The following is a 57,512-nucleotide window of genomic DNA, read 5'->3' on the forward strand; positions in this document are numbered from 1 at the left end:
CATATGACTGGTTCTATGCAAAAAGCGATTCAGGAAACAGAGAGACGTCGAGAAATTCAAAAAGCTTATAATGATGAGCACGGCATTATCCCTCAGGCTCTCAATAAGAAAGTGACTGATGTGATGGCATTGGGGCAGGGACGGATGGAACGTGTGGTCCAGTCCCGACAAACCAAACCACAACTTTCAGCGTCTCAAGTGATGGCAGAAATCCAGAACGTTGAAAAACAGATGTATCAGCATGCACGTGATTTAGAATTTGAAAAAGCGGCTGAATTACGTGATAAATTGAAACAATTACAACAGCAGCTCGTTGATATTAGTTAAATATCGCCTGATAAAGCAGCATAAATGCTGAAATGGAACATACAATTTGAGTGATCCACTTGATATGTTGACGCTCAACTTTGTCAATCACTAATTTGGCCAGAAAAAATCCAAGAATCACGGCCGGTAAGAGTAAAAGTCCTAATGAGAGATGGTGTAACTGAACACGTCCACCAGCTAGTAACACAAAAAATGAGATAGTCGAACTCAGGGTGAAAAAGGCTGATAAATTACCGCGGATTTTGGCCGTTTCCTGATGTCGCATAATAAGTGCCATTGGTGGGCCTCCGATCGCAGCAACAGTCGCAAATATGCCGGAAATAAATCCGGCAATAACCAAATTTTTTCGGTTAAATCGAACGGCATAGCTGGTTAATGTACTGATAACTCCCGATAACACAGCAATAGCAATCATAATCTGTAGACCTTTAGCATTGAAATGCAATATGAGCCAAAGTCCTAATAATGCTCCAGGAACCCGAGCGATCAACGCATAGAACATCGAAGCAATATCGGTATTATGACGATTGGAGTACCAGTTGAATATCGAGATCATTAATCCCTGTAACAATAGGGGGACAGGGACGAAGGTCGGATCAATGAAATATAATAATGGTGCAGCCACAACGGCTAACCCAAATCCTATCAAACTTTGGACAATGGCTCCGAGAGCGACGATCGCACAGGCTAAAAAAATAAGGCTTAGATCGGGCATATATATCCTTATATAAGACGATAAAACAAGAAACCGTTGATCATTAAGACTGGGTATAAATAGCATTGTCGTTGATGCTAAGGGAATGGCCCTAGAGGGGTCTAAACGCATTTCGAACTTAATATCGAACCAAGTGATCTCACAACGATATCGTGTTCAAAACGATCTAAATTGAACAGCATTCAACTGCCAAAATCTAGCTGGAGAGCACAGAGATACTTGGCTTACACTTATATTTATCTCGAATCTAAAACTCAGCGTTCAGTTTAAAATATACTCCATACTACCACGCCGAGAGTCCGATATAAATTAAGATATTTACCAATGAATGCTCGATTTCGTATGATCACAGTGAAAGGGTTCTGAGCCAATTAACCGATACCAGTCAAATAGAACGAGACAAATAAGAATACCCAGTCGATTCTGTTCCTCTCTGTTCACTTCATCGACATGCTGATACCCAACAGAGCGAAGCCGATAGATAAGAATAGCAATCAACTCAATCAAATCGGATCCCTCAATATCGGCATAAAATCCTTTTTTTAATAATTCAATATAGAATTTGTTTAGATCCATAGTATCCTGTGGCACTTTATTGCAATTAAGAAATTTCAGTAGTTCAATATGTGCTTCAGTCAATTGGAGTTGGTAAGGAATTAATTCTAGCTTTTCTAGTAGAAAATTAAATTCTACGGCAAAGCTAAACGGTTCATCTCGGTATTGATGACGTTGCTCATCCCATATCACAAGCCAATTTGGTTTTACACGCCTTAAGCATTTAAAGACAATATTATCTAAGCAGTGACTATTTTGAAAAAACATTTTCATCGCTAATACTTCAGGCTAACCCAATAGCTATGGGGATTCCGGGGGAGTCACTAATAATAGAAAATATATGGCTGGGCTGTCAATTATATAGATATAAGTTTATTGTTATAAATAGAGATTAGATCAATATCTATAAACTCATTATCTGTAAATTTCTTAAAACTTATAGTGTTTTTATTAGATGAAAATGTCATTAAATTATATATAAATTGAATAATTATAAGTTAGATAAAAATTTAATTTAAATATATGAATAAGATAGGGCTTTAACTATATAGAAAAGGATGGCGCACTATGAAAATTAAATTGAATACAAAAGGTTTAAAGGAATAATTCAATGGCATCTTATGCCATTATCATCAATAAAAAATCCGGTACAACTGAGTTATACCGGATTAAAATCTTAAAAAATACCTCGCCAATGCCAATTAGAATTTTTAAAATGACATGACTTCATTTTTATGATGCTACTAGCGCTTATGCAGCAGCAATAATACCTGCAAATTCATCAACAATCAGTGATGCACCACCGACCAAACCGCCATCGATGTCTGGTTGACTAAATAATTCTTTAGCAGTGGCCGCTTTTACACTACCGCCATAAAGAATCTGAACTTTTGCAGCAACATCAGCACTCTGTGCAGCTAGCCATTGGCGAATGCCTGCGTGAACAGCTTGTGCTTGTTCAGCAGTTGCTGATTTGCCAGTTCCGATAGCCCAGATGGGTTCATATGCAATGACAGCATTATTAAATGCATCGATGCCACAAAGATCTACCACGGCTTTCAACTGACGTTCAACAACAGCCTGAGTTTCACCAGCTTCATTCTGTTCCAGACTTTCGCCAATACATAAAACAGGAACTAACCCATATTCTTGAATAGCTTTAAATTTACCAGCAACGACTTCATCTGATTCGTTATGATATTCACGACGTTCGCTATGGCCGACCAAGCTATAAGTACATCCAAATTCTTTCAGCATGACAGGAGAATTTTCACCTGTGAATGCACCAGAAGTATGGATATCCGCATCTTGAGCGCCATACGCCAGTTTGCTACCTGCTGTCAGTTGTTCTACCTGACCTAAAAAGATAACTGGAGCACAAACAGCTACCTGAACACTAGAAGCCGCATTGGCAGGTTCAACTAAACCTTTAACCAAAGCTTCTACAGATTCTTTTGTACCATTTAGTTTCCAGTTACCCATTACTAATGGTGTTCTCATTGTCAACATCTCCTCGTTTTATTAATGCGCTTGATTATATTGAATTTGAACAAAGATCGTAGGTCTTATTGAAATTAAATTACAAAAAAAAGGATAAATCTGATCTATGACAATCCTTTATGGTAAATGCTTTTGAATATTTTCCCATAAAGTACCTAACTTTTCATGCCAGTAAGCATCAAATTTTCCAACAGTAATGGCATCCGGAAGGTACTGATAGCTTGCCAGCGGGCCTTGATACATTTTCCCAAGATAGTCTGTTGGGATCGGTGTAATTTGATTACTAAATTTTTGAAAATAGCTCATTGCTCTTTTCATATGAATCGCACTAGTAACCAATGCCGTCGGGCGTTGTCCTATATAAATGGAAATCAGCCGGGCTTCCTGCGCCGTATCTTTTGCTTTAGGGATCGTGATAATACTGGCCGGTAGAATATTCGCTTGCGTTGCTACAATCTTCATTAACTCCGCATTTGTTTTAGGGTCGCTACCGCTATAACCAGAAACAATTAATCGAGCTCCTGGATTTTGTTTAGCTAATTCAATGCCTTTCATAATTCGTAATAAAGAGGCCCGACTGAGCTGTTCAATAGGAGATAAACGCGGATCAGAGACATGCCCACCCCCAAGTACCACAACGAAATCAAATTGATTGGTTACATTTTTCGGCATGCGATATTGTGATTCAAGAGCATATAACCGTTGGTTGACCCAAGGAAGATTACTTGAAAAGCCAAGTAATATAATGACGATAAGTAAAGGCCATGCGGCTAAGAAAGGGCGTTTTTTTAAGCATAAATAAAAACTAAGGAGTAGCAAAAGCAAGCAGATGTTGATTGGCATCAGTAAACCCGCTATCCATTTTTTTACAATAAATGCCCAACTAAATTGCATAGAGCTGGCCCTAATATGAAAACAATGGCTGCTATCATAACAGCATGTTGATAAAAGTTGCTATTTACTCAAAGCTGTTTATCTCAAGGAGGACGTTTCCCAATTAATGAACTTTGAATACAAACGTTCCTTTTGTGTTGAATGAATGGCCTCTTTTGATGCGCGTGTTGTAACAATTTTTATAATTTAGTCAAGAATTCATGGGATCGTAAGGAATAAATTTAGTTTCGCCTGAAGACAGCGTCAGGCTTTTACGCTAATCTCTTGCTAAAGAAATTAGCACGACGAGATAGTCAAGAGGATAGGAATGTTTGAGCATGTGAAAGAGGCCCCAGCTGATCCGATTTTAGGATTAACTGAACTGTTTAAAAAAGACGAACGAGTTGAAAAAATTAATTTAGGTTCTGGTGTATATAAAAATGAAAGTGGCCAGACCCCGATCCTCGATACTGTCAAAAAAGCCGAAAAAATATTGCTTCAAAATGAACAAACGAAAGTCTATTTGAGTATTGAAGGCTCACCTGAATATGGTAAAGCGGTTCAACAGTTATTGTTTGGAACCGGTCATTCGATCATTAGTCAGCAGCGAGCCGTGACAGCACAGGCCCCGGGGGGCACAGGCGCCTTAAGAGCGGTTGCTGAATTCGCATTTCGTCATGTTGGGATACGGACCGTTTGGATTTCTGATCCGACATGGGCCAATCATGCCAATGTTTTTCATGCCGCAGGATTAGAAGTAAAAACATATCATTATTATGACCCTACAACTCATGGGCTTGATTTTGACGGAATGGTAGCGTCACTCCAGCAGATCCCATCAGGAGATATGGTTTTATTCCATGGTTGCTGTCATAACCCAAGCGGGATCGATCCAACTTTTGAACAATGGCAAACCTTATGTCAATTATCATTAGAAAAAGGCTGGCTACCTTTGTTTGATTTTGCCTATCAAGGATTTGCGAAAGGTATTGAAGAAGATGCTGCCGGTCTTCGGTTATTTGCTGAAACCCATTCAGAGTTATTGATTGCGAGTTCATTTTCAAAAAACTTCGGGTTGTATAATGAACGGGTCGGAGCTGCAACCATTCTGGCCAAAGATGCCGAAATAGCGCGTATCGCGTTTACACAACTCAAAGCAGGCATTCGCGCTAACTATTCAAATCCGCCCAGTCATGGCGCAAAAATTGTGTATACCATCCTATCTGATGAACAATTAACGGCTGAATGGCATGCAGAAGTTACACAAATGCGCGAGCGTATTCAGCAGATGCGGCAGTTATTTGTAGCCACTTTGAAAAAATATAAACCTGAAGTCGATTTCAACTTTATTGAACAGCAAAATGGAATGTTCTCTTTCTCGGGTCTCAATAAAGAGCAGGTATTACGACTAAGAGAAGAATATGGGGTTTATATTGTAAATTCGGGCCGAATTAGTGTGGCCGGAATGACTCAAGCCAGTATGGATACACTTTGTAAAGCAGTGGCAAGTGTTCTCTAATTTTGGGTATTATTTTATTTACCGGGATATTTTTATCCCGGTATCCACTGAAGTGATTAACAACCTATTTCAGCTCGTTTTCTCCAGGTAAAGATTGAATTAAAAAGCCTAGGAACACATCAACCGCTTTAGGAAGTGTGCGTCCCATGAGTGTTTGAACTTCAATATTCCGGATATCCATTCCTCGATCCCGAATCGGTAATGCAACTAAGCGTTGTTCTTTAACCAGATTTCGAACGGATATCTCTCCGAATAACGAGATCCCACCACTATGAATTGTATATTGGGTGAGTGCTGCAATATAGCTTCCGGTAAACGCCGGTTCGATGGCTAATTGTTGTCGACTTGCACAGATATCAAAAAGTTGGCGAACCGTAGTATCTCGATAAGGTAAAGCTAATGGATAAGCTGCAATTTGAGAGAGCGAAACGGATTTTTTATGAGCTAAAGGATGATTTGGAGCCATAATCGCCAGTATTGGTGCAGGTTGACGAAAGGCCACGTTAATATCTGGGCTGGGGTTTAAACTAAAAGTCACACCGATATCAGCATCACCGTTTCGAATTGCATCGGAAACATGGGCTGGGGGATAAACATCAATTTTAAATTGGATCTGCGTGTACTGGCGCTGGAATTGAGCAATACATACAGGTAGATATTCCATTGCAAAACCTTCGGTACAAGCAATCGATACTTTCCCCTGTTGTAAGCCTTCTAAATCTTTTATTTCAGCTAACACCCGATCTGTTTCTAATAGAACTTTACGAGCATAGGCCGCTAGCATTTCACCCGCGGCACTAAGAACCATGCCTCTAGGACGACGTTCAAAAAGAGGCGTTCCTAGTTGTTCTTCTAATCCGGAGATCTGACGGCTGATGGCACTGGTTGCAACATTAAGGTGCGATGATGCCAAACTAATAGAGCCACATTTACTTACTTCAATGAAATAACGAAGCGCGGGTGCTGTTAAATGTGGAATATTGGCCATAAGAATCCTTTATCAAAAATGCTTGATTTTGGTGCCCTAAAACAAGGCAGTATCGTTGCCGATTCAGCAATGATTTATTGCAAAAATTGTTATTGTTGCAAGGTTTATTATCGCTTAGCATCGAGTGTAAACCAAGGGTTTATTTACTTTCCAAAGTATAAGGAAATGCTTATGACTGACATGTTTCGCCGTATCGTTCCATTAGCAATGACAGCTTCCTTTTTGTTCTCTGCTCAATCCAGCTTTGCTAATAAAGCAAATGATACACTCGTGTATGCTTCGAATAGTTGGCCTGAAAATATCAGCCCATACCACAATAATCTTCGTGAGGGGGTCATTTTAAGTCATCTGGCTTGGGATACATTGATTTATCGTGATCCGAATACAGGTAAGTATGAGCCTATGCTCGCCACGAATTGGCACTGGCAAGATTCAACCCATTTATTGGTCAATTTGCGTCAGGACGTTAAATTTCAAAATGGCGATTCGTTTAGTGCTGACGATGTGGCCTTTACTTTCAATTATGCCATTTCACCTGAATCTAAAGCAGTAACGTTACAAAACGTAGATTGGATTAAACACGTCGATAAAACAGGACCTTATCAGGTTGTGTTCGAGTTAAAACGACCATTTCCAGCAGCATTTGAATATCTCTCTGGCCCATTGCCTATTTACCCAGAAAAATATTTTAAAAAAGTAGGGCTCGAAGGATTTGATAAAGCACCTATCGGGACAGGTCCTTATCAAATCGTCAAAGTAGTTAATGGTCAAGAAGCTGATTTAGTTAAAAACCCTAACTATTTTGGTGGAAGTCCAATCGGGAAACCTAAGATTGGAAAATTGAAATTTGTCTTTATTCCTGATTCGGATACCCGATTAGCACAATTGATGACTGGGCAAGTGGATTGGATCTGGCGAGTCCCCTCAGATCAAGCCGATCAACTTAAATCCGTTCCCAATATTACCGTAACTGGCAGTGAAACAATGCGAGTTGGTTTTATCACGATGAATAGCCGAGGAACAGATAATCCGGATTCCCCATTTAAAAAACTACAAGTTAGACAAGCAGTCAATTATGCCATTAACCGCGAGGGTATGGCCCATTCGCTAGTCCGAGGCGGAAGTCGTCCACTTTATACTCCTTGTTTCCCCGCTCAATTTGGATGTGATACACAAAGTGCGGTGCAATATCCATATGATCCTGAAAAAGCCAAAGCATTGCTGGCTCAGGCAGGTTATCCCAACGGGTTCAGTACGGATATTTATGCCTATCGAGATCGTGACTATGCCGAAGCGATCATTGGTGATTTACGTAAAGTCGGAATTATTGCCAAATTACGCTTTATGAGTTACGCCGCTCTGCGTAGTGACATGCGTGCCGGTAAAGTCCCCATGTCTTTCCAAACTTGGGGTTCCTATTCCATTAACGATGCCTCAGCGATCATCAGTGTTTATTTTAAAGGCGGTGCCGATGATGAAGATCAGGATACTCAGGTGCATAAGTGGTTGGAAATCGCGGATGCGTCCATCGCACCGGAAGTCCGCAAGCAGAATTATGCTAAAGCCATTAAGCAAATTTCTCAGCAGGCCTATTGGGCACCTTTGTTCTCATATACCAGTAACTATGCGTTCACCTCGGATCTTAAGTTTAAGGCTTATCCCGATGAACTCCCTCGCTTCTGGGAATCTTCTTGGAAATAGTTAGTAAAAGGGAATGTAACTATGTGGAGTTATGTCATTCGCCGTTTGTTAACGGCGGTTAGTGTCGCAATAACTGTTTCAGTCATTTGCTTTATGCTATTGCACCTTTCCGGTGATTTAGCGACAGCTATTGCTGGCCCTGAGGCAACTGCGGCACAAGTTGAACAAATTCGGGTACAGTTTGGATTAAACCAACCCATTGTGTTTCAGTATGTTCATTGGCTATGGTCTGCCATCCATCTAGATTTTGGTAAATCATACTTTTTCACAGATTCTGTGATGACTTTAATTCAGCAGCGGTTGCCGGTGACTTTAACTTTAGGGGCAATCGCCTTGTCGGTTGCCACACTAGTTGCTATTCCATTAGGTGTTGTCGCAGCCATTAAACAAGATACCTGGATCGATCGTCTGGCTTTAACGATTGCCGTGTTTGGTCAGGCGATGCCCAGTTTCTTCTTCGGATTGGCTTTAATTATTATCTTTGCGGTGAATTTGCATTGGTTTCCAGCAGGAGGAACCGGGAGTTGGCAGCATTTTGTCCTGCCTGCAATTGCTCTGGGCTATTATGCTACACCATCGATTATGCGATTGACTCGAACCGGAATGCTGGAAGTTTTAAGTTCCGACTATATTCGGACTGCGAGAGCTAAAGGGATCAGCGAGTTTAAAGTGGTATTTAAACATGCCCTGCGTAATGCAGTTATCCCGGTTGTCGCACTATTGGCGGTTGAGCTTGGATTCATGTTAGGTGGTTCAGTTGTGATTGAGTCTGTTTTTTCATTGAGAGGATTAGGTCAGTTAGCCTGGGATTCTATCGCCAGAAATGATTATCCAGTGGTTCAGGCAGTCGTTTTATTAATTGCGGTATTTTACATCGCTCTGACTTTTATTGCCGATCTGCTCAATGCAGTTCTTGATCCAAAATTACGTATTCGTTAGGAGGAAAAAATGGATTCTATTTCATTAAGTAAAAGTATGGTTGATCCATTACCCGTTATTCCTCCTTGGCGGAAAATGGTTAATCGCCTATTGGGCTATCATAGTCTTACTATTGGGGGAATAATGCTGGGTGTCATTATCGTTGTTGCGATATTTGCACCTTGGATCGCGCCTCATGATCCTTATGCTCAGGATGTAACACAACGCATGATCCCTCCGGTTTGGCATATCCAAGGCACATGGGAACACTGGTTAGGAACCGATAAGTTAGGTCGGGATTATTGGAGCCGACTTCTGTATGGAACCCGTATTTCATTAATTATCGGATTTGCAGCTGCAATTTTATCTGGATTTATTGGCACGACCTTGGGCATTTTAGCCGGTTATTTCGGTGGACGAACCGATGCCATTATTAGCTATTTGATCACAACTCGGCTAGCGCTTCCGGTGGTATTAGTCGCATTGGCTATGGCGTCATTGGTGGGTGGTTCATTACAGATTGTCATTATATTGTTAGGATCGCTTTTATGGGACCGATTCGCCGTTGTCGCTCGGGCAACCACTCAGCAATTGCGAGACTCTGAATTTATTGCCTCAGCCAAAGTCTTGGGCGCATCTACTTGGTATATTTTATTGCGTGAAATTTTACCCAATATTCTCAGCCCTCTGATTGTGGTTGTTACACTTGAAATGGCACATGCCATCTTATTAGAAGCAACTCTGTCCTTCCTTGGGCTAGGGGTGCAGCCTCCATTACCTTCATGGGGACTCATGGTTGCCGAAGGGAAAGCCTATATGTTTTTTCAACCTTGGGTAATTGCGATTCCTGGTGTAGCTCTCATGATCCTGGTGATGGCCATTAACCTAGTCGGTGATGGATTACGCGATTTAAATGCACCACAAAATCGAAGTTAGGAGAAAAATCATGGAAACATTACTTGAAGTGAAAAACTTACAGGTGCGACTCCCGACCTCTAATGGTGAATTAAATGCAGTACGCGGAATTGATCTAGACGTTAAAAAAGGTGAATTACTTTGTCTTGTCGGGGAATCAGGATGTGGTAAATCGATGACCTCTATGGCGCTGATGGGATTACTCCCTAAACGAGCGCGCTGTGAAGCGGATAAGATGATGTTTCAGGGGGAAGATTTACTAAAAATATCTAAAAAATCGCGGAATAAATTACGCGGTATGAAAATGGCGATGATTTTTCAGGAACCGATGACATCTCTAAATCCAGCTTACAAAATTGGTGATCAACTGTGTGAAGGAATTATGACTCATAAACATTTGAGTCGGGATGAAGCGCGTAAACGAGCCTTGTATTTACTACAACGCTCCGGTGTTCCATATCCGGAAGAGCGCTTGAATCAATATCCCCATCAGCTATCGGGCGGCTTGCGTCAGCGAATTATGATTGCGATGGCTTTAATGTGCGAGCCTGACCTAATTATTGCTGACGAACCAACCACGGCATTAGATGTTACGATTCAGGCTCAAATTTTACGCTTGATTAAAGAACTTCAGCAGGAGTTTGGGACCGCAGTGATCTTCATCACCCATGACTTAGGAGTTGTTGCTCGAATTGCGGATCGAGTTGCTGTCATGTACGCCGGACAGGTTGTTGAAACAGCAACTACCGAAACTTTGTTTGCATCACCTCAACATCCATATACCAAAGGCTTGTTGAATTGTATTCCAATCCCAGGGAAAAATAAAAAAGGGCAGCCATTAGATACGATTGAAGGGGTTGTTCCTAGTCTGATTGGACAAACTTCAGGGTGTGCTTTTGCGAATCGTTGCCCTTATGCTCAGTGCCAATGTTCTCAGCGATCTCCAGATTTAATACAGGTTGAACCTCATCATTGGTTACGTTGTCCTGTCTACAGTGAACCATTTAAGGAGGCTTGCTGATGAAATACGCTTTGGAACTTTGCGGATTGTCTCGCTATTTTGATATTCGCAAGAAAGCATGGCAAAAACCCTCCCGATTTATCGCGGTTAACGATGTATCATTACGGATTAAACCGGGAGAAGTGTTGGGGCTAGTAGGTGAGTCAGGATGCGGTAAAAGTACGCTGGCTAAGATGATTCTGGGATTATTAGAGCCCAGTGAAGGCGATATTTTATTATCTGACAAAGCGGTTAATCTAAAACACCGGCATCAATTAGCCAAGCAGATCCAGCCTATTTTTCAGGATCCATATTCATCATTAAACCCCAGGAAACGAATTGAAGATATTATTCGATTACCTTTAAAATTGCACCATATTGGAGATGCCGAACAGCAACGGGATAGCGTTCGAGAAATTGCTGAAAAAGTTGGGCTTCCTCTGCGGTTATTAAAGCAATTTCCGGGGCAATTATCAGGTGGGCAGCGCCAGCGAGTGGCGATTGCTCGAGCGTTAATTCTTAAGCCAAGTATTTTAGTTTGTGATGAACCGACTTCGGCATTGGATGTCTCCGTTCAGGCACAGATTTTAAATTTACTAAATGAATTAAAAGAAGAATTTGGTCTTACGTATCTATTCATTAGTCACAACTTAGCTGTTGTCGAACATTTGTCTGATCATGTGGCTGTGATGAATCAGGGGCAAATCGTTGAGCAGGGGACATGTGAACAGATTTTTCATCATCCTCAGCATCCTTATACACAGGCGCTACTCGCTTCAGTGTTAACGCCTGATCCAACGTTGGGATTGCCAGGGCAAGATGAGTTGAGCTGGCGAAAAGCCGTTTAAATATTAACGAATCAATTATTTTACTGTATCGGTGCGAATGCAACGATAGTCGAGTTGTTATGCCTTCAGTAAGGCAAAGGAGTTATCTATGAGTCGGGAAAAAGCTATCGAAGCCGCAAGTGATTATTTTAATCAGGGTGAATTTCTGAAGGATTTACAGTCTCGTATTGAAATTGACAGCGTGAGTCAGGATAACCATCACTTCGATAAATTAAATGACTATTTAACACAGCAAATGGTTCCATTGCTGGAATCAATGGGATTCACATGGGAAATTTATGAAAATCCCGTGGCTCAAGAAGCCGGAGCGTGGCCTTTTTTGATCGCAGAGCGGATTGAATCCGAAGATTTACTCACTGTATTGAGTTACGGCCATGGTGATGTTGTTAATGGCTATGATGACCAATGGAAAGATGGATTATCGCCGTGGTCAATCAAGGTGGAAGGGAATCATTGGTATGGACGTGGGACGGCTGACAATAAAGGTCAGCATAGTATTAATTTAGCGGCGCTGCAGCAGGTCTTAAAAATCCGTGGTTCTCTGGGATTTAATGTCAAATTAATACTTGAAATGGGTGAAGAGGCAGGCTCCCCTGGCTTAGCTGAGTTCTGTCAGCTACATCAAGCTCAGCTTAAAGCAGATCTATTTATCGGTAGTGATGGTCCTCGAGTGGGCGCTGAATATCCAACGGTATTTTTAGGCTCTAGAGGGTCACTTAATTTTGATCTGCGGGTTAATTTACGCCCGGGCTCTTATCATTCCGGAAACTGGGGCGGATTATTAGCCAATGCTGGAACTCGATTAATTCATGCATGGGCTTCTCTGGTTGATGCCAAGGGTAAAATTTTAGTTCCGGGATTATTACCCCATGAGTTACCTGCAGCTGTACGAGCCGCTATCCGAGGTATTCCAGTTGGTACGGGGCCATCGGATCCTGAGATTGATGCTTCATGGGGTGAGCCTGGATTAACGCCATCAGAGCGGGTCTTTGGCTGGAATACATTAGAACTATTGGCTTGTCAGACGGGAAACCCTCAAGCCCCCGCGAATGCGATTCCGGGCTCCGCCTCGTTACACGGTCAAATTCGCTATGTGGTCGGTAGTGATAGTGAGCATTTTATTGAAATCATCCGAGATCATTTAGATCGAAATGGTTTTGATGATGTTGATGTATTTGCTTGTGGTGTTACTAAAATGGAAGCTACACGTTTAGATCCAACTGATCCTTGGGTTTCTTGGGCGCTGGATTCTATTCGTCGTACAACCGATGTTGAGCCCACATTATTACCTAATTTGGGGGGCTCCATTCCCAATAACGTGTTTAGTCAGATCCTTGGACTGCCAACGTTATGGATCCCCCATTCATATCCAGCATGTTTACAACATGGACCTAATGAACATTTATTAGCTTCGGTTGCCTTGCAAGGGTTAAAAATGATGGCGGGTATTTTCTGGGATTTGGCTGAAACAGGCCAAGCCGTTAAGGATTCCCGGTTATGAATACGGCAATGATGGATTATATTTGTTCATGGCTAGTCTCCCATCAACAACCCATGTTTGATTTGCTGGAAAAGTTAGTCAATTTAGACTCGCCCAGCCACCAACCCGAATTAGTCAGAAGGGTGGGGAACACACTGATTGATGAATTTAAATATTACGGCATCAATGCACATTGGATGACTGATCCAGAAGGGGGAATTTGTGCCGAGATAGGTGATCCAAATATAGCTCCTATCTGTTTAACAGGGCATATGGATACCGTATTTAAGGACGGGACTGTGGCTAAACGGCCCTATCAAGTCCAAAATCAGGATGCGTATGGGCCCGGAGTAGCCGATATGAAAGCAGGATTAGTGATGAATGCTTATGTATTGGCAGCATTTGCAAGCTGGCAACAACAGTATTCAACGCAACTTCCTTGGCGACTGCGTTTTATCTCAACCATGGATGAAGAGATCGGCTCTCCCCAAGGACAAAAAGTCATGCAATCACTGGTAGCCGGAGCTAAAGCTGTTTTTAATGCCGAACCAGGGCGTATCAGTGGTAATGTCGTCAGCGCCAGAAAAGGCGGCGACTCATATGTGATTGAAGTGCACGGGCGAGCGTCTCACGCTGGAGTGAGTCATGCGGATGGTGTTTCAGCAATTGAGGCTTTAGCCCGGATCGTTATTGCGATTCATCAACTTACGGATTATGAAAAAGGAATAACAACCAATATTGGGGTTATTCAAGGTGGAACAACACCGAATACGGTAGCTGCATATGCTTGTGCTAAATTAGATGTCCGTTATATGGATGCCTCTCAACGTGTTCAGTTGATCGAAGCTTTAGAGCAATGTGTGGCCCGACATGGAATGCAAGGTATTCAAGCCACACTTAAACATGTAGCCGGTTTTGTTCCATTTGAATCGAAGATGAGTGCATCGCTACTGGCCATATATAAACAACAAGCAACCCAATTGGGAATTAAGGTTGATGGAGAATTCACCGGTGGATGTTCGGATGCAGGCTGGACATCTGCCATGGGGATCCCAACATTATGTGGAACTGGTCCGGTCGGAGAAAAAATGCATACTGATTTAGAATGTTGTCATCTGGATACATTTGTGGATCGGGCTCAGATTGTAGCCCGGTGCTGTATTCAATTAAACAGTGTTTCAGAATAATCTAGTTTATAAGATCAGGAGTCTACCTCCTGATCCAATCGTTTTATGCTTTTAAAAAGTCGTCACGCATTGGCGTAAATGTATCAAGTAGTACCCCTTTTTCCAGGCAGACACACCCGTGTTCAACGTTTGGCGCTTTATATAAAGTATCGCCAGCGGTAACATCATGCGTTTCACCGCCGATAGTAAAACGAAATTTGCCACTTAAGATATAAGTTAATTGTTCATGAGGATGATGATGCATAGCACCGATAGCATCTTTTTCAAAATGGACTTCTACTCCCATCATTTTTCCATCATGAGCCAGTACTTTTCGGGTGACGCCATCACCTAAGTCTTCTAATTCAATTTCTTTATTAAAGACAAACATCTATGTATTCTCCTCATCGTTAGTCTATTGGATAAGATTAACACATAGATTGTAAAATAATAAAACATTGTTTTATTAAATTTATTTTCTGTCGTTGACATCTAAAATTTTGAGGTAAATTTTTGATTTTGCAAGAGTGGTTGTGTAACCAACATTACTGTTTTATTGTGTGAATTATAAAATAAGTTACGTGTCTCACAAGGAGGGCAGAATGATGTGGCGGATATTATTGTATCTATTGATATTATTTTTCATTCCTTTAGGCCATGCGGCCTTTATTCATCCTCTTCAATATTCCGGAACCGCTGAACAAACAAAAAATCTGGAAGTTTATATTCGGCAAATGGTTCACTATCGGTATTGCCAGACTCCATCAAAACATAATTTGTGTTCTCCAGAACAATTACGCCAACTGGAATACCTAGAACACAAGGCATTTAAACAGGCGACTAAAGTTAAGAAAGGAACAGCGATTAACCGGGCCATTTTTGATGCTTGCGCGGAGCACCCGAATGAATGCAGTTATCAAGATATCATGATGCGTTACCGTCAAATTGAATAAAATTGAAAAGATAGGGTGATCTATTTGGGGAGTTATTCAATTTTATGCTACACCTAAATATGTATGTCACTTCCTTGACATTGACTCCTGTAGATTTGCCCTTTGGCACCCGGCTTTTGCCGGGTTTTTATTATGAACCTTTTAACATTTCAATTAAAAGCTGATGAATACGCTCACAGTTAGGTGCCGCCATTATTGCCTGTTTTTCATGAATAGATAGCGGTAATACTTCTAACCAGCGTTGGCAAAGCCATGTCAGATTTTTTAACTGAGGGTTTTGGTAAAGTTTCCCTAGCTCTGGATACTGTATGTAGATCTGGGAAAGGCAATCAGCAATATAATGTTCAGACTCAGGTAATGTAATTACTGGCCAGGTACTTAGTTTTTGTACAGTTGCCTGATCAGCATGATGACATGTCGTTTCTGTTGATAATTGGGGATTGCGCATCCGAAACCGAAACTGTCCTTCAACAATAACACCTAAAATTCCTCCCTGAAGCAGATCAAAATCCACGATAGTTACTCCGGTTCCGATCGGCATTAGCTGAGATTCCGCATGCGATATCTGAGGTTGAATACACACAATTCCAAAGGGCTCTTTATTTCGGCAACATTGAGTGATCATACTAAGATAACGAGGTTCAAAAATAGTCAGCGGAAGTCGTCCACCCGGCAGAATATGAGTCGATAATGGGAAAATAGGTAATGTAATCATCATACTGCTCCCCTTATAAAGGGTTATTTAAACACTGAACTATCAATAAGTTATTTCAAGAAAAATTGATAGAAGCCAAGAATTCTGGTCAGTTGCTACTAACAAAATTAGCATAATTTACGTATAATGCCGCTCAAACCGAGCGCTTTAACCTTCATCTGCTTTAGATATGGATAACGTGCCTCTGCATATGTGCAGACAGGGTGTAAGAAGAAATGATTATGCCTCCCAACTTGGAAAGGTTTCGATGTTAACTGATGATTTTAATCGCCGATTCAGCTATTTACGGCTGTCGGTGACCGATGTATGCAATTTTAAATGTCAATATTGTTTGCCCAACGGCTATCAACGGCCTGAGCAACAGCCACAATTTTTAACTCTTCCGGAAATTCAGCAAATTACCCAGGTTTTTGCACAGGCCGGAACGACTAAAATTCGTTTGACTGGGGGAGAACCTACCTTACGTCGGGATATTGGTGAAATAATAGAAATCTGCGCGAAGACTCCGGGTATCGAAACCGTGGCGATGACAACCAATGGATTTCGTTTAGCTCAGAATGCCCAGCTGTGGAAAAATGCTGGCCTTGATCGTGTCAATATTAGTGTTGATAGTTTTGATGAACGCCTCTTTAATCAGATCACCGGAACTAAAAGCTTTTCGAAAGTGATGTCTGGAATTGATGCAGCATTAGCCGCCGGATATCGAAGTGTTAAAATTAATACCGTATTAATGCAGCACTATAATTTCGCGCAATTTGAAAAAACACTAGAACGGCTCCGAAATTGGCCGGTTGAACTCCGATATATTGAATTAATGGAAACACTTGAGCAACGCTCGTTGTTTAGCCAGGAACATGTCAGTGGCCAACAACTAAAATTGCTGTTATTGCGTCATGGGTGGTCAACCACAACAGTTCAAGAAAATGCCGGACCCGCACAGGTTTTTAGTCATCCGGATTATTGCGGGAAAATTGGTCTAATTTTACCTTATGAGACCAACTTCTGTGACAGCTGCAATCGACTTCGTGTATCAGCCCGAGGTAAATTACATTTATGCTTGTTTGGTGAAGAGGGTTATGATCTACGTCCCTCTTTGCAAACCCAAGATCCTGAACTTTTAATTGAAACTATTTCACAAGCATTAGCCCACAAGCGAGCTACTCATTATTTACATGATCATGATCCGGGACAAACGATACATCTGGCATCTGTCGGAGGTTGAGTGATGAGTACCCGTATTGCAAGTTTAGTGCTAAGCGGTGGTCAATCCAGCCGCATGGGGCAAGATAAAGCGTTACTTTCTTTTGATCACCGCTCATTACTAGACCGACAAGTTGAATTATTGACAGGATTACATTATCCGGTTTGGGTGAGTGGTCTTTATCCGCAATATCCTCATATTTCGGATCAGAGTCGGGCAAAAGGACCATTAGCAGGTATTGCATCATCGATGCGTTATCTTCAAGATCAAGCTGACTTTTTATTTATTATTGCGGTAGACATGCCGTTATTATCAGCGGATTTATTAACTTTTTTGTTGCAGCAGATGCAAGGTGAACAAGCATGTTATGTTGCTCAATCTATTTTTCCGATTTGGCTCCCAAATACCCCGGACAACCGAGCTAGCATTGAAAAAGCTGAATCAAGTCATGATTATGCTTTAAAACCATTTTTGAGAGCGATAGAGGCAAAAGTTATTTCTTGTCAACAAATGTCTCTATTAACAAATACGAATACCCCTGAACAATGGCGTGATGCCATGACTCATATAAAGGAGAACCATTAATGAGCCATAGTTCTAAAGAATTTAAACCATTAAATATAGCTGTGTTAACTATATCGGATACTCGAACTATTGAAACCGATACTTCAGGACAATTTTTAGTGGATGCTTTGATTGCCGCAGGCCATAAGCTCCATGAACGAGCAATTGTCATTGATGATCCATATAAAATCCGAGCATTGGTTAGTAAATGGATCGCCGAAGAAACATGTCAGGTTGTCATCTCTACTGGTGGTACCGGATTTAGTGACCGCGACTTTACACCTCAAGCGATTATTCCTCTGCTCGATAAAAATATTGAAGGCTTCGGCGAGCTGTTCCGATCCATTTCTCATGAAGAAATTGGAACCTCTACGGTACAGAGTCGTGCGGTTGCTGGTATGGCTAACCATACGGCGGTTTTTTGTCTGCCAGGATCAACTGGAGCATGCCGCACAGGGTGGAATAAAATCCTTGAAGAGCAATTAGACAGTCGGCATAAACCATGTAACTTTGTGATGCATTTAGGGTGAAACTAATGGCTGAATTTAGTCACTTAAACCATCGTGGTGAAGCCAATATGGTTGATGTATCGGACAAACAAGCCACCGTTCGGATAGCCCGCGCACAAGCCATTGTTAGAATGGCTCCTGAAACACTACAAGCTATTGTGACAGGGAATCATCATAAAGGTGATGTTTTCGCTACAGCTCGAATTGCCGGGATTCAGGCCGCTAAACAAACCAGTGCCTTAATTCCGCTATGTCATCCATTAATGCTGACGAAAGTTAGTGTTGATTTGGTTGCCGATGAGGAGCATAACTTGGTCCGAATTGAAACGATGGCCAAACTCACAGGGCAAACCGGGGTTGAAATGGAAGCGTTAACGGCCGCTAGTGTGGCAGCCTTAACGGTCTACGACATGTGTAAAGCGTTACAAAAAGACATGTGCATCGAAGGTGTTTGTTTACTTGAAAAAAGTGGTGGACGCAGTGGTCATTATCAGCATTCGGAGGCATAGATGATCACCATTAAAGTTTTTGCCAGATTACGTGAACAAGTGGGGACATCTGAACTGCAATGGCCTCTTGAAGAACCGATGACTGTAACGCAGTTGTTAGTAACGTTACAGGAAATGGCAGGTTATCGTTGGCATGAGATCAATATCAATCAAGTCCTTTGTGCCGTAAATCGAGTTCAAGTAACTGCGGATGCATTGATTCAGGCTGGAGATGAAGTGGCTTTCTTTCCACCGGTCACTGGAGGTTAAATTATGATTTCAGTTCAAACTGAAGATTTTGATATTGCTGAACATTATCAAGCGCTTCTCAATTCACCTCGCGCAGGAGCAATCGTCTTTTTTGTAGGAACGGTACGGGATTTAAATCAAAAAGAGCCGGTCACTGAACTTTTTCTGGAGCATTACCCAGAAATGACGGAACAAGTTTTAAATTCACTTGTTGCAGAGGCTGTTAATCGTTGGGCTTTGATCGATACTCGAATAATTCATCGAGTAGGGTACCTCAACGTGAATGAACAAATTGTATTTGTTGGCGTTAGTGCTCCACATCGAAAAGATGCTTTTGCAGCCGCTGAATATATTATGGATCAATTGAAAACCAAGGCTCCTTTCTGGAAAAAAGAAACACGGCTAGGTCAATCACATTGGTTGGAACAACGAGCAAGCGACGAGGAAGCCGCTGCTCGCTGGTGACATTAAGCCGTCAGGATCGAAGGGATCATTTCAATCTGGACGATCTCACCTTTGCTGACGGGTCCCCGATCTTTCTCTAATACTGCAAAACAATTCGCACCAATAAAAGTGGTCAAAGTTGCACTTCCTTGAAAACCGGACGACTGTACTTCCCAATGCCCTTGAGCATTAACATGGGCAATTGCTCGCTGAAAGTCCGTGCGCCCGGGGCGTTTTTTAAACGGGGTTGTTGCAATCGCAGGCCAACGAACCGAAGGATGAACTTTCCCCCCCCCCAATTTAGTGAGTGCGGGCACAACTAATTGTAAAAATGTCACCATGGCTGATACGGGATTCCCGGGGAGTCCAAAAAAGACACTGTTAGATAGTCGCCCGAACGCAAAGGGTTTTCCAGGCTTCATCGCAACTTTCCAGAACTCAATTTGTCCCAATGTTTCCAAAGCTGTTTTAGTAAAGTCAGCGGTTCCAACAGAAACACCGGCACTACTGATGACTGCATCACACTGTTTATCTGCAGTTGCTAATACCTGAGTAATGGCTTCCAGATCATCATTAATCGCACCATAGTCGATGACCTGAACCGGGAGTTGATGTAATATCGCCGCAAGCATAGCGCGGTTTGAGTCATAGATCTGACCAAATTCAAGAGGTTGACCAGGTTGCTTTAATTCATCACCCGTTGAAAAAATACCAATGGTTAGCGGTTTGAAACATTGAACAGAAGTTAAACCGATACTGGCAAATAAACCAATATGTGCCGCGCTGATTTTATCACCTGAGAGGGCTACTTGGGTTCCTTGAGCGATGCTTTCTCCGGGAAGACGTACATTTTCGCCTTTTTTAACTGATCCATTGATACTCATATGATTATCATTGACTTCAGTCCGCTCTTGCATCACAACGGTATCAGCACCTATTGGCAAAGGAGCGCCAGTCATAATGCGGGCACATTCACCGGCATTAAGTTGATGAGACGTCGTATCTCCCGCCAGAATATGATGAGTAATTTCAAGTGATGAATTATTAGCCAAGTCATCATACGCAAAGGCATAGCCATCCATTGCCGAGTTAGCAAATGATGGAATATCGGTCTGTGCTGTTGCTGAATCCGCAAGATAGTGACCATGGCTTTTTTCAATAGGGAATTTAGCGGTTTCAGATTTAACTGATAATTGTTCGAGAAGATGAGATAATGCCTGCTCAACAGACATCAAACTAGGATGAGCGCAAGAGTCCATAAGCGTCTCCGTTAGGCTATAAATGCCCGTATAATACCAGCTATTCAGCTGATGAGCAGTAGCTTTCGGGTGCCTGTAATGAAATAACTGATATAGAAAAATGAAAGGAATATAAATAAGATGACAGAAATATCCAGCGATGCAAAGCGGGTTCAGCAAGCGTTACTTGATGCGGGAATTGAAACGCCTTGTATGGTTCAGGCTACAATGGATGATGTAACAAAAATTGATATGATCAGTCAGCATTTTCAAGAAATTTTAAATATTTTAGGAATGGATCTGACCGATGATAGCCTGATGGATACTCCGGTTCGAATTGCAAAAATGTATGTATCCGAAGTTTTCCGAGGATTAAATTATTCTAATTTTCCTAAAATAACCCTCATTGATAATAAAATGAATGTTGATGAAATGGTCACTGTTAAAAACATCACAATGGTGAGTACCTGTGAGCATCATTTTGCAACCATTGATGGATTTGCTCATGTCGCTTATTTACCCAACAAAAAAGTTATTGGTCTATCCAAAATCAATCGCATTGTTCAGTTCTTTTCACAACGCCCTCAGGTTCAAGAACGGTTGACTCAACAGGTTCTAGTTGCACTTCAGACCCTTTTAGGCACAGCAAATGTCGCCGTTCGCATGAATGCCGTTCATTATTGTGTGAAGTCACGGGGGATTCAGGATACTACAAGTGATACGACCACTACGGCCTTAGGTGGAATATTTAAAACTAATCTAGCCACTCGACAAGAATTCTTACATCAGCTTTGAGATAGAAACGATGTTAATGGTTCATAAGTTGCAAAAATCAGATTGTTAGATGATTGCCATTTGCTGGTTTGAAAGTGATATAATCACATAAGACCCATAACGGAGTTGTAAAATCGGAATGAAATTGGATCATGACGAATCAGTATTCGAGCTTCGGCCTATACGAGCTATAGACCTCTATAAATTTTGTGAAATTATGATGGAGGCCGCTCGTTGGTTTCAGACTCAGGGTGAAATCTTATGGGATAGTGAGCAAATTGCGCCACATACAATACTTGCTCATAACCGTATTGATGAACTTTATCTGGGCTATAGGGATGGTGAAGCTGTTGCTGCAATGATTTTAAATAATCATTGTTACTGGCCGCAGATTACCAATGAACAACGGCGGGGAAGCCTATTTATTCATAAATTGGCTATCAGTCGACGCTATGCGGGGAAAGAACTCTCCCGACGAATGCTTGATTGGGCCTGTCGGTATGGTATCGAGCATGGTTATAGCCAGTTGATGCTTATGTGCAATTGTCATCAAGATAAATTACGGCAATTGTGGATAAGTTATGGGTTTTCTGAAATAGAGTCGCAGACGGTTGACGGTGAATCTTGCCATCATTATGTCCGAGATTTAAGTTCCGATGATATTTTATTGAGTTCTCCAGCCGTTTCCTTACGCTCATATCGATAAAATTGAGAAAGTTTATGCCTGTATGTAAAAGAGCTTTTGTTTCAGGACGTGTTCAAGGCGTTGGGTTTCGTTATTTCGCGTTGATGGAAGCCCGTAATCTTAATCTTGAAGGATATGCCAGAAATTTAAGCGATGGGCAGGTTGAAGTCGTCATGAAGGGTAGTGATGTTAACGTGAGTAAAATGTTGGCATGGTTACGAAAAGGTTCACCGATGGCTAGAGTCGAACGGGTTGTTATTGAATCAGAATTCGACTGGCAGGGGAGTGGATTCTCAACTAATTAGATGGTGTTATTCACTGTATTGTTTCAATTCTGGCTTTTAGCCTGCAAAAGAACGAGTTAATTTCGTCATTATCTTAATCTGTAAAGCAAATTTAACCCCTCCTTTATGGATTATGACCACATATCCATCTATTCTAAATTTAATAATCTCCCGTAGTATAGAGTCCTCAAATCTTTATTATAACGATATGAAGTAAGTAGAATGAGTTCAACCTTAAAAGAGTAATTTGAAAGCATTAATAGCATGTGATTTACGTATAAACTTTAATTGGATAAGTAAAAAGCCTTAATATAATTAAATTTAGTTAAATATATGTTAATTAATTACGGTGATCTTATACACTTATTGCAGTAACCCTATGATGGTTCTAACCTCTTGAGACCATAACACCGGTGATGCACATGTACTGAGATGACGCATTACTAAATGGTTACTTTATATAAATTTTCATATAAATCATCGTTGAAATAATTACCAGTAAATCGCTAATAGAGTAGCGATTACTTTCATATCAGCAAATATCGCGTGAATTTATCCTATCAGATAGAAATTCCATGACGGCCATGTCTATACTTTTAAAATAATTCCCATTAAGAGTCATTTTGGATACATTTTTATTTGTTAAATAAAAATGTGATTTATTGCATATAAATTAAACTACTTCTTTTATCTGATAACAACTTTGAATTTCTATTGATATCGATCAATAAAAAACTCCTACAAAACATGCATTTTAAACACTACAAAAAGGAATGTTACTTGGAGTTATAAAAATGAAAAAGTCTGGTTATGGAAGCATTTTGGGTTTGAGTGTGATAGCGGCATCATTGCTCATTACGATGGGGTCTACTCAAGCAGCGACTCAATTTAAACCTAAACAGGCGGGTGATTTTTTAATCCGTGCTCGCATTGTTGATGTACTTCCCGATGAGAGTTTAAACAGTAATATCGGAGGAAGTGGGCACGTTAATAACGACGTTATCCCTGAATTAGATTTTTCCTATTTTTTTACTGATCATTTTGCATTGGAATTAATTGCTGGGACATCTAAGCACGATGTTGATTGGCATGTTGGTGGTTCAAAAGTTGATCTGGGCTCTGTTCGTTTATTACCACCAACCCTGACCGCACAATATCACTTTATGCCTGATAGTCGTTTTAGCCCATATGTTGGTGCGGGAATAAACTACACGCTTTTCTATAACGAACATCACGGTAATGATAATAGTTCTATCGATTATGGAAATAAATTTGGGTATGCTTTCCAAGCTGGTTTGGACTATGCCATTGCTGGCAATTGGTCATTTAACATCGATGTGAAAAAACTTTATTTGAAAGCTAAAGTTGATACATCTGTTGGCGGAACGGCTGTCCATGCTACGGGTCATTTAAACCCTTGGCTGGTTGGCGTCGGCGTCGGTTACCGCTTCTAAAATAGAGAGCGTTTCGGCAGGTCGCTTCTTTGTTATAGAAGCGACCTGTGGAGATAATATAATGCCTTTGCGTGTATCCGTTGTTTCTATTCTGCTATTCCATGTTCTCATTTCTTTTTCTAATGGTGCTGTTTCATCAGAACTGAACGATATAGATCGCGGGTTATTAAATCCCATGATGCGTTCTTTAAATGATGCCCCTTGGGGTTATCAAGCGCGAACGATGACGGATCATGAAGCGATAGAATTATTTACTGTAAAGCATGGGGACTGTTTTGCGAATCGTAACTGGGATGATTGCAAACAGGATCGACAGCGCAGTGAGCTTTCTGAAAAACATAAGAGCACTCACAGTGGTGAACACCTCTGGTATCACTGGGAGTTTTTTATCGATAATCACTTTCCAGATATCTATCCCACCAAAGTTACTTTAGTTCAATTTCACCAAGTCAGAGCCAAACCCAGTTGGATGTTTGAACTTGACCATCAAGGCTACTGGCTTGTGAATCACTTGCATCGAAAAGATAAACAACGATATTTATTATTACCCTGGGCCACCTTGCGAGGAAATTGGCACCAATTTGATGTCGAAGTCCAGTGGTCGAAAAAAACAAATGGTTCACTTCGAGTATGGGTTGACGAAAAACCATTCGTGAATTACCAAGGGCCAACGATGAGTGCTGATATTAGCTATTTTAAATATGGGCTTTATCAAGCATTTATCTCTCGCTATCAAAAAACTACAGGCCTCAACACAATACCAGAGCAACAAATCTATTATCGCCATGTGTGGGCCGGTAAACAACGCTGGCAGGGACAGGCCGCATCGAAACGGCCTCCGGAAGAATATTTTAAGCCGTAATAGTCTCGATCTGTGAAACTTTCTGGGCTTGCTGTTGTAATCGATACATCGATTGATATAACCCTCCAGCTAAGCTCATGAGCTGTTTATGATTCCCCATTTCACTTATTCGTCCATTTTCCATAACGACAATTTGTTGAGCATTTTTAATCGTTGATAAACGATGAGCAACCACCACCATTGTAACATGACCGCGTAGCTCATCTAAGGCTCGCTGGATCACTTGTTCGGTCTCACTATCCATATTGGCCGTTGCTTCATCAAGCAGTAGAATTTTCGGATTACCAGCCAATGCTCGCGCAATGACGAGTTGTTGGCGCTGACCAGTTGAAAGGCGTAAGCCGCCTTCACCCAGCGGAGTTTCATATCCCAATTCCATCTCAGCAATAATCTCATCGAGATGGGCTTTTCGTGCGGCATCCTCAACCTGTTGCGAACTTAAATTTCGTCCCATATCGATATTTTCATAAATTGTAGATGCCAAAATAAATGGCTCCTGAGGAATCAATCCAACTTGCGAGCGAATTTCATCATGCTCAAATCTACTAATAGGTTGACCATCAAAATAAATTTCACCAATCTGCGGTTGATAGAAATTTAATAACAGATTGAGTAATGTACTTTTACCGCTTCCAGTATGTCCAACAATGGCATAAAAACTTCCTGCTGGAATAGTAAGATCGATCTGTTTTAGTACGGGTTTTCCTTCAACATAAGAAAAACCAACTTGATTTAGGCTAATTGCTCCATGGGTAATTCTTTGCTCTGGATCAGAATCTGCGTTTTGTTCCTGTTCATGGAGTAGGGTATAAACACGATCACCCGCCACCATGGCCTGCTGATAGAGGTTAAAGCGCTGAGTAATTTCTGCGAGAGGCTCTGTAAAACGGCCCAAATAATTCAAAAAAGCATAAAGAACCCCAACTTTGACGGCCCCATCAATTTCTTCTAAACCAAAGACCCAAACGATTCCTGCAAGCACTAGGATACTGAGCAAGTTAATCGCTGGGCGAAGTAAGAATGACCCGATTTTGATCGCAGTGATCCTTGTTTTATAGTACCGCTGATTAATGGTATCAAAGGCATCTAATTTAGATTGCTGCTGGTGAGTTGCTTGAATCACTGCCATTCCGCCGATAGATTCACTGATCGTCGCATTGATATCGGAACGAGCTTGGCGACTTTGAGCGACTGCAGGGCCACTTAGACGTTGATATATGTAGATCATTCCGATCACGGTGGGCAGTAATAATGCGGCAACCAGCATCAATTTGATATTTAAAATAGCCATCGCGATCAAAATACCACAAAGTAAAATAGTATTCGTTAGGACCACCGAGAGAAACTGTACATACAAATCTTTAATCGATTCAGTATCGTTGGTGATACGGCTAACAAGTTGTCCGGTACGTGCATGATCAAAAAATGCCATTGGCAATTTCAGTACATGATGAAAAACTCGTTTACGAATATCCAAAACGGCCGCTAAGGCCATGTCAGTAAATTTCAGTGTCTGCTGATAACGCAGATAAGCTCCAAGCACTTTGGTGATAATAAAGAGTGCAACAATGACTAAAATGGATTTTACGGGATAGTGATCAGGAACCACAAAATCATCAATAAAAATTTTTGCTAAAATGGGCCCTAATACATCTAACCCCGTGGCAATGACAAGTAAAATAATTGCTTTAATCAATAATGGACGATCGGCAACAACATAACTCATCAATAGCGCGAAAGTGCCTTTCGAGGCTTTTGAATCAGCCATGCGAACGTTCTCCAATCTGTTTTTCAAGTTGCTGATAGTTATGCATCCGGGCATACCATCGATCTTGTTGCAATAACTCAGCATGACTTCCAAGCTCAAGAATTTCCCCATGATGCAGCACCATAATTTGCTGTGCATGTTCAACCGCAGAGAGTCGATGGCTGATAATAATCACGCTTTGGCCGGTACGAGAACGTAAATGACTTATTATTTTTTGCTCAGTATGAACATCGACTGCAGACAAAGAATCATCAAGGATCAACATAGGAGCTTCACTAATTAAAGCCCGAGCAATAGAAATCCTCTGGCGTTGCCCACCTGAAAGCGTTACACCCCGTTCACCGACTAATGTGTCATACCCTTCCGGGAAGTTCATGATATCGTCATCGATCGCAGCCACACGAGCCGCCTCTCGAACTTGTTCAAAAGTGGCCGACGGATTACCCATCCGAATATTTTCAGCGATAGTGGTACTAAATAGAAATGGATCCTGAGGTACATAAGCAAAAGCCGAACGCAGCTGTGCTAATTGATATTGTTCAATAGCTTTTCCTCCCAGACAAATTTGGCCCTGTTTGGTTTGCCAATAACGCATCAGTAATTGAATTAATGTCGATTTTCCAGCACCCGTCGGCCCCACAATTCCTAATACGGTGTTGGCCGGAAATTCAAAATTAATGTGTTTCAAACTTGGTGTTGAACTTTCCGGATAAAAAAACGTAAGTTCACGAACGCTTACTGAGGTGGCTTGCAGCTCTTCAGTACCGAAATCATCAATACTGTCTTTAATCGTTAGTAGCTGTTCAAGACGCTCAATGGCCGCATTACCACGCTGTACAATATTCATGAGCCAGCCAAAGGCCCACATAGGCCAAATTAGCTCGGATAAATACATGGTGAAGCTAGTGAGCTTCCCAATACTGAGTTGTCCGGCATGGATCTGCCAAGCCCCAGCCAATAAAGTAATAAGGAGCGCGCCGCCCAGACTCAAGCCAATGACAGGTTCATACTTAGCTTCAGTACGCGCTACCCGGTAATTACTTTCTGCGGCATTTTCAGCAATTTGATCAAAATTCAGCGTTTCAATATGCTCACGTCCCATTGCTTTGGTCATTCGCATTCCCGTCATGGCCTGCTGAACCTGTTCATTCAGAGTCGAAAACTTCTCAAGTGAGTCTTTGAATTGGCCGTGGATTCGGTGAGAAAGATGATAAAATGCGCCTCCCATAATCGGAAATGGCAGTAGGGCAAAAATAGCCAGACGCCAATCGATAAACACAAACATCATGATGATGACCAAAATAAAGGTGAGTAAACCATCGAAGCCCGAAAGGATCCCTTCACCAGCAGCCATCTCTACCGCATCAATATCATTTGTCGCCCGAGCCATCAAATCGCCTGTTGAATGCGCATTAAAAAAGGCCTGCCCTTGCCGTGTGAGACGTTGATAGAAATGTTGTCGTAAAATATTACCCAGATTATAAGATGTTCCAAATAAGACTCGACGCCAACCGAATCGAAGAAAATAGACCGCAATAGCACAACCTACTAACGCGATTAAATATTGGGTACTGTCATGTAGCGATCTTGTATCCAGAAGTTGGTCAACCGAACGTCCAATCATCCAAGGAACAATCATATTTAACACAGCCACGATGGCCAACATGAGAAGGGCGATAGCATAACGATGCCAATAGCGCTTAAAAAACCAGGCTAGATGGTGAAACAATTGCATAAAAACAACCAATCAAAAACAGTGACGTAATTTTACTATAACAGTCGCTAGAAACTAGCCTTTCATCGTGGCCAGATGAGGATTAAGTTTTGTTAATGTTATGAATCGTATTCATAGATAAAACTAATTTAGGCATGATTAATTATAAATATGAATCATTGAGAAAAGGATGGGGCGGATATCAGGGCTGCTGCTCTGCAAGCTGTTGAATTTTCGTGATTCTGTTTTGCAATGAAAAAGCTTGCTGCACTTTGTTTGTTTAACTCATGTCACAAACAAATTCCATTGCGTTCAAAATCACCCATTCAGTCCCGACAGATCAACAGCCCTAAATACCCGAATCTAATTACTTATGCCGTTGTTTTAAACATTCAACCACATCACCCAGAGGTAATTTAGCATCACTGAGTAATACGAGCAGATGGAATAATAGATCGGCACTTTCATTCGTTAGTTCATGGCGATCTTCAACGGTTGCAGCCAAAGCCACTTCAACACCTTCTTCCCCCACCTTTTGCGCCATCCGTTTAGTTCCTCTTTGGAACAGGTGGGCTGTATAGCTTTTTTCCGGGTCTTCGCCATGACGGCTTTCAATAACACGTTCCAACTCTGCAAGGAACCCAAAATCGGTATCATCCAGATCGCCGAAACAACTGATTGTTCCGGTATGGCAAGTGGGGCCAACTGGATCAACAGTAACCAGTAACGTATCTTGATCACAGTCGAGTTTTATCGATTGTAATTTTAATATGTTGCCCGATGTCTCTCCTTTGGTCCACAGCCGTTGTTTAGTACGGCTATAAAAAGTGACTTGCTTTTCTGCCACTGTTTTTTCCAATGCATCAGCATTCATGTAACCGAGCATCAAAACCTGTCCGCTATGACCATCTTGGATGATCGCAGGAACTAACCCATTTACTTTTTCCCAATCTATTTGTTGGCTAATTGATTCACTCATTGACGGACTACCACATTTTGTTGAGCGAGGAATACTTTTAATTCCCCAATATTGATAATTTGTTTATGAAAAACGCTGGCGGCAAGCGCACCGTCAACATCGGCTTTTAAAAATGCATCACTAAAATGAGACATTTCTCCGGCCCCACCAGATGCAATCAATGGAACATGGCAGAGTTTACGTACCTGTCGGAGTTGCTCAAGATCATACCCCTGTCGAACGCCATCTTGATTCATCATATTCAAGACAATTTCTCCAGCGCCCCGACGCTGTACTTCTTGTACCCAGTCCAACGTATTCCAAGCGGTGGTAATGGTTGACTTTTCAGAACCGGTAAACTGTTTAACCTGATATTGACCCGTTGCATCATCATAATAACTGTCGATTCCAACCACAATGCACTGTACTCCAAAACGATCCGCGAGCCGGGTGATCAACTCTGGATCGGCAAGGGCCGGTGAATTAATGGAGATCTTATCAGCCCCATGCTGAAGCGTGCGAGCAACATCTTCTTCACTTTTAAGACCACCGGCGACGCAGAAGGGGATATCAATCACTTCAGCGACCCGACTAACCCAGCTTTTATCAACAACTCGAGCATCGCTACTGGCGGTAATATCGTAAAAAACGAGTTCGTCAGCACCTTCTTCAGCATAACGTTTGGCTAATGGGACGATATCGCCGATAATCTCGTGGTTACGAAACTGAACTCCTTTCACGACTTTTCCATCGCGAACATCAAGACAAGGAATGATTCGTTTAGCAAGCATGACAATACTCCCGATCTGTGGTGATGATTATGTTGTGTTTCATCATGATTCCTATATATCGTTAAAGGCTTCCAAAACAATATTTAAGAGAAAACTTTAACGCTTATGTTTTGTTTTACTGCTGCCAGCATTTAATCGCTTCAGCAACGGTAAATTTGCCTTCCAGTAGTGCTTTACCGACAATTACACCTGCAACCCCCGTATGGCGAAGGGCGGCAATATCATCGAGCGAGCCAATTCCTCCTGACGACTGGAAATTGATATCTTTATAAATTGAACACAAATCCTGATATAACTCAACATTTGACCCTTGCAGAGTGCCATCACGGGAGATATCGGTACAAAGAACGTGCTTAAGACCTTTGGGACGATAGATGTTCAAGAGAGCATCAATGGTCATATTGCTGTCTTGTTGCCATCCGGAAACAGCGACTAATCGTTGGCCTTGAGCATTAATGTTAATGTCCAGTGCCAGAACGATGTGTTCCGCGCCGTATTTTTCCAGCCAACTGGCTACTAATTCCGGTTGTTTGACCGCAAGCGAACCAATAACCACCCGAGCGGCACCGACATCAAGCAGTTCTTTCACATCATCTTCACTACGAACCCCCCCACCAATTTGGATATTGGCAGGTGTATCTGCGATCAATTTACGGATAACGGTAAGTTGGCGAGCTTGACTATCCTTGGCTCCATCCAGATCGACAAGATGCAACCAATCCGCCCCTTGTCGCTGATAACTTAAAAACTGATCACCTGGATCATCGCTGTACGTCGTCTTTTGCTTGTAATCACCTTGATAAAGGCGCACAACCTGTCCGTTAATAAGATCAAGTGCAGGGATAATCATCTACATCTCCAGAAAGTTTTTCAGTAATCGAGCACCTGCGGCACCACTTCGTTCAGGGTGAAATTGAACCCCCATAAAATTACCTTGACCAATAGCTGCGGAAAAAGGCTGACCATAATCACACTGTGCTAAGGTGTAATCACCAATCGGCATCGCATAACTGTGAACAAAATAAAAATAGTCATTTGCCGATATTCCCTGAAACAACGGATGATCACTTGGGGTTATTTGGTTCCATCCCATATGAGGAAGTGGAACATCCTTAGCGATCATCTTGCTAATTTTCCCCGGAATAAGTCCCAGACATTCAATGGGGGTTGTACTCTCGTAAGCCCCCCCTTCATATGACTGTTCCCCTAAGATTTGCATTCCCAGACAGATGCCAAGCAAAGGGGCTTCGACTTGACGAATGATTGCAACTAAATCACGTTTGCGTAAATTTGCCATCGCCTCCTTCACCGTGCCTACGCCGGGAAGAAAAACTTTTTCGGCAGTAAGGATCGCCTCTTTATCTGCGGTTACCTGCACAGGATAATTGAGACGTTCCACTGCAAAACGGAGCGAGGAGATATTAGCGCAGCCGGTATCAATGATGATATTCACTACAGAACTCCTTTACTGCTCGGTAGCACATCACTTGTTTTAAGGATGGCTTGACCCAGCGTTCTACCAAAACATTTAAATAATGATTCGACAACGTGGTGGGTGTTTCCCTCTGTTGCACTCAAATGTAATGTACAGTGTAATGAATCCGCCAGAGATCGGAAAAAGTGTGAAACCATCTCGGTATTCATTTCCCCCACAGAGGGTTGCGCAAGTGGTGCATTAAACTGCAAATAAGCGCGACCCGATAAATCCAAGGCACATTGAGCAAGGACTTCATCCATAGGCAACGTAAAACCAAAGCGATTAATGCCACGTTTATCACCAAGAGCTTCTTCAATCGCTTGACCTAACGCCAAAGCGGTATCTTCAATCGTGTGGTGATCATCAATGTGTAAATCACCTTTCACTTCACAGGCTAGATAAAAACCACCATGCGTTGCGATCTGATCTAGCATATGGTCAAAAAAACCAATACCGGTACTGATCTGGCTTTTCTCACGGCTATCGAGATTCACTTTAACCCGAATATAGGTTTCGCTGGTTTTTCGAATCACTTCAGCAACTCGGGGTTGATCCACGAGAGATTGAACAATCATCAACCAACCATTGTTATCGCGATGATACTGGATCCCTTGAATGCCCATGTTTTCAGCCAATTGAAGATCAGTCTCACGATCCCCGATGACAGCCGAAGTAGTAAAATCGATACGCCCTTGTTGCAGATAAGATTTAACCAAACCTAATTTAGGTTTACGGCAGCTGCAGTTATCTTTCGGAAAATGAGGACAGATCAATACGTCATCGAAATTCACGCCCTGCGAGCTAAATAGTTCCATCATTGCATTATGAGGAAGATCAAAATCTTGCTGTGGATAGCTTGATGTTCCTAAACCATCCTGATTGGAAACCATCACCAGCCGATAGCCCGCTTGTTGCAAGCGCAGCAGAGCAGGGATCACGTTCGGTTCAAACTTTAGCTTTTCTAGTGAATCGACTTGCTTATCGCTAATCGGCTCATCAATCAACGTGCCATCACGGTCAATAAATAAAATCTTTTCAGCTTTCATCTTAAGCAAAATCCTTTTCTGATGCTGCGATAAACTGTTTCAGGCTAGCTAATGTAGCTTCCATTTCCTGCTGGGTTCCAATTGAAATACGAATGCTAGATTTCAACTTAGGTTTATCATCGAAGTCCCGCAGTACAATGCCTTGTTCCGACATATGTTTGAATACATCAGGATTGCTAAATCGGATAAGAATAAAGTTCCCGGTAGCGCTAAAAATTTCAGCAATACCATCTAATTTTTCAATTTCTTGAATAAACTGTCGCCGTATTTCATTTTGTATTTCGACGCGTTCATACATTTCATTCAGACGGGTTGTTAAAACCTCAGTAGCCACCACAGCCACAGGTGTTGGAACTGGGTAGGGGGCAATTACCTTACTTAAGGTATTTATGACATCTGGGTGGGCTAATATAAAGCCACAACGAGCTCCTGCTAACGCAAATGCCTTGGAAAGCGTGCGTAAAATCACGATGTTATCGTATGCTGCAAGTAATGATTGCGCAGTATATTCAGCAGCGAATTCGATATAGGCTTCATCAATAACAATTAATGCTTTATCTCGCTTTTGCTTAGCCAGTTGAGCCACTTTTTCCAGATCAACCACATTTCCAGTAGGATTGTTAGGAGAACAAATAAAGAATAACTTGGCATCAAGCTGGGTGAGGGCCTGATAATCCGGGTTATAATCGGCATCGACAGGTTGTTCAATAATATTGATGCCCCATGTTTTCGCACAGATGGCATACATTCCATAAGTCGGGGGATTGATCACAATCTGATCTTTTCTTGGCTCGCAATACGCCCGGATTAATAAATCAATGGCCTCATCGGCACCCCGTCCGGCTAAAATCTGCGCAGAGGTCAGCTGACTATATTGCGCATAAGCTTCGATTAATTCTGGTGGCTGAAATTCAGGATATCGGTTTAACCGTTGTTCAGGATTCGGATAGCCTGCATTATCAGGGCTTTCATTGGCGTTCAGCCAGATATTCCCATGCCCACCAATCCGGCGTGCGGATTGATAAGGAGTCAGTTCTTGGACCGCTTGACGAGCTAATTGTTGCGTAGCCATTATTGTTCCTCCCCGGTACGTAGTGTAACAGCTCGACGGTGTGCCGTCAGACCTTCCGCATTGGCAATTTCAATAACGGTCGGTGCTAATCGCATGAGACCTTCCTGAGTAAGTTGCTGAACTGTAAATCGTTTCATAAAATCGATCGTGCCAAGGCTGGAATAAGTTCGAGTATAACCATATGTCGGTAATGTATGGTTGGTCCCACTGGCATAATCCCCAACTGATTCCGGAGTCCAGGCTCCTAGGAAAACACTGCCGGCACTATTAACCCGAGAGAGCCATTGACGAGGATTTTCTGTTTGTATAATAAGGTGTTCAGGCCCATAAGTATTCGAAACAGTGACGGCTTCTTCGATAGATTCAACAACAATCAATTGGCTATTATTCAGTGCTTTTTCTGCAATTTCCCGACGGGCAAGCAGGATAACCTGACGGTTAATTTCCGATTCAATGGCTGCCGCCTGAGCAGAGGAATCAGTCACCAGAACGACCTGAGAATCCGGGCCATGTTCGGCTTGAGATAAAAGATCAGCTGCAACATATGCAGGATTGGCTTGTTTATCTGCAATGACTAAAACTTCGGAAGGCCCCGCTGGAATATCCATTGCAGCCCCTTTGTAATCTTCAGAGACTTGTTTTTTAGCTTCAGTGACGAAGGCATTTCCAGGACCAAATATTTTATCAACTTTAGGTACAGTTTCAGTACCATAAGCCATTGCTGCAATTGCTTGAGCCCCACCGACAGCGTAGACATTAGTGATCCCACACACTTTTGCCGTATATAAAATGGCATCACTAATCGGAGGCGGTGAACACAGCGCGATCGTTTGGCACCCGGCCATAATCGCGGGAATTGCAAGCATCATAACCGTTGACGGAAGTGGTGCGCTCCCACCGGGGACATATAATCCAACATGAGGAATAGCACTATAACGAAGTTCACAGCGAACTCCTGGAGTCGTTTCGATCATCACTGGCCGAGGTTTTTGCGCCTCATGGAATTGCCGGATATTTTTAGAGGCCAGTTGGATAGCCTGCTTAAATGCATCACTTAATGAGCGACCACTGTTGTCCAACTGTTCCGCCGAAACTTCGATACATTGATCGGTGACTTTATCAAATTTAGCGGTTAGTTCATTAAGCGCCTGATCACCTTGCTCTTTAACTTGCGCAATAATTGCGGCAACGGCACTACTAATTTGGTTTGCATTCGTGATCGACGGCCGTTCTAATATTTGTTGTTTTTGAGTATCGTCGAGTTCATTCCAAATGATTGTCTGCATGAGTCGCTACTCCATCATTTTTTCAATGGGCATCACCAGAATAGAACTGGCCCCAAGAACTTTTAGCGCTTCCATTGTTTCCCAGAAAAGATTTTCAGTACTAACGACGTGAACTGCAACTAAATCATCTCGTCCAGCCAAAGGTAATATTGTAGGACGTTCACTGCCAGGTAATAACTCAATGACATCCTCAAGGCGTTGTTTAGGCGCATGTAACATGATGTATTTACTTTCTTTAGCACGCATAACGCCTTGAATACGTAGCAATAATTTATTCAAGAGTTTCTGGTTTGCTTCCGGAAGAGGATTAATCGACTGGATCAATGTTGCTTTAGAACGATAAATGACATCCACTTCTTTAAGACCGTTAGCTTCAAGAGTGGCACCGGTTGAAACCAAATCACAGATGGCATCGGCAAGACCTGCCCGGGGGGCAACCTCAACGGAGCCGGTCAGCATGATACTGGTGAAATCAATTTCTTGGGTATCCATATAGCTTTTGAGAAGACCCGGGTAGGTAGTTGCAATTCGCAAGTTAGCCAGCGACCGAGGTCCCTGATAATCAAACTCATCAGGCACAGCAAGAGACAATCGACATCCACCAAAATCTAATCGTTGCAGAACTTTCAATTCAGTGGGTTCATTCTGACCACGGCGTAGAATGGTTTCCTCTTCAAGAACGTTTTCACCGACAATCCCTAGATCAACCACACCATCCATAATCAAACCAGGGATGTCATCATCACGCACCCGCAAAATATCAATAGGCATATTTTCGCAGTGAGCGATAAGCCGCTGTTCACGCAAATTAACTTTCATTCCACAGTTGCTAAACAGAGCTTGAGAACTCTTGCTCAGGCGGCCAGATTTTTGAATTGCAATTCTTAGACGTTGTTCTGACATATCAGATTATTCCTATGGTGATACGTGTAAATATAAAAAAACCCCGGAAGAATGAACTTCCGGGGTTTCTAATCGATTCACCACTGGAAGTCATCGAATGTCTTCCAGCACTGATTCTCCTGAAAGACTAGTCGGGAAAATGGTGATGATGATGGTGTTTAACAACAATATTTAACATTTCGTAGTCTTTCAGCTCTTTGTAAATTGGTATTTAAACTAGCAATTTTTGAGTAAATTGCAACTATTTTTTTAATTTTTTAAAGATGGTTAAATTTTGGTCGATATAGATCATGATAATTATACAGGAGACACTGTTATGAGTATGAACGATTTCATCATCCGTAATCTGACCGGCCCTCCTATTCAACCCTCGAAAGCCGCCGTCGGAATGGTTGAACGCAAGAAAAAGAATCCTAAAAACGACAAACATCGGTCCGATAAGGAATCAGAAGCTCAATCTAGTCATCAGCCTGAAGAAGAGCATCAACAGCATTTACGTGATCATGATATTGATGTATTCGTCTAGCTGCAAAAGACAGTTTTTGTAATAATAGCTTTTATTTGCAATGGGCCAGCGATTTGAAACAGGATTATTTTTCCCCGGGGGGAGTTTTAGCGCAGTCGATCCCGGGGTTTGCCCCCCGACAAGCCCAACAACAAATGGCCCAAGCCGTAGCTAAAGTACTCAACACCCCAGGAATACTCTTAGCTGAAGCAGGCACAGGGACAGGCAAAACGTTTGCTTATCTAGTCCCGGCTTTAAGTTCAAAGAAACGAATCATCATTAGCACTGGTTCCAAAGCACTTCAGGATCAACTTTATCAAAAAGATTTACCGACCATGATCGCTGCATTGGGATATATGCATCCGGTTGCATTGCTAAAAGGTCGGAACAACTACTTATGCATTGAACGATTATCCAGTTTTATGCAGGAAACTCGATCGATGAATCGGCAATTATTGGCTGATTTAGCTCGGGTAAAACAGTGGGCGGTATCAAGCGAAAGTGGTGATATTTCAGAGCTGGGCCCATTAGCCGAAAAAGCTGAGTTATTTCCTCTAATTACTAGTACCAATGACAATTGTTTGGGTCGGGAATGCCCAAGTTACAAAGAATGTCATTTAGTAAAAGCTCGAAATAGAGCCTTAGAAGCTCAAATTGTCGTCATTAACCATCATCTATTTTTTGCTGATATGGCGGTCAAAGAAACAGGTTTTGGAGAACTTCTTCCAGAAGCTGATGCCTATATTTTTGACGAAGCCCACCAGCTACCAGATATAGCCACTCAATATTTCGGTCAAACATTTTCCAGCCGGATGGTAACTGAATTATGTAAAGACACTGAATTACTCTGTCGCACCGAACTTAAAGATATGGCGCAATTGCTGCGAGCTGCTGAAAAATTAAAAGCCTCTGTGCAGGATACACGCCTCTGTTTTGAGGGTGAACGAGATAAAGGTGACTGGCGTCCTTTACTCAAAAAACCAAAATTTGAGCAGCAAATATCACGGTTACAACAAGATTTAGCCTTTGTTCATGAATTACTAAAACTAGCTTTGTCTCGTTCAGAATTAGGCGATCATTTATTTGATCGAATGAGTCATCTTCAGTTGCTACTTGAAAAAATGCTGGAGACAGGTACGGCTGGATTTAGTTATTGGTATGACGTATCGAGATTACATTTTTCACTTAACATAACCCCATTAAATATTGCGCAGCGCTTTCGGCAAGAATTGGATGAACGTCAGGCTAGTTGGATATTTACTAGTGCTACACTTGCAGTCAATCAAGGGTTTGAGCATTTTATCGCTCAGTTAGGGATTGATGGTGCAACCCAACTCATGTTGAATAGCCCCTTTAATTTTTCGGAGCAGGCATTATTATGCGTTCCCAGATATCTTCCTGATCCCGGACAAGTAGGAGCTGATAAAGCATTAGTTAAACAGTTATTACCCATTATCGAAGCCAATCAGGGACGCTGCTTTTTCTTATGTACCAGTCATGCCATGATCCAGAGGATCTCAGCATTATTACAGCAACAGACCTCTTTACCGGTACTAACTCAGGGGGATGCATCAAAAGGGGTACTACTTGAACAATTCACACAGGCCGGCAACGCTATTCTAGTGGCAACGGGAACATTCTGGGAAGGTGTTGATGTACGAGGACAAACACTTTCTTGCGTGATAATCGATAAATTACCATTTGCTTCGCCTGATGATCCATTAATGAAGGCTAAAAGTGAGGACTGTCGACTTCGGGGAGGCGATCCTTTTCAGCAAGTTTACTTGCCTCAGGCAGCCATTGCTCTTAAGCAAGGTGTTGGACGTTTAATCCGTGATATCACCGATAAAGGGGTAGTGATTATTTGTGACAACCGCCTTGTGAATCGAAATTATGGGCAACTGTTTTTAGCGAGTCTACCGCCAATGCAGCGTTGCCGTGATCTTGCGGTAGTACGCCAATTTATCGAAGCGATGAATTGAAGATATTTTGTAAAGTTTAATTGTAAGCTATTCATGGAACCAAATTATATGGCCAATATTCTGGCATTAGATACAGCAACAGAAGCATGTTCCGTTGCACTAAGTTGGCAGGGCCAACGCTATGAGTTATATGAAGAAGTCCCTAGGGAACACACTAAAAAGATTTTGCCAATGGTAGAAGCGATTCTGGCGGAATCAGGAGTCACACTCGCGCAACTGGATGCGGTTGCTTATGGTCGTGGACCAGGGAGTTTTACTGGTGTTCGAATTGGTGTTGCGGCCGCACAAGGACTAGCCTTTGGTGCAGATTTGCCATTAATTGGCGTTTCGACACTACAAGCAATGGCACAACGCGCTATTGAAATGCAGGCAGCTCCTGTGGTCATTGCTGCAATTGATGCCAGAATGGGGGAAATTTATCATGGGATTTTTCGAAACCAGCAAAATTTAGCTATAATTGAAGAAAATGAACAGGTTTTGACCTGTGATCAGTTAGCAGGTTCTGCTGAACTTTCCGGAGTTGCCGTAGGTACCGGTTGGCAGACCTACCAACAAGAACTAATGGTGAAATATCCACATGTGGATGTTTCCGCAAATATTATTTTGCCACATGCCTATGATATGTTGCCATTAGCACAATCGGAGTTTACCTTAGGCCATACCGTCGCTAGCGAAAATGCCACGCCGGTTTATTTACGCGATAAGGTGACATGGAAAAAGCTTCCCGGGAGAGAATAGCTTAAGTGAATGTTAATGGTGTTGATGGGATCCGTTATCCCGTTAATCAATCAAAGCGCAGCCCCAGTGTTGCCGAAGATCAGCCGCAATCGGAGCCGGAAGCTAAACCCTTCCGGATCCAAGCTGTTGCAGATGATTCTGTATTGAATTCGGTTAGTTACGACCAAACCCCTTCTTCAGGGCGGGGAGCTGTCGCTGCATATCAATCCGTTAGCATGCTTGCGCAAAGGGACGCTGTAAATCAAATTTTTGGCGTCGATGTCTATGCATAAATCACTCATGATTGGGCTTGCAACATTAGCGTTGCTGGGTGGCTGTAGTTCTCTTCCTCAAGCTGTTCGACTAGACAATTCTCAGCCAAATCATACTTATTTACAGGCATTGGGAGATAAAAACCAGTCTCAATGGGTCAGTTGGCAAGGGCAAATTGCTCAGGTAGAGAATCAATCTGATTTCACGATACTGCAGATTGTCCTGTTACAATTAGATCAATATGGTGAACCCATCAATGATCAGACCCCCGGACGATTTATTGCTCATATTCATGGTTTTCTCGAACCTACGATTTATCGTAAAGGTCGCACTATTGCGGTGAAAGGGACCATTCAGCCCAAAACAACCCTAAAAATAGGCAACGCATCTAGAACTGTTCCCACTATTAATGTGACCTCTTATTATTTATGGCCACAGCAGAGCGATCCTGTGATCCAGCCGATCTATTTAAATAGTTACCCAGCTTGGACTTCATGGCATTAACTGCCTTTGTGCGTAGATTCCTGTTAAAATATCAGCCTTATTAATTTTTATAAGTGGTGCAACAAGTTGGCTGCGCCATCACAGGCTGTTTATGAGTTATCAAATAATCCAATCTTCTATGCAACTGGACGAAGTCTGCCGTCATCTGTCGAGCCATTCCCGACCGCTCATGCTCGACACTGAATTTGTCCGTACTCGAACCTATTATGCTAAATTAGGGTTACTTCAGGTCTTTGACGATGAGCATTGTTTTTTAATTGATCCGATTGAATTAGATTTGGATAAAACTGATTTTTGGCAAATATTATCTCGACATGATTGGGTTTTGCATGCATTTGGCGAAGATTTAGAAATTTTAAAACTACATGTTGAACAATTTGGAACATCAGTATTTGATACTCAGATTGGTGCAGCTGTATTAGGGTGGGGGCCTAGCCTTGGCTATCAGGCGATCATTGAGCAGACAACGGGAATATTATTAGATAAAGGTGAATCTCGAACAGACTGGGTTGCTCGGCCATTGACAACCAGCCAGTTAAAATATGCAGCTAATGATGTTATCTATTTGCAGCAAGCCTATTTTCAAATCATTGAACAGCTTCAGGCTCGAGGGCTCTATGAAATAGCCTTGGAAGAATGTCAACGTTTAGCTCATCAACGCTGTGCCCCGATTGATGCAGATAATGCTTATCGAGATATTAAAAATGCCTGGCGATTGAGTCGACAGCAACTCGCAGTATTAAAATTGCTGGCAAAATGGCGCATTGAAACCGCGATCGCTCGAGATATGCCGGTTAATAATGTCGTTAAAACCGATGTACTATGGGCTATTGCTAAATTCCAACCGACGACCAAGACCGCGCTTAAAGCGACGGGGATCTCTCCCCAAGCATTACGGATCCATGAAGAGACCCTCATTGCGATTGTCGAACAGGCACAAATGTTAGATGAAGCACAATGGCCTGCGAAATTGAAGCGTATGATTGATTATCCAAACTATCGTTCGAGTTTAGATCAATTCCGCGAAGCAATGGCCATTGCTGAAACAGAGACCACTATTCCTGCAGATATCCTCGCGCCTAAAAGGCTTATTCATGAGTTGTTTAAATGGCACTGGCAGTTAGATGAACACCAGCGAAAAAACGTTGAGAAACCGACACTCATCAGTGGTTGGAGAGAAAAAGTGCTGAAAGATTATCTTCCAGCACTCTAAATAAACATGACATGATCAAAGTCAAATTTTATTTTGGCTTTGATTCATCCGGTAACGTGATATTAAGTTCTAGTACCGAAAGATCTTTTTCTTTATTGTCCAGTGTCACTTGTATTTGTCCCGGATCAATCGCAACATAGCGCTGAATCACTTCTAATATATCTTGCTTTAATGCAGGCAAATAATCAGGGCCAGAACGTTGTCCCCGTTCATGGGCAACAATAATCTGTAATCGCTCTTTAGCAAGAGTTGCTGAGCTTTTTTTAGCCGGACTACTACGAAAATAATCGATCAAAGACATTTAATTTAACCCCCAAAGATCCGACTGAGTAGACCTTTTTTCTGAGCGCTCACAAAACGCAATTCAACGTCTTTACCCAGTAATCGTTCAACTGCATCCTGATAAGCTTGGCCAGCATCACTTTCCTGATCGAAAATAACAGGTTCTCCGGAGTTTGAGGCTTTAAGAACTGATTGGGATTCAGGAATTACACCTAATAAAGGAACCGCTAAAATTTCACAGACATCATCGACACTCAACATATCCCCACGGCTCACTCGGGCAGGGCTATATCGAGTCAAAAGCAAATGTTCTTTTACCGGCTCCAACCCTTGTTCAGCTCGCCGAGATTTGCTCGCCAACATTCCCAGAATGCGATCAGAATCCCGAACAGATGAAACTTCAGGGTTTGTAGTCACAATAGCTTCATCTGCAAAATAGAGCGCTAATATAGCTCCGGCTTCGATTCCTGCGGGCGAATCACAAATAATATAATCGAACTCTTTCTCTTCCAGTTCTTTAAGAACGGCTTCAACACCTTCTTTGGTTAGTGCATCTTTATCCCGGGTTTGCGAAGCCGGTAATACATATAACGTATCAATACGTTTATCCTTAATCAAAGCCTGATTAAGGGTTGCCTCACCATTGATAACATTAATAAAATCATACACGACTCGACGTTCGCACCCCATAATGAGATCGAGGTTGCGCAAACCTATGTCAAAATCAATAATAACAGTTTTTAACCCCTTGACGGCTAAACCTGATCCGATTGCGGCACTGGACGTCGTTTTACCCACACCGCCTTTTCCTGAGGTTACAACGATAATTTTGGTCATATAATTCCTTCAACGCTCATTAATTTAATGACGCAAACTTTAACTGTTGCGCGTCGAGTTCGATGCTACAGGCTTGCTGCCACATCGACTGCAAACCATCTGATATTTGGTACTGTCCGGCAATGGATACAAGCTCTGCCTGTAAACTCTGACAAAAAATAGCGCTTTTTTCTTGTCCACTTGCACCCGCTATCGCCCGGCCTCGAAGCGCACCATATACATGAATACTGCCATCGGCAATGATTTCGGCGCCATTACTTACACTGCCAATAATGACTAAATCACTGTCTTTAGCATAAACCTGCTGTCCGGAACGGACTTGACCTCGAACTATTTTAGCTGGTTTTCCGGCAACAGGGGCTGTCTGAGGCTCTTGAATCGGTTTGGATTCAACATCACGTCCAGCAATTAACACCGGAATCTTATCTTGGTGTAACTGTTGTTTTTGAACCGTATCACGGCATCCGGTTACCCCAACCATCACAAAACCAGTCTGGTTAACAACTTTATTGAGTTCAATAAAATCAATAGGTTGTTCAACCTTGTCAATATTAATAATCACTGGCGCCGTTTCAAAAAATTTGGGAGCCTGCGCCATTTTTTGTTCTAAAATATCCTGAATATGCTCTAAATCATTATCGATTAAATGAACAACAGAAATTGTAAATGTAGTACCTTTAATTTCAATATCTGGACTCGCCATTTAATAAACTTATCCTATTATCTATCTTAGTCTTTTATCTGCTATTTGTTGGTTCACAGACCAATTTGTTATAGTTTGCCCATTTATTGAATCGTAAACAATGGAATAATTAAAAATCATGTTGTGTTATGTCTATAAAAGTCCAAAAAAAGAACAAACTTATTTGTATATTGTGAAACGGGGTGATTTTAGCCAAGTACCGCAAGTATTATTAGATAAATTTGGAACCCCGGGGTTTGTCATGCCGATCAATCTCGATACACAAAATAAGCTGGCATTAGCTGATATCACTAAAGTAAAGGAACAGTTACTTGAGCGGGGTTTTTATCTACAATTACCACCTCAACCAGTCAATGAACTCGACGCTTTTAAGGCTCGTAAGAAGGTTTAATGTATAACTGGATACGCTATAGTACGGCCATTTTGCTAGGGAGCCTCTCACTGAGTGCTTACGGTCAGCCACAGACTTTTACCCAATATGTGCAAGGGCTGAGGCAAGAATTTCTTGAACAAGGATATTCGAAAGCCGTTGTCAGTACGGCTTTCGATGGTGTTAGACTTCGGCCTCAAGCGATCCAACGAGATAAAAACCAACCTGAATTTCGTTTGACATTGGATAGCTATATTCCAAGAGCATTGCCTCAGTGGAAAGTAGATAAAGCCAGAAATTTATATAAAGAGCATTTGCCTTTACTGAAAACAATTGCAAAAAAATATGGGGTTCAACCTCGATTTATCGTTGCATTATGGGGTGTTGAATCTAATTTTGGGAAACTCACAGGTCAATATGATGTGATGTCTGCATTAACGTCTCTGGCTTATCAGGGGCGCCGGGAAGCCTTTTTTAAACGCCAAATAGGGGATGTCTTATCCATGCTTGAAGAAGACAATATTACCCGTGATCAGCTAAAGGGCTCCTGGGCCGGGGCCATGGGGCAGGTTCAATTTATGCCGGGAACCTACCGAGAATATGCCGTTGATCAGGATCAAGATGGCAAAAAAGATATTTGGAACGACATTCCCGATGCGCTCGCTTCTGCTGCTAATTATCTTCAACATCTCAATTGGCATGATAATATGACATGGGGGCGACAGGTTCGTCTTCCGACTTCATTAGATCTTAATACATTAGATTTAAAGCAAACCCGTTCACTGGTTCAATGGCAAGCTCTAGGGGTTCGACGCTATAATGGGCAAGATCTGCCACAACGAGATATGCAAGCAAGGTTGCTTGTCCCTGATGATTTAAAAGGGCGAATTTATTTGGTCTATGATAATTTTGAATCTCTTTTAAAATGGAATCGATCAAATTATTTCGCCATTACCGTCGGGATCCTAGCCAATCAAATTGGTTATCCTCCAATAAAAGAGTAATAAGTTATGTATCAGCACACAGATATCTTAGGAAATAAACTTTCGTTTCCATGTGGAAAAATTGTTTGCGTCGGACAAAATTATGCGGCACATATACAAGAGATGAACAGTAATGTATCTAAACAGGCTGTCTTTTTTATAAAACCTTCAACAGCGGCTTGTCCTCTGGCTCCGACGATTACAATTCCATCAAATCAAGGTGCTTGTCACCATGAACTTGAATTAGCATTACTCATTAAATCACCGCTTAAAAATGCCACGCCAGAGCAAGCCCTAGCGGCAGTGGGTGGTTTTACATTAGCATTAGATTTAACGCTTCGTGACGTTCAAAAACAGCTAAAAGAAAAAGGACACCCCTGGGAAAGAGCTAAAGGTTTTGATGGCGCAGCACCATTAGGCCCTTGGTTAATTTACCAAAATCAAAACTTACAACAGTTAAAACTCAGCTTATTTAAAAATGATGAGTTAATTCAGACCTCATCGACAGATAAAATGCTTCGAGATTGCGCTACATTACTTGCAGAAGCTAGCGAATGTTTCACGCTTTGCCCTGGCGATGTGTTATTAACGGGAACTCCTGCCGGAGTTGGTGCTTTAACCAGTGGTGATCGATTAAACTTAGTTTTAGATGATTTACTTGAAATCACAACTGAGGTCATTGTTAGTGCAAATTGATCCTTTATTTTGGCAGCATAAATCCCTTGAGCAAATGAATGATGCCGAGTGGGAAGCTTTGTGTGATGGATGTGGGAAGTGTTGCCTAGCAAAGGTAATTGATGATGATACCGATCAATTATATTTTACTGAAATCAGTTGCCAGCTTTTAAACCAAAAGAGCTGTCAGTGTAATGACTATCAACATCGATTCGAAAAAGTAAGCGATTGTGTGAAAATATCTCTTCAGGATCCAGAAACATTTCAGTGGTTACCTCCGAGCTGTGCCTACCGCCGCTTATCCGAAGGCCGTCCTCTACCAAGCTGGCATCCTCTCAGGCATCGGGGGAAAAAGTCTGAAATGCATAAGGCTGGCGCATCTATTCGTGGAAAAACCATTAGCGAAGTATTTATTCACGGGGAATTGCAGGACTTTATTGCTTGGTGGCCCCTTGATGAGTGTGAATAAAACCGATCTCTAGGGCCATCTCACCCTTGAGCCGATAATCGTGCAACAGGTTATCTGATTCATCAGCGTCGCTATAAATCACTGTAATTATAGAGCTTAAACGTTTATCGAAGATAAAAGCGCGGCATTGATATTTTTACCAATGCCGCGCTTCTTTTAAGCTACATGTTCTTCCCAACTGAGCTGTTTTAGAAAGTGTTTACTCTGAAGTGAAAAGCTTATAAAGCGGATTCACTTTGACTCACCGTCCCCGGAATTGACTGAACAAAACCATAACGGCAATCAATAAGTAGATAACAAATGAAAGAATAAGCCATTGCGGCATACTCCAGTTAAACATTTGCCACACGATCACTGAACAATCCCCCTTAGGCTGAAACATCCAAGGGAACCATTGATCTAATTTTAGCCATGCAGGGAAATGGGCATAAGGACTACACACATCAAAAGGGGACGGATGCAATTGGATCTGTGTATGTTGCCAAGCCAGAGTCAAACCAGAACTACTCGCAACAACAAATCCAATAGCACCGATAAATCGAAAGACAATATTCTGTGGTGAAATTAAAGCAATTAAAGCACTGATCAAAATCCCTAACATCGCCGTACGTTCATAGATACACATGACACACGGATCAAGCTTTTTACCATATTGAAAATATAATGCGGCTAATTCAAAAGCAATTGAGCTTAACGCCAATACAAACCAAGGTTTTCGATGATATGACCATGTTTTAAATAAGTGAAACAACGGATGTACTCCTCAACAATAAAAGGCGGAACAATCCGCCTTTTATACCACATATTTAATGAATTAACGTGGCTGCTGCCGCTTTTGCTGAATGATGAATTAACAACCCATTATGATATAGAAAATCGGTTACCGGTATTAAATTGAAATTGACACAGGCAAGGCCAACAAATACCAATACGATAGTGTAGGGGAGCGCCATCCAAACCATTCGACCATATGACATCCGCAGCAGTGGTGCCAATGAAGACGTTAGCAAGAACAGAAAAGCAGCCTGTCCATTCGGTGTCGCCACCGAAGGGAGGTTAGTCCCCGTATTGATGGCAACAGCTAACATATCAAACTGATCCCGGGTAATTTGGCCTTCCATTAGAGCCGAACGGATCTCATTGATATAAACCGTGCCGACAAAGACATTATCGGAAACCATCGAAAGGATACCGTTGGCCAGATAAAACGCAATTAACTGAGCATGGCCTTCCTGTTCAAGAACCCAGTGGATAACAGGTTTAAACAAATGCAGGTCGATGATCACCGCGACGATGGAGAAAAATACAGCTAACAATGCCGTAAAAGGTAAGGCTTCCTCAAAGGCTTTGCCCAACTGATGTTCTTCAATAATTCCTGTAAAAGAAGTCGCAAGAATAATAACAGATAAACCGATCAAACCTACGGCAGCCAGATGAAATGCCAATCCCAAAATTAACCAAACCGCAATCAAAGCTTGAATAGCTAATTTTGCATTATCACGCTTGGTTCGTTTTTGATCCTGATGCGCCTCATAACGTTGCATAATGGCACGAACGTTTTCAGGGAGCTTACCACCGTAGCCAAACCAACTGGTTTTTTCAAGAACAACACAAGTCAACAGCCCTAACACTAAGACAGGAATAGAAATAGGGGCCATTCGTAGGAAAAATTCTCCAAAGTGCCAACCGGCCTGATCGGCGATAATCAAATTTTGAGGTTCACCAACCATTGTACAAACACCCCCCAATGCAGTACCGATTGATGCATGCATCAATAAACTACGTAAAAAAGAACGAAACTCTTCTAAATCTTTTTTCGTTAGCTCATCTACAAAATGACTATCTTCGGTATGGTCATGTTCAACTTGGAAATCTTTCCCGGATGCAACTCGATGATAAATAGTATAAAAACCAACAGCGACACTAATCACCACAGCGATAACCGTTAAGGCATCAAGAAATGCTGATAAAAACGCAGCTGAAATACAAAATGCTAATGAAAGGGCTGTTTTACTCCGAATTCGAGTTAGCATTTTTGTAAATGTGAATAAAAGCAACTGTTTCATAAAGAAAATACCGGCAACCATGAAGATCAACAATAAGATCACTTCAAAATTTGCAAGTAATTCATGCTTAACGGTATCAGGGGAGGTCATTCCAATTGCAATCGCTTCAATAGCCAGTAATCCCCCTGGTTGCAGCGGATAACACTTAAGCGCCATTGATAGCGTAAATATGAATTCAATAACCAGTATCCAACCGGAGGTGAAAGGGTCCACCATAAATAAAATTGGATTGATGATAAGAAAAGTCAGAATAGCCTGTTTATACCAACGCGGAGCATTTCCCAGGAAATTCTTAGCCAAGGCTGATAAAAGTGAGTTCTTCATAATAAGGTCTGGCTTCCTTTGATTAGATTGTTCCGTGAACGAGCATTAATACATCAGTTTCATTCTAATTTAGAACAACGTTCTAAAAAAAGAACATTTACTGTTCAGAACTAATAATCGACACAAACATTGATAGAAATTAAATTTTCATTCAATTATGAGCCATAAGCTCTGATTTTTGTAAAAAATATAATTAGCGACGGCATCATAACAAAACGCCGCAGATAATTCTGCGACGTTTACAATATATAGAGATATAGTTTTTCTCTAGGCTACGTGAGGAGAGGAACAGATTGAAAGCTGCTCAATATTCCCTGTTATCGGTGATTGTTGTTCCAATTTGACATCAAATCCCCATAACCGATGTAAATGTTTTAATACTTCATCTGTATTTTGTGCCAGCGGAATATTGTTCTGTGGCGTATAACGCAACGTCATTGAACGATCTCCCCGGATATCAACTTGATAAACCTGAATATTAGGATCACTATTTGATATGTTATATTGATTTGATAAAGCCTGTCGTATATTGCGATAGCCCGCTTCATTATGAATCGAATCTACTTCCAAATAAGGAAGATTCTGATGATCAGCCAAACTAAACAGTTTAAAATCACGAATTAATTTGGGTGATAAGAACTGACTAATAAAGCTCTCATCCTTAAAATTTTCCATTGCAAAATGTAATGTTTCCAGCCAGTCACTTCCAGCAATATCAGGAAACCAAGCTTTATCTTCAGCCGTGGGTTCTTCACATATCCGCCGGATATCTCGCATCATAGCGAACCCCAATGCATATGGATTTATGCCATTGAAATAAGGGCTATTATATGCTGGCTGTAACACAACATTCGTATGGTTATGTAGGATTTCAAGCATAAATCGATCACTTAAATATCCCTGATCATACATGTCATTTAAAATTGTATAATGCCAAAATGTGGCCCAGCCTTCGTTCATAACTTGAGTTTGTCGCTGTGGATAAAAATATTGGCTAATTTTCCGGACAATACGGATTAATTCCCGTTGCCAGGTTTCGAGTAGAGGCGAGTTTTTCTCAAGAAAATATAAAATGTTTTCCTGGGGTTCTTTAGGAAACCGTCGTTCAGCCGGATGCTCCTCTCGTTCAGAATGAGGAATTGTCCTCCAAAGTTCGTTGACCTGTGTTTGCAAATACTCTTCTCGAGATTTCTGGCGGGCCTCTTCTTCTACTAATGAAAGAGGGGAAGGACGTTTATACCGATCTACCCCATGATTCATTAACGCATGACACGAATCAAGAATATCTTCAACTGCATCAATTCCGTAACGATTTTCACACTTCGCCACATAGTTTTTGGCAAACAATAAGTAATCGATAATCGAACTGGCATCGGTCCAAGCTTTGAACAAATAATTATTTTTAAAGAAAGAATTATGTCCATAGCTTGCATGGGCCATAACCAATGCTTGCATGGGCAACGTATTTTCTTCCATTAAATAAGCGATACAAGGGTTGGAATTAATGACAATTTCATAAGCCAATCCCATTTGTCCACGTTTATAATGTTGTTCAGTTTGAATAAATTTTTTACCAAAAGACCAGTGATTATAACCAATCGGCATCCCTACACTTGAGTAAGCATCCATCATCTGTTCTGCTGTAATAATCTCAATCTGGTTTGGATAAGTTGTGAGTTTAAATTTTTCAGCCGTTGCTGCGATCACTTCATGGTATTGCTCAATGAGTTCAAAAGTCCAGTCTGGACCATCGTCTAGACGTTTTACTGCGACCATAGCCAACCTCCTCAAGCAGCTTGTTTTCTGAAAAACTCTCTAAAGACCGGATATATATCCTCAGGCTTACGAATATGCTGTAATGCAAAATTTGAATGGACTTGAGCTAATTCTTCATATTCTCGCCATAGAGTCTGATGAGCCCTTGCGGTGATTTCGATATAAAAGAAATTCCGGATAGCCGGTAAAATGTTTTTATCTAAAAGTTGCCGACAGGTGGGCGAATCGTCTGCCCAATTATCACCATCTGAAGCCTGTGCGGCATAAATATTCCATTGATTCACTGGATATCGTTCATCGATAATTTCCTGCATCAATTTTAATGCGCTGGATACAATTGTTCCCCCCGTCTCTTGCGAATAGAAGAACTCCTGTTCATCAACTTCCTTGGCTTGAGTATGATGCCGAATAAAAACAATATCGATACGTTTATAATTTCGGGTAAGAAAGAGGTAAAGCAAAAGATAAAAACGTTTTGCCATATCTTTCGTTGCTTGATCCATTGAACCTGAAACATCCATCAAACAAAACATGACAGCCTGAGAATTAGGTATAGGTTGTTTTTGAAATGCATTATATTTCAAATCAAATGTATCGATAAACGGAACCCGAGCTATCCGCGCTTTCAACTCTTCGATCTCTTTGGCCAAAATGAGTATTTCGGATTGATTCTTCTCAGGATCTTTTAATAAATTATCATGTAGGGTCTCAAGTTCCCGAAGCTGTTTTTTCTTTCCTGCTGTCATTGCAGTCCGTCGCAACAATGAATTTTGCAAAGAACGGACGATATTGATGTTGGCAGGAACACCTTCACTGGTAAAACCAGCTCGAATGACTTTATAGTCTACCATTTTATTGGTGCTATTTTGTTGAAGGTTAGGCAACTCTAGATCTTCAAATAGCATATCTAAATATTCATCTTTCGATATATCAAATCGAAAGTCATCTTCGCCTTCACCGGAGTCACTGGCGTTACCTTCTCCAGAACCATTGCCACCGCCTCCCTGAGGGCGTTCAATTTTATCTCCAGTTATAAACTGATCATTTCCTGGCAAAATTCGAGTTCGATCACCACCTTCTCCCTGGTGAAAAAACGGTTCTGTAATATCCCGGCTAGGGATCGATATACTTTCCCCAGAATCCAGATCTTGAATACTTCGTTTATTCACAGCTTCAGTGACTGATTTTTTTATCTGTTGTTTATAGCGACGAATAAAGCGCTGCCGGTTGACAGCACTTTTGTTTTTGCCATTTAAGCGTCGGTCGATAAAATGCGCCATACTCAACCTCCACGGCTTAAGATGATTTACGAACGCGTAAGTACCATTCTGACAGTAAGCGGACCTGTTTCCGGGTATAGCCTTTTTCCATCATCCGGTTTACGAAATCATCATGTTTACGTTGATCTTCTGCTGAAGTATTAGCATTAAATGAAATAACCGGCAGCAGATCCTCTGTATTGGAGAACATTTTTTTCTCAATCACCGTACGTAATTTCTCGTAACTTGTCCAATTCGGGTTTTTACCTTTATTGTTGGCTCGGGCTCTTAAGACAAAGTTAACTATTTCATTACGAAAATCTTTAGGGTTACTAATTCCTGCTGGTTTTTCAATTTTTTCCAATTCGGCATTTAAGGCCCCACGATCAAATAGTTGCCCGGTATCTGGATCTCTAAATTCCTGATCTTGGATCCAAAAATCAGCATAGGTCACATAACGATCAAATATGTTTTGCCCATATTCAGAGTACGACTCTAAGTAGGCCGTCTGAATTTCTTTCCCTATGAATTCAACATAAGTCGAAGTCAGGTATCCTTTCAAATGTTCTAGATAACGTTCTGCCATTTCCTGCGGAAATTGCTCCCGTTCAATTTGTTTCTCAAGAACATAAAAAAGATGAACTGGGTTTGCTGCAACTTCAGTGGTATCAAAGTTGAAAACTCGGGAAAGAATTTTAAATGCGAATCGAGTTGAAAGACCGGACATTCCTTCATCTACGCCAGCAAAATCCCGATATTCCTGATAGGATTTGGCTTTTGGATCGGTATCTTTCAGGCTTTCTCCGTCATACACTCGCATTTTGGAATAAATAGAAGAATTATCAGGATCTTCCAAACGAGAAAGAACTGAAAATTCGGCCAATAATTTTAAAGTGCTTGGAGCACATTTGGCATTTTTGAGCTCGCTGTTATCAAGCAATTTTTGATAAATTTTCATTTCTTCTGAAAAACGCAAACAATATGGGACCTTCACAATATAAACACGGTCAAGAAATGCCTCATTGTTTTTATTGTTTCTAAACGCTTGCCATTCTGATTCATTCGAATGCGCGAGGATAATTCCAGAGAAGGGGAGAGCTGATAGTCCTTCAGTCCCGTTGTAGTTTCCTTCCTGAGTTGCGGTCAACAGAGGATGCAAAACTTTGATAGGGGCTTTGAACATCTCAACAAATTCCATCAATCCCTGATTGGCCCGGCATAATGCTCCAGAATAACTATAGGCATCCGCATCATTCTGAGCATAATGCTCAAGCTGGCGAATATCCACTTTACCAACCAGTGATGATATATCCTGATTGTTTTCATCTCCCGGTTCAGTTTTCGCTATAGCAATTTGATCCAAAATAGATGGAAAAATTTTCACAACTTTAAACTGAGTGATATCACCACCAAACTCATGCAAACGTTTAGCCGCCCAAGGCGACATAATCGTTTTCAGGTAGCGTTTAGGGATCCCATACTGATTTTTTAAAATTTCAGCATCCTCTTCAGGATCAAAAAGTGCAAAGGGATGATCATTAACCGGAGATCCTTTCAGGATATAAATTGGCATTTTTTGCATTAAACTTTTTAGTTTTTCTGCCAGTGAGGATTTACCGCCCCCAACAGGCCCCAGTAAATACAGGATCTGTTTCTGCTCTTCTAACCCTTGAGAGGCATGTTTTAAGTACGAAACAATTTGTTCAATACTGTCTTCCATACCATAAAAATCTTTAAACGCTGGATACCGGGCAATAATCCGATTTGAAAAAATCCGACTTAATCTTGGATCTTTAGCGGTATCGATATACTCAGGTTCTCCAATGGCCATTAATAGACGTTCAGCCGCAGAAGCGTAAACCGATGGGTCTTCTTGGCATAGTTGCAGATATTGCTCTAACGATAATTCTTCATAGCGCGATTGCTCATAACGCTGCAGATAATGATTGAATATGCTCATAACATTCTCCCTGACATCGTCTCTGTCCTGTTTGGACAGACTGGCGAACGAAATTTATGTCGGTTACTTTAAGACTAGACCATTAACCTAATAACTTAATAAAATTAAAAAGAAAAATTTTATGGGTTAACGTAAGCTGAAAATTATGATGAAGTATTCGGAACACATAAAATTACACTTGCGTATACCAGTTTTAAATCTTGTTATCAAAATTATCAACCCACCTCCTACTTCAAATATTGGTAAGAGTACAAGCATATTTCGAACCTTTTTTTTAAATTTATTTCATTTACTGAAGCAAAGTCGCTAAAAACGATGCTTTTATAAACTATAATTTATTGATTTATAAATAAAAAATAATTATGTAGGAAAGGTGTTGTAAAAAGGTAAATGGTTTGCGATTGAATATAAAAAATAATCTGCTGCTTTATATTTATGCATTTTTGTGAATAAAAAGCGGAAATTAAATGCCATAAATAAAATAGACCAGCTATATAGCTGGTCTATTACATAATACAAATCTATTCTGCACTATTTTGGTGCAATTGCTTTATCAATTCAAACTAAATGACTATTCGGCTCGTTGCATGGGGGCACTCGCGCGCTGTTGAGCGCCATGTAAACCAGCTTGCCTTCCATTATGATTAACTGGCATCCGTTCATATGGTAAAACTTCGATTTCTCTGAACACTGGACGAACCATCGCTGGTTTAGCCATTGGAGAATGCGCGATTCCATTAGCGGTTGCCAACATTCCATCATTTTTTGATAATGATTGATCGTGCAACATTGGTTCGGACTCCGACACCACTTCGGTTTTCACCGGTTGTTGAGATCCATCAGCTTCATGAGCAGCAGTTATCTCTTTTATATCGGATTCCGAAATCGACACTTCCGGAACAACAACTTGTTCTGAAACCAACTCAGGTTCTGCAACGTGGCTGGATTCAACACCTGAAATATCAGCACGTGGTTTTTCATCAAAAGTAGTAGCCTGAGGATCTGGTTGCACTATTTCTGGTGCAAAGGACCCACTATCTACAGAAATATCTGATAATGGCTCTTTATTATCAATTGATACATCGATATCCGCTTTAGGTAAATCACTGAAACGTTTTCGCTCTCCAGCATGTGGCGATTGATAATTACGCCGCCGCCGCGATTGAGGCTTGCTATTTTTAACGTCTTCATCTTTTACCGATTCAGCCGCTTTATGCTGATGACTCTGCTCAGATGCATTGGGAAGTATTTCAGTGTCTGCGATGGCAGGCACATCGACATCAACAATAGTTTCAGACTGAGGCACTTCAATCGGGCTCTCTTTCGGAGTCATTGACGATGGTTTGGCTATTTCCGCATGCTCATTTGCAACAGCCACTATTTCTGGTTTTTCCGGTACATCTTCGCTCACAGCACCAACGGACGTGACGGATATTTCAGTACTATCCGACGTTTTAGCCACGACTTCCTGCAAGCGGATTTTACGATGCATCCGTCGAGGTTGTCTCCGCTGCTTAGGCTGCTGTATTTCATCTTTTGGCTCATCAGATGAAACTAATTTAGGTTGTTTCTGAGCGGCAGTATCAAGATCAGCCTTATTAGTATTCGTCCGTTTAGTCGAACGTTGTTTTTCAGAAGATTTATTGACTTCTTTAGTCGCTGTGCTTTTAACTTCAACCGGAGTTTCAGTAACAGTCGATTTTAATTCGTCATTCTTCTGTTTAGAACGTGTCTGACGCCGATTTCTGTTTTCCCGAGTTTTTCTGGTTTGTTCAGGTCGGGAAGACTGTTTCGATTTATTCTCAGATGAAGCCGATGGTGTCGATTTCGGTTCAATGGCCACTTGAGTTGCAGTTGTTTCTTCTTGTGGAGTAGGGGCAAACAACCGCTTGATAAACCGCCCAAACCAAGAACCGACATCTTGTTTAGGCTCTTTTTCAACAACGACGGGAGCCGGCTCTATAGGTGCATATCCTTTAAGTAGTGGCTGCTCAGATGTTCGAACTTGCTGATTAATCTGAGGCTGATAAACAGGGCTCGGTTGTGCGGCAGTTAACTGATAGCTAGCATCCTCAGTCTGTTCATTGGGACGTACCCGTGTCACTTCATAATGCGGGGTATCCATATGCTGATTCGGAATAACAATCAATCGAACTTGATGCCGTTTTTCCAATTTATTGATGGCAATTCGTTTTTCATTCAACAAATAAGCCGCAACCGAAACCGGAACTTCCGCACGGACTTCATGCGTATTATCTTTCAGCGCTTCTTCTTCAAGCAACCTCAATATCGATAAAGCCAGTGATTCAGTGTCTCGGATCGTACCTTGACCGTTACAACGCGGGCAGATATGCGTAGATGATTCACCAAGGGAAGGACGTATACGCTGTCGGGACATTTCCAACAGTCCAAAACGGGAGATCCGTCCGATCTGAACCCGAGCGCGATCCTGCCGAACAGCATCGCGGAAACGGTTTTCAACTTCCCGTTGATTTTTAACCGGTGTCATATCGATATAATCGATCACAATTAAACCGCCCAAATCCCTTAAGCGCAATTGCCGGGCAATTTCATCGGCCGCTTCGAGGTTAGTTTGCAGTGCCGTTTCTTCGATATCACCACCTTTGGTCGCCCGAGCGGAGTTGATATCAATCGATGTCAAGGCTTCGGTTGGATCAATGACAATACTACCACCGGAGGGTAGGCGAACTTCACGCTGGAAAGCTGATTCAATCTGTGACTCAATTTGATAATGATTGAATAAAGGAATTTCACCATCGTAACGTTTCACACGATTAATAAAATCTGGACGAACTAAAGCAATATGTTGCTTCGCTTCCTCATAAATATGTTTATTATCAATTAGGATCTCACCCACATCACGTCGCAAATAATCCCGAATGGCACGAACAATGACATTACTTTCCTGATGGATAAGGACAGGGGCGGGTTGCGAGTCCGCAGCAGATTTAATAGCATTCCAGTGATTTAAAAGAACTTTTAAATCCCAGTCCAGCTCTTCAGCTGATTTACCAACACCGGCCGTACGAACAATTAGCCCCATGCCTTTCGGTAATTGAAGGGTATTTAATGCTTCTTTTAACTGCGTTCGTTCATCCCCTTCAATTCGACGAGAAATACCGCCCGCTCGAGGATTATTCGGCATCAAAACAAGATAGCTACCCGCCAAACTGATAAAAGTTGTTAACGCAGCACCTTTGTTGCCACGTTCCTCTTTATCAATTTGAACAATAACTTCCTGACCTTCTTTGACAACATCTTTAATAGAAGGGCGGCCTTTATAGACATATCCTTCTGGGAAGTAGTCTCGGGCAATTTCTTTAATTGGAAGGAAACCATGTCGTTCAGCGCCATAATCAACGAAAGCAGCTTCTAGACTTGGTTCAACGCGAGTGATTTTTCCTTTATATATATTTGCTTTTTTTTGTTCGTGGCCAGGGCTTTCGATATCTAAATCATACAACTTTTGGCCATCGACTAAAGCTACGCGCATCTCTTCAATTTGCATAGCATTGATTAACATTCTCTTCATTCATTCTGCCTTGGAAAACATCACCAAGCAGACTTTCAACCTGCCTTAAGCGGCCAGGCCCTGTGATTTTGTAAAGTAATGGAACCTCACGGTTGCGACTTCAGCTTAAGGGCGCATTGGGTTACGCGTTATAGGTTGAATACCCATTAATATTCAAATGAATTGGCTATTCAACAAAAATTTCAATCGTATCAGCGTTTTAAGGCAACTCTCGATGCCTGCTCGGTTGTTTAGTAAACTTTGTAATTGTGTTAGAGCCGCTGCCACTGTATGTTTAGCACAGTTTTTCGGCTTTTCATCTACGTACTTAAGAAATTAGAAAAATAGGTACGTTTGCCGGATTAAATATAGCAAAGCTATATTTTTACAGCAATCAATTTAATGCTAATGATACCATTTGCCACATGAATACAAAAAATGATGCGGTTCGTTTCGTCACAATCAATGATGACGATGCAGAACAAAGAATAGATAACTTCTTGAAACGACAGTTAAAAGGGGTTCCAAAAAGTTTAATTTATCGAATTATCCGTAAGGGTGAGGTCCGGGTAAATAAAAAAAGAATAAAACCAGATTATAAATTGACAATTCATGACGAAGTTCGTATTCCCCCGGTCCGAGTATCGGAGGAAAAACCTCATCTCAATACGAAATTAACCAAAATCGCTCAACTTGAACAGAATATCTTATTTGAAGATGATGTTCTGCTCATACTCAATAAACCGAGTGGACTGGCTGTGCATGGGGGCAGTGGTTTAAGTTTCGGAGCCATTGAAGGTCTACGGGCCTTACGGCCAGAAGCCCGATTCTTAGAATTAATTCATCGCTTGGATCGGGATACGTCGGGGGTTTTACTGATTGCTAAAAAAAGAAGCTGTCTGCGAGAGCTTCACCGTCAGCTACGTGAAAAAGATGTTCAAAAAGACTATCTAGCTTTAGTTCATGGGCTTTGGCCTAAAAAGCTAAATGTTGTCGATGCCCCCTTGGCTAAAAACTTACTCTCATCAGGAGAGCGTTTAGTTAAAGTCGACGCTGTTGAGGGAAAACCATCCGTTACTCGTTTTAAACTCGAAAGGGGACTGGGAAATATGTCTTTAATTAAAGCATCTCCCGTCACTGGA

Annotated in this window: 59 protein-coding genes, 1 riboswitch and 1 other annotated feature (2 of these 61 cut by a window edge); of the genes, 32 read left to right on the forward strand and 27 right to left on the reverse strand. The window is 41.6% G+C overall.

Annotated elements, in window-relative coordinates; genetic code table 11:
- Positions 1-327, forward strand: partial view of an excinuclease ABC subunit UvrB gene (gene uvrB / locus ABUE20_RS06785; protein ID WP_408619321.1) — the end only. It extends 1,665 nt beyond the left edge of the window; only the last 327 of its 1,992 coding nucleotides appear in the window; the start codon falls outside the window, past its left edge; the stop codon is at positions 325-327.
- Here the strand turns inward: uvrB and ABUE20_RS06790 are convergent.
- The 4 genes from ABUE20_RS06790 to ABUE20_RS06805 form a co-directional block, all read right to left on the reverse strand.
- Complete coding sequence (locus ABUE20_RS06790) at positions 320-1,042, reverse strand: sulfite exporter TauE/SafE family protein (RefSeq protein ID WP_408619120.1); 723 nt, start codon at positions 1,040-1,042, stop codon at positions 320-322. The two genes, uvrB and ABUE20_RS06790, sit on opposite strands and share 8 nt — an antisense overlap.
- 318 nt (positions 1,043-1,360) lie before the next feature.
- Positions 1,361-1,870: a hypothetical protein gene (locus ABUE20_RS06795; protein WP_408619121.1), complete on the reverse strand. Its 510-nt coding sequence runs from the start codon at positions 1,868-1,870 to the stop codon at positions 1,361-1,363.
- 477 nt (positions 1,871-2,347) lie between these two features.
- Complete coding sequence (gene tpiA / locus ABUE20_RS06800; protein WP_408619122.1) at positions 2,348-3,097, reverse strand: triose-phosphate isomerase; 750 nt, start codon at positions 3,095-3,097, stop codon at positions 2,348-2,350.
- A gap of 117 nt (positions 3,098-3,214) precedes the next feature.
- Positions 3,215-3,991 carry a YdcF family protein gene (locus ABUE20_RS06805; protein WP_408619123.1) on the reverse strand — a complete coding sequence of 259 codons (777 nt, stop codon included), beginning with the start codon at positions 3,989-3,991 and terminating at the stop codon, positions 3,215-3,217.
- Between the two features lie 307 nt (positions 3,992-4,298).
- Here ABUE20_RS06805 and ABUE20_RS06810 point away from each other — a divergent pair, with 307 nt between their 5' ends.
- A complete protein-coding gene (locus ABUE20_RS06810; RefSeq protein ID WP_408619124.1) occupies positions 4,299-5,489 on the forward strand; it encodes an amino acid aminotransferase in 1,191 nt (396 codons plus the stop codon).
- A 64-nt stretch (positions 5,490-5,553) separates the two neighbouring features.
- On the opposite strand, the gene ABUE20_RS06815 is transcribed toward ABUE20_RS06810, so the two are convergent.
- Entirely contained in the window at positions 5,554-6,477 is a 924-nt protein-coding gene (locus ABUE20_RS06815; protein WP_408619125.1) for a LysR family transcriptional regulator, read from the reverse strand.
- 171 nt (positions 6,478-6,648) lie between these two features.
- Between ABUE20_RS06815 and ABUE20_RS06820 the strand changes: the two genes are divergently transcribed.
- The 7 genes from ABUE20_RS06820 to ABUE20_RS06850 all read left to right on the forward strand — a co-directional run bounded on the left by ABUE20_RS06820 (position 6,649) and on the right by ABUE20_RS06850 (position 14,526).
- Positions 6,649-8,178, forward strand: a complete 1,530-nt coding sequence (locus ABUE20_RS06820; protein ID WP_408619126.1) for an ABC transporter substrate-binding protein — start codon at positions 6,649-6,651, stop codon at positions 8,176-8,178.
- A 21-nt stretch (positions 8,179-8,199) separates the two neighbouring features.
- The gene (locus ABUE20_RS06825; protein ID WP_408619127.1) at positions 8,200-9,117 is read left to right on the forward strand and encodes an ABC transporter permease; all 918 of its coding nucleotides are present in this window, start codon (positions 8,200-8,202) and stop codon (positions 9,115-9,117) included.
- A 9-nt stretch (positions 9,118-9,126) separates the two neighbouring features.
- Positions 9,127-10,032 carry an ABC transporter permease gene (locus ABUE20_RS06830; protein ID WP_408619128.1) on the forward strand — a complete coding sequence of 302 codons (906 nt, stop codon included), beginning with the start codon at positions 9,127-9,129 and terminating at the stop codon, positions 10,030-10,032.
- A 10-nt stretch (positions 10,033-10,042) separates the two neighbouring features.
- The gene (locus tag ABUE20_RS06835) at positions 10,043-11,032 is read left to right on the forward strand and encodes an ABC transporter ATP-binding protein (RefSeq protein WP_408619129.1); all 990 of its coding nucleotides are present in this window, start codon (positions 10,043-10,045) and stop codon (positions 11,030-11,032) included.
- Entirely contained in the window at positions 11,032-11,859 is an 828-nt protein-coding gene (locus ABUE20_RS06840; protein ID WP_408619130.1) for an ATP-binding cassette domain-containing protein, read from the forward strand. Before ABUE20_RS06835 ends, ABUE20_RS06840 begins: the two co-directional genes overlap by 1 nt.
- Before the next feature lie 88 nt (positions 11,860-11,947).
- Complete coding sequence (locus ABUE20_RS06845; RefSeq protein ID WP_408619131.1) at positions 11,948-13,360, forward strand: M20 family metallopeptidase; 1,413 nt, start codon at positions 11,948-11,950, stop codon at positions 13,358-13,360.
- On the forward strand, positions 13,357-14,526 hold the full coding sequence (locus ABUE20_RS06850; protein WP_408619132.1) for a M20 family metallopeptidase: 1,170 nt from the start codon (positions 13,357-13,359) through the stop codon (positions 14,524-14,526). Before ABUE20_RS06845 ends, ABUE20_RS06850 begins: the two co-directional genes overlap by 4 nt.
- A 43-nt stretch (positions 14,527-14,569) precedes the next feature.
- Here the strand turns inward: ABUE20_RS06850 and ABUE20_RS06855 are convergent, their stop codons facing one another.
- Positions 14,570-14,896, reverse strand: a complete 327-nt coding sequence (locus ABUE20_RS06855) for a cupin domain-containing protein (RefSeq protein ID WP_408619133.1) — start codon at positions 14,894-14,896, stop codon at positions 14,570-14,572.
- Between the two features lie 211 nt (positions 14,897-15,107).
- On the opposite strand from ABUE20_RS06855, the gene ABUE20_RS06860 reads away from it, so the two are divergent.
- A complete protein-coding gene (locus ABUE20_RS06860) occupies positions 15,108-15,458 on the forward strand; it encodes a hypothetical protein (RefSeq protein WP_408619134.1) in 351 nt (116 codons plus the stop codon).
- A gap of 130 nt (positions 15,459-15,588) precedes the next feature.
- On the opposite strand, the gene ABUE20_RS06865 is transcribed toward ABUE20_RS06860, so the two are convergent.
- Positions 15,589-16,176, reverse strand: a complete 588-nt coding sequence (locus ABUE20_RS06865; protein ID WP_408619135.1) for an LON peptidase substrate-binding domain-containing protein — start codon at positions 16,174-16,176, stop codon at positions 15,589-15,591.
- Between the two features lie 122 nt (positions 16,177-16,298).
- Positions 16,299-16,432: riboswitch (molybdenum cofactor riboswitch) on the forward strand.
- Between ABUE20_RS06865 and moaA the strand changes: the two genes are divergently transcribed.
- The 6 genes from moaA (at position 16,421) to ABUE20_RS06895 (ending at position 19,649) form a co-directional block, all read left to right on the forward strand.
- Positions 16,421-17,395, forward strand: coding sequence for a GTP 3',8-cyclase MoaA (gene moaA / locus ABUE20_RS06870; protein WP_408619136.1), 975 nt, complete (start codon positions 16,421-16,423; stop codon positions 17,393-17,395). Its footprint overlaps the riboswitch before it by 12 nt.
- Positions 17,396-17,398: 3 nt before the next feature.
- Positions 17,399-17,959 (forward strand): molybdenum cofactor guanylyltransferase, encoded by a 561-nt coding sequence (mobA, locus tag ABUE20_RS06875; RefSeq protein ID WP_408619137.1) that lies wholly within the window; start codon positions 17,399-17,401, stop codon positions 17,957-17,959.
- Positions 17,959-18,468, forward strand: coding sequence for a molybdenum cofactor biosynthesis protein B (gene moaB, locus ABUE20_RS06880; RefSeq protein ID WP_408619138.1), 510 nt, complete (start codon positions 17,959-17,961; stop codon positions 18,466-18,468). Before mobA ends, moaB begins: the two co-directional genes overlap by 1 nt.
- A gap of 5 nt (positions 18,469-18,473) precedes the next feature.
- Positions 18,474-18,956 (forward strand): cyclic pyranopterin monophosphate synthase MoaC, encoded by a 483-nt coding sequence (gene moaC, locus ABUE20_RS06885; RefSeq protein WP_408619139.1) that lies wholly within the window; start codon positions 18,474-18,476, stop codon positions 18,954-18,956.
- Positions 18,957-19,205: a MoaD/ThiS family protein gene (locus ABUE20_RS06890; RefSeq protein WP_408619140.1), complete on the forward strand. Its 249-nt coding sequence runs from the start codon at positions 18,957-18,959 to the stop codon at positions 19,203-19,205.
- Between the two features lie 3 nt (positions 19,206-19,208).
- The gene (locus ABUE20_RS06895) at positions 19,209-19,649 is read left to right on the forward strand and encodes a molybdenum cofactor biosynthesis protein MoaE (RefSeq protein WP_408619141.1); all 441 of its coding nucleotides are present in this window, start codon (positions 19,209-19,211) and stop codon (positions 19,647-19,649) included.
- 2 nt (positions 19,650-19,651) lie between these two features.
- Here ABUE20_RS06895 and moeA read toward each other — a convergent pair whose 3' ends face one another.
- A complete protein-coding gene (moeA, locus tag ABUE20_RS06900; protein ID WP_408619142.1) occupies positions 19,652-20,887 on the reverse strand; it encodes a molybdopterin molybdotransferase MoeA in 1,236 nt (411 codons plus the stop codon).
- Positions 20,888-21,007: 120 nt separating this feature from the next.
- Between moeA and folE the strand changes: the two genes are divergently transcribed.
- The 5 genes from folE (at position 21,008) to ABUE20_RS06925 (ending at position 24,925) form a co-directional block, all read left to right on the forward strand.
- Positions 21,008-21,661: a GTP cyclohydrolase I FolE gene (folE, locus tag ABUE20_RS06905; protein ID WP_408619143.1), complete on the forward strand. Its 654-nt coding sequence runs from the start codon at positions 21,008-21,010 to the stop codon at positions 21,659-21,661.
- Positions 21,662-21,779: 118 nt separating this feature from the next.
- Complete coding sequence (locus ABUE20_RS06910) at positions 21,780-22,346, forward strand: GNAT family N-acetyltransferase (protein WP_408619144.1); 567 nt, start codon at positions 21,780-21,782, stop codon at positions 22,344-22,346.
- Positions 22,347-22,360: 14 nt separating this feature from the next.
- Positions 22,361-22,630 carry an acylphosphatase gene (yccX, locus tag ABUE20_RS06915; protein ID WP_408619145.1) on the forward strand — a complete coding sequence of 90 codons (270 nt, stop codon included), beginning with the start codon at positions 22,361-22,363 and terminating at the stop codon, positions 22,628-22,630.
- A 773-nt stretch (positions 22,631-23,403) separates the two neighbouring features.
- Positions 23,404-24,063, forward strand: coding sequence for an OmpW/AlkL family protein (locus ABUE20_RS06920; protein ID WP_408619146.1), 660 nt, complete (start codon positions 23,404-23,406; stop codon positions 24,061-24,063).
- A gap of 61 nt (positions 24,064-24,124) precedes the next feature.
- Positions 24,125-24,925, forward strand: coding sequence for a heparin lyase I family protein (locus tag ABUE20_RS06925; RefSeq protein ID WP_408619147.1), 801 nt, complete (start codon positions 24,125-24,127; stop codon positions 24,923-24,925).
- On the opposite strand, the gene ABUE20_RS06930 is transcribed toward ABUE20_RS06925, so the two are convergent.
- The 10 genes from ABUE20_RS06930 to hisG form a co-directional block, all read right to left on the reverse strand.
- Positions 24,915-26,693 carry an ABC transporter ATP-binding protein gene (locus ABUE20_RS06930; protein ID WP_408619148.1) on the reverse strand — a complete coding sequence of 593 codons (1,779 nt, stop codon included), beginning with the start codon at positions 26,691-26,693 and terminating at the stop codon, positions 24,915-24,917. The two genes, ABUE20_RS06925 and ABUE20_RS06930, sit on opposite strands and share 11 nt — an antisense overlap.
- Complete coding sequence (locus ABUE20_RS06935) at positions 26,686-28,428, reverse strand: ABC transporter ATP-binding protein (RefSeq protein ID WP_408619149.1); 1,743 nt, start codon at positions 28,426-28,428, stop codon at positions 26,686-26,688. Before ABUE20_RS06935 ends, ABUE20_RS06930 begins: the two co-directional genes overlap by 8 nt.
- A gap of 346 nt (positions 28,429-28,774) precedes the next feature.
- Positions 28,775-29,386, reverse strand: a complete 612-nt coding sequence (gene hisIE / locus ABUE20_RS06940; RefSeq protein ID WP_408619150.1) for a bifunctional phosphoribosyl-AMP cyclohydrolase/phosphoribosyl-ATP diphosphatase HisIE — start codon at positions 29,384-29,386, stop codon at positions 28,775-28,777.
- A complete protein-coding gene (hisF, locus tag ABUE20_RS06945; protein WP_408619151.1) occupies positions 29,383-30,156 on the reverse strand; it encodes an imidazole glycerol phosphate synthase subunit HisF in 774 nt (257 codons plus the stop codon). The genes hisIE and hisF overlap by 4 nt, the downstream gene beginning before the upstream one ends.
- Before the next feature lie 115 nt (positions 30,157-30,271).
- Positions 30,272-31,006, reverse strand: coding sequence for a 1-(5-phosphoribosyl)-5-[(5-phosphoribosylamino)methylideneamino]imidazole-4-carboxamide isomerase (gene hisA, locus ABUE20_RS06950; protein WP_408619152.1), 735 nt, complete (start codon positions 31,004-31,006; stop codon positions 30,272-30,274).
- Positions 31,007-31,609, reverse strand: a complete 603-nt coding sequence (gene hisH, locus ABUE20_RS06955; RefSeq protein WP_408619153.1) for an imidazole glycerol phosphate synthase subunit HisH — start codon at positions 31,607-31,609, stop codon at positions 31,007-31,009.
- Positions 31,609-32,679 carry a bifunctional histidinol-phosphatase/imidazoleglycerol-phosphate dehydratase HisB gene (gene hisB / locus ABUE20_RS06960; RefSeq protein WP_408619154.1) on the reverse strand — a complete coding sequence of 357 codons (1,071 nt, stop codon included), beginning with the start codon at positions 32,677-32,679 and terminating at the stop codon, positions 31,609-31,611. The genes hisH and hisB overlap by 1 nt, the downstream gene beginning before the upstream one ends.
- A gap of 1 nt (position 32,680) precedes the next feature.
- Entirely contained in the window at positions 32,681-33,751 is a 1,071-nt protein-coding gene (hisC, locus tag ABUE20_RS06965) for a histidinol-phosphate transaminase (protein ID WP_408619155.1), read from the reverse strand.
- Positions 33,751-35,037: a histidinol dehydrogenase gene (gene hisD / locus ABUE20_RS06970; RefSeq protein WP_408619156.1), complete on the reverse strand. Its 1,287-nt coding sequence runs from the start codon at positions 35,035-35,037 to the stop codon at positions 33,751-33,753. Before hisD ends, hisC begins: the two co-directional genes overlap by 1 nt.
- A 6-nt stretch (positions 35,038-35,043) precedes the next feature.
- The gene (hisG, locus tag ABUE20_RS06975; protein ID WP_408619157.1) at positions 35,044-35,940 is read right to left on the reverse strand and encodes an ATP phosphoribosyltransferase; all 897 of its coding nucleotides are present in this window, start codon (positions 35,938-35,940) and stop codon (positions 35,044-35,046) included.
- Between the two features lie 32 nt (positions 35,941-35,972).
- Positions 35,973-36,092: a sequence feature (His leader region), on the reverse strand.
- A 164-nt stretch (positions 36,093-36,256) separates the two neighbouring features.
- Here hisG and ABUE20_RS06980 point away from each other — a divergent pair.
- The 6 genes from ABUE20_RS06980 (at position 36,257) to rnd (ending at position 41,134) form a co-directional block, all read left to right on the forward strand.
- Complete coding sequence (locus ABUE20_RS06980) at positions 36,257-36,466, forward strand: hypothetical protein (protein WP_408619158.1); 210 nt, start codon at positions 36,257-36,259, stop codon at positions 36,464-36,466.
- Positions 36,467-36,519: 53 nt separating this feature from the next.
- Complete coding sequence (gene yoaA, locus ABUE20_RS06985; protein ID WP_408619159.1) at positions 36,520-38,427, forward strand: DNA repair helicase YoaA; 1,908 nt, start codon at positions 36,520-36,522, stop codon at positions 38,425-38,427.
- A 48-nt stretch (positions 38,428-38,475) separates the two neighbouring features.
- Complete coding sequence (gene tsaB / locus ABUE20_RS06990) at positions 38,476-39,165, forward strand: tRNA (adenosine(37)-N6)-threonylcarbamoyltransferase complex dimerization subunit type 1 TsaB (RefSeq protein WP_408619160.1); 690 nt, start codon at positions 38,476-38,478, stop codon at positions 39,163-39,165.
- A gap of 5 nt (positions 39,166-39,170) precedes the next feature.
- Positions 39,171-39,437 (forward strand): hypothetical protein, encoded by a 267-nt coding sequence (locus tag ABUE20_RS06995; protein WP_408619161.1) that lies wholly within the window; start codon positions 39,171-39,173, stop codon positions 39,435-39,437.
- A complete protein-coding gene (locus tag ABUE20_RS07000) occupies positions 39,430-39,921 on the forward strand; it encodes a Slp family lipoprotein (protein ID WP_408619162.1) in 492 nt (163 codons plus the stop codon). Before ABUE20_RS06995 ends, ABUE20_RS07000 begins: the two co-directional genes overlap by 8 nt.
- A 91-nt stretch (positions 39,922-40,012) precedes the next feature.
- The gene (gene rnd / locus ABUE20_RS07005; RefSeq protein ID WP_408619163.1) at positions 40,013-41,134 is read left to right on the forward strand and encodes a ribonuclease D; all 1,122 of its coding nucleotides are present in this window, start codon (positions 40,013-40,015) and stop codon (positions 41,132-41,134) included.
- Positions 41,135-41,162: 28 nt separating this feature from the next.
- Here the strand turns inward: rnd and minE are convergent, their stop codons facing one another.
- The 3 genes from minE to minC are packed head-to-tail and all read right to left on the reverse strand — an operon-like array spanning position 41,163 to position 42,956.
- A complete protein-coding gene (minE, locus tag ABUE20_RS07010; RefSeq protein ID WP_408619164.1) occupies positions 41,163-41,435 on the reverse strand; it encodes a cell division topological specificity factor MinE in 273 nt (90 codons plus the stop codon).
- Between the two features lie 5 nt (positions 41,436-41,440).
- Complete coding sequence (minD, locus tag ABUE20_RS07015; RefSeq protein ID WP_408619165.1) at positions 41,441-42,253, reverse strand: septum site-determining protein MinD; 813 nt, start codon at positions 42,251-42,253, stop codon at positions 41,441-41,443.
- A gap of 19 nt (positions 42,254-42,272) precedes the next feature.
- A complete protein-coding gene (gene minC, locus ABUE20_RS07020; protein WP_408619166.1) occupies positions 42,273-42,956 on the reverse strand; it encodes a septum site-determining protein MinC in 684 nt (227 codons plus the stop codon).
- Between the two features lie 118 nt (positions 42,957-43,074).
- Between minC and ABUE20_RS07025 the strand changes: the two genes are divergently transcribed.
- Genes ABUE20_RS07025 through ABUE20_RS07040 form a run of 4 tightly spaced genes read left to right on the forward strand, consistent with a single transcriptional unit; the run spans position 43,075 to position 45,453 of the window.
- Positions 43,075-43,347: a YcgL domain-containing protein gene (locus tag ABUE20_RS07025; RefSeq protein WP_408619167.1), complete on the forward strand. Its 273-nt coding sequence runs from the start codon at positions 43,075-43,077 to the stop codon at positions 43,345-43,347.
- Positions 43,347-44,330 (forward strand): lytic murein transglycosylase, encoded by a 984-nt coding sequence (locus ABUE20_RS07030; protein ID WP_408619168.1) that lies wholly within the window; start codon positions 43,347-43,349, stop codon positions 44,328-44,330. Before ABUE20_RS07025 ends, ABUE20_RS07030 begins: the two co-directional genes overlap by 1 nt.
- Positions 44,331-44,336: 6 nt before the next feature.
- On the forward strand, positions 44,337-45,005 hold the full coding sequence (locus ABUE20_RS07035; RefSeq protein WP_408619169.1) for a fumarylacetoacetate hydrolase family protein: 669 nt from the start codon (positions 44,337-44,339) through the stop codon (positions 45,003-45,005).
- Positions 45,001-45,453, forward strand: a complete 453-nt coding sequence (locus ABUE20_RS07040; protein ID WP_408619322.1) for a YcgN family cysteine cluster protein — start codon at positions 45,001-45,003, stop codon at positions 45,451-45,453. The genes ABUE20_RS07035 and ABUE20_RS07040 overlap by 5 nt, the downstream gene beginning before the upstream one ends.
- Before the next feature lie 241 nt (positions 45,454-45,694).
- Here ABUE20_RS07040 and dsbB read toward each other — a convergent pair whose 3' ends face one another.
- The 6 genes from dsbB to rne form a co-directional block, all read right to left on the reverse strand.
- Positions 45,695-46,204, reverse strand: a complete 510-nt coding sequence (gene dsbB, locus ABUE20_RS07045) for a disulfide bond formation protein DsbB (RefSeq protein WP_408619170.1) — start codon at positions 46,202-46,204, stop codon at positions 45,695-45,697.
- Between the two features lie 55 nt (positions 46,205-46,259).
- Positions 46,260-47,843 carry a sodium/proton antiporter NhaB gene (gene nhaB / locus ABUE20_RS07050; protein ID WP_408619171.1) on the reverse strand — a complete coding sequence of 528 codons (1,584 nt, stop codon included), beginning with the start codon at positions 47,841-47,843 and terminating at the stop codon, positions 46,260-46,262.
- 267 nt (positions 47,844-48,110) lie between these two features.
- Complete coding sequence (locus ABUE20_RS07055) at positions 48,111-49,619, reverse strand: SpoVR family protein (RefSeq protein WP_408619172.1); 1,509 nt, start codon at positions 49,617-49,619, stop codon at positions 48,111-48,113.
- A gap of 11 nt (positions 49,620-49,630) precedes the next feature.
- On the reverse strand, positions 49,631-50,899 hold the full coding sequence (locus ABUE20_RS07060) for a YeaH/YhbH family protein (RefSeq protein ID WP_408619173.1): 1,269 nt from the start codon (positions 50,897-50,899) through the stop codon (positions 49,631-49,633).
- Positions 50,900-50,915: 16 nt separating this feature from the next.
- A complete protein-coding gene (locus tag ABUE20_RS07065; RefSeq protein WP_408619174.1) occupies positions 50,916-52,838 on the reverse strand; it encodes a PrkA family serine protein kinase in 1,923 nt (640 codons plus the stop codon).
- Positions 52,839-53,409: 571 nt separating this feature from the next.
- Positions 53,410-56,391 (reverse strand): ribonuclease E, encoded by a 2,982-nt coding sequence (rne, locus tag ABUE20_RS07070; protein ID WP_408619175.1) that lies wholly within the window; start codon positions 56,389-56,391, stop codon positions 53,410-53,412.
- Between the two features lie 404 nt (positions 56,392-56,795).
- Between rne and rluC the strand changes: the two genes are divergently transcribed.
- Positions 56,796-57,512, forward strand: partial view of a 23S rRNA pseudouridine(955/2504/2580) synthase RluC gene (gene rluC / locus ABUE20_RS07075; protein ID WP_408619176.1) — the 5' portion only. 243 nt of this gene lie beyond the right edge of the window; only the first 717 of its 960 coding nucleotides appear in the window; its start codon is at positions 56,796-56,798; the stop codon falls past the right edge of the window.

The organism is Celerinatantimonas marina, assembly GCF_046054165.1.
Taxonomy (GTDB): Bacteria; Pseudomonadota; Gammaproteobacteria; order Enterobacterales; family Celerinatantimonadaceae; genus Celerinatantimonas.

What these genes read in the sequence shown, in the direction of transcription:
- ABUE20_RS06790 (WP_408619120.1), bottom strand. Translation starts at nt 1,042, where the DNA reads ATGCCCGATCTAAGCCTTATTTTTTTAGCCTGTGCGATCGTCGCTCTC.
- ABUE20_RS06795 (WP_408619121.1), bottom strand. Translation starts at nt 1,870, where the DNA reads ATGAAAATGTTTTTTCAAAATAGTCACTGCTTAGATAATATTGTCTTT.
- tpiA (WP_408619122.1), bottom strand. Translation starts at nt 3,097, where the DNA reads ATGAGAACACCATTAGTAATGGGTAACTGGAAACTAAATGGTACAAAA.
- ABUE20_RS06805 (WP_408619123.1), bottom strand. Translation starts at nt 3,991, where the DNA reads ATGCAATTTAGTTGGGCATTTATTGTAAAAAAATGGATAGCGGGTTTA.
- ABUE20_RS06810 (WP_408619124.1), top strand. Translation starts at nt 4,299, where the DNA reads ATGTTTGAGCATGTGAAAGAGGCCCCAGCTGATCCGATTTTAGGATTA.
- ABUE20_RS06815 (WP_408619125.1), bottom strand. Translation starts at nt 6,477, where the DNA reads ATGGCCAATATTCCACATTTAACAGCACCCGCGCTTCGTTATTTCATT.
- ABUE20_RS06820 (WP_408619126.1), top strand. Translation starts at nt 6,649, where the DNA reads ATGACTGACATGTTTCGCCGTATCGTTCCATTAGCAATGACAGCTTCC.
- ABUE20_RS06825 (WP_408619127.1), top strand. Translation starts at nt 8,200, where the DNA reads ATGTGGAGTTATGTCATTCGCCGTTTGTTAACGGCGGTTAGTGTCGCA.
- ABUE20_RS06830 (WP_408619128.1), top strand. Translation starts at nt 9,127, where the DNA reads ATGGATTCTATTTCATTAAGTAAAAGTATGGTTGATCCATTACCCGTT.
- ABUE20_RS06835 (WP_408619129.1), top strand. Translation starts at nt 10,043, where the DNA reads ATGGAAACATTACTTGAAGTGAAAAACTTACAGGTGCGACTCCCGACC.
- ABUE20_RS06840 (WP_408619130.1), top strand. Translation starts at nt 11,032, where the DNA reads ATGAAATACGCTTTGGAACTTTGCGGATTGTCTCGCTATTTTGATATT.
- ABUE20_RS06845 (WP_408619131.1), top strand. Translation starts at nt 11,948, where the DNA reads ATGAGTCGGGAAAAAGCTATCGAAGCCGCAAGTGATTATTTTAATCAG.
- ABUE20_RS06850 (WP_408619132.1), top strand. Translation starts at nt 13,357, where the DNA reads ATGAATACGGCAATGATGGATTATATTTGTTCATGGCTAGTCTCCCAT.
- ABUE20_RS06855 (WP_408619133.1), bottom strand. Translation starts at nt 14,896, where the DNA reads ATGTTTGTCTTTAATAAAGAAATTGAATTAGAAGACTTAGGTGATGGC.
- ABUE20_RS06860 (WP_408619134.1), top strand. Translation starts at nt 15,108, where the DNA reads ATGATGTGGCGGATATTATTGTATCTATTGATATTATTTTTCATTCCT.
- ABUE20_RS06865 (WP_408619135.1), bottom strand. Translation starts at nt 16,176, where the DNA reads ATGATGATTACATTACCTATTTTCCCATTATCGACTCATATTCTGCCG.
- moaA (WP_408619136.1), top strand. Translation starts at nt 16,421, where the DNA reads ATGTTAACTGATGATTTTAATCGCCGATTCAGCTATTTACGGCTGTCG.
- mobA (WP_408619137.1), top strand. Translation starts at nt 17,399, where the DNA reads ATGAGTACCCGTATTGCAAGTTTAGTGCTAAGCGGTGGTCAATCCAGC.
- moaB (WP_408619138.1), top strand. Translation starts at nt 17,959, where the DNA reads ATGAGCCATAGTTCTAAAGAATTTAAACCATTAAATATAGCTGTGTTA.
- moaC (WP_408619139.1), top strand. Translation starts at nt 18,474, where the DNA reads ATGGCTGAATTTAGTCACTTAAACCATCGTGGTGAAGCCAATATGGTT.
- ABUE20_RS06890 (WP_408619140.1), top strand. Translation starts at nt 18,957, where the DNA reads ATGATCACCATTAAAGTTTTTGCCAGATTACGTGAACAAGTGGGGACA.
- ABUE20_RS06895 (WP_408619141.1), top strand. Translation starts at nt 19,209, where the DNA reads ATGATTTCAGTTCAAACTGAAGATTTTGATATTGCTGAACATTATCAA.
- moeA (WP_408619142.1), bottom strand. Translation starts at nt 20,887, where the DNA reads ATGGACTCTTGCGCTCATCCTAGTTTGATGTCTGTTGAGCAGGCATTA.
- folE (WP_408619143.1), top strand. Translation starts at nt 21,008, where the DNA reads ATGACAGAAATATCCAGCGATGCAAAGCGGGTTCAGCAAGCGTTACTT.
- ABUE20_RS06910 (WP_408619144.1), top strand. Translation starts at nt 21,780, where the DNA reads ATGAAATTGGATCATGACGAATCAGTATTCGAGCTTCGGCCTATACGA.
- yccX (WP_408619145.1), top strand. Translation starts at nt 22,361, where the DNA reads ATGCCTGTATGTAAAAGAGCTTTTGTTTCAGGACGTGTTCAAGGCGTT.
- ABUE20_RS06920 (WP_408619146.1), top strand. Translation starts at nt 23,404, where the DNA reads ATGAAAAAGTCTGGTTATGGAAGCATTTTGGGTTTGAGTGTGATAGCG.
- ABUE20_RS06925 (WP_408619147.1), top strand. Translation starts at nt 24,125, where the DNA reads ATGCCTTTGCGTGTATCCGTTGTTTCTATTCTGCTATTCCATGTTCTC.
- ABUE20_RS06930 (WP_408619148.1), bottom strand. Translation starts at nt 26,693, where the DNA reads ATGGCTGATTCAAAAGCCTCGAAAGGCACTTTCGCGCTATTGATGAGT.
- ABUE20_RS06935 (WP_408619149.1), bottom strand. Translation starts at nt 28,428, where the DNA reads ATGCAATTGTTTCACCATCTAGCCTGGTTTTTTAAGCGCTATTGGCAT.
- hisIE (WP_408619150.1), bottom strand. Translation starts at nt 29,386, where the DNA reads ATGAGTGAATCAATTAGCCAACAAATAGATTGGGAAAAAGTAAATGGG.
- hisF (WP_408619151.1), bottom strand. Translation starts at nt 30,156, where the DNA reads ATGCTTGCTAAACGAATCATTCCTTGTCTTGATGTTCGCGATGGAAAA.
- hisA (WP_408619152.1), bottom strand. Translation starts at nt 31,006, where the DNA reads ATGATTATCCCTGCACTTGATCTTATTAACGGACAGGTTGTGCGCCTT.
- hisB (WP_408619154.1), bottom strand. Translation starts at nt 32,679, where the DNA reads ATGAAAGCTGAAAAGATTTTATTTATTGACCGTGATGGCACGTTGATT.
- hisC (WP_408619155.1), bottom strand. Translation starts at nt 33,751, where the DNA reads ATGGCTACGCAACAATTAGCTCGTCAAGCGGTCCAAGAACTGACTCCT.
- hisD (WP_408619156.1), bottom strand. Translation starts at nt 35,037, where the DNA reads ATGCAGACAATCATTTGGAATGAACTCGACGATACTCAAAAACAACAA.
- hisG (WP_408619157.1), bottom strand. Translation starts at nt 35,940, where the DNA reads ATGTCAGAACAACGTCTAAGAATTGCAATTCAAAAATCTGGCCGCCTG.
- ABUE20_RS06980 (WP_408619158.1), top strand. Translation starts at nt 36,257, where the DNA reads ATGAGTATGAACGATTTCATCATCCGTAATCTGACCGGCCCTCCTATT.
- tsaB (WP_408619160.1), top strand. Translation starts at nt 38,476, where the DNA reads ATGGCCAATATTCTGGCATTAGATACAGCAACAGAAGCATGTTCCGTT.
- ABUE20_RS07000 (WP_408619162.1), top strand. Translation starts at nt 39,430, where the DNA reads ATGCATAAATCACTCATGATTGGGCTTGCAACATTAGCGTTGCTGGGT.
- rnd (WP_408619163.1), top strand. Translation starts at nt 40,013, where the DNA reads ATGAGTTATCAAATAATCCAATCTTCTATGCAACTGGACGAAGTCTGC.
- minE (WP_408619164.1), bottom strand. Translation starts at nt 41,435, where the DNA reads ATGTCTTTGATCGATTATTTTCGTAGTAGTCCGGCTAAAAAAAGCTCA.
- minD (WP_408619165.1), bottom strand. Translation starts at nt 42,253, where the DNA reads ATGACCAAAATTATCGTTGTAACCTCAGGAAAAGGCGGTGTGGGTAAA.
- minC (WP_408619166.1), bottom strand. Translation starts at nt 42,956, where the DNA reads ATGGCGAGTCCAGATATTGAAATTAAAGGTACTACATTTACAATTTCT.
- ABUE20_RS07025 (WP_408619167.1), top strand. Translation starts at nt 43,075, where the DNA reads ATGTTGTGTTATGTCTATAAAAGTCCAAAAAAAGAACAAACTTATTTG.
- ABUE20_RS07030 (WP_408619168.1), top strand. Translation starts at nt 43,347, where the DNA reads ATGTATAACTGGATACGCTATAGTACGGCCATTTTGCTAGGGAGCCTC.
- ABUE20_RS07035 (WP_408619169.1), top strand. Translation starts at nt 44,337, where the DNA reads ATGTATCAGCACACAGATATCTTAGGAAATAAACTTTCGTTTCCATGT.
- nhaB (WP_408619171.1), bottom strand. Translation starts at nt 47,843, where the DNA reads ATGAAGAACTCACTTTTATCAGCCTTGGCTAAGAATTTCCTGGGAAAT.
- ABUE20_RS07055 (WP_408619172.1), bottom strand. Translation starts at nt 49,619, where the DNA reads ATGGTCGCAGTAAAACGTCTAGACGATGGTCCAGACTGGACTTTTGAA.
- ABUE20_RS07060 (WP_408619173.1), bottom strand. Translation starts at nt 50,899, where the DNA reads ATGGCGCATTTTATCGACCGACGCTTAAATGGCAAAAACAAAAGTGCT.
- ABUE20_RS07065 (WP_408619174.1), bottom strand. Translation starts at nt 52,838, where the DNA reads ATGAGCATATTCAATCATTATCTGCAGCGTTATGAGCAATCGCGCTAT.
- rne (WP_408619175.1), bottom strand. Translation starts at nt 56,391, where the DNA reads ATGAAGAGAATGTTAATCAATGCTATGCAAATTGAAGAGATGCGCGTA.